This is a genomic window from Citrobacter amalonaticus, assembly GCF_002918555.1.
Taxonomy (GTDB): domain Bacteria; phylum Pseudomonadota; class Gammaproteobacteria; order Enterobacterales; family Enterobacteriaceae; genus Citrobacter_C; species Citrobacter_C amalonaticus_A.
Genome location: NZ_PQMB01000001.1, coordinates 749,196 through 806,866 on the forward strand (window position 1 = coordinate 749,196; position 57,671 = coordinate 806,866).

The 57,671-nt window shown below is 52.6% G+C and carries 56 protein-coding genes, 1 tRNA gene and 3 pseudogenes (2 of these 60 cut by a window edge); 13 read left to right on the forward strand and 47 right to left on the reverse strand.

All coding sequences use genetic code 11. The features are described 5' to 3' along the window. Positions 1–56: the end of a TIGR01777 family oxidoreductase gene (locus tag C3432_RS03720; protein WP_103775324.1), read on the forward strand. It extends 838 nt beyond the left edge of the window; 56 of the gene's 894 nt are visible here — the last part of the coding sequence; its start codon lies off the left edge, out of view; its stop codon occupies positions 54–56. A 57-nt stretch (positions 57–113) separates the two neighbouring features. Further along, on the forward strand, positions 114–623 hold the full coding sequence (locus tag C3432_RS03725; RefSeq protein ID WP_103775325.1) for a GNAT family N-acetyltransferase: 510 nt from the start codon (positions 114–116) through the stop codon (positions 621–623). A 34-nt stretch (positions 624–657) separates the two neighbouring features. Here the strand turns inward: C3432_RS03725 and hisP are convergent, their stop codons facing one another. The 15 genes from hisP to pdxB all read right to left on the reverse strand — a co-directional run bounded on the left by hisP (position 658) and on the right by pdxB (position 14,966). Then, the gene (gene hisP / locus C3432_RS03730) at positions 658–1,431 is read right to left on the reverse strand and encodes a histidine ABC transporter ATP-binding protein HisP (RefSeq protein ID WP_103775326.1); all 774 of its coding nucleotides are present in this window, start codon (positions 1,429–1,431) and stop codon (positions 658–660) included. A gap of 7 nt (positions 1,432–1,438) precedes the next feature. Further along, complete coding sequence (hisM, locus tag C3432_RS03735) at positions 1,439–2,155, reverse strand: histidine ABC transporter permease HisM (RefSeq protein ID WP_103775327.1); 717 nt, start codon at positions 2,153–2,155, stop codon at positions 1,439–1,441. After that, positions 2,152–2,838, reverse strand: a complete 687-nt coding sequence (locus tag C3432_RS03740; protein WP_103775328.1) for a histidine ABC transporter permease HisQ — start codon at positions 2,836–2,838, stop codon at positions 2,152–2,154. Before C3432_RS03740 ends, hisM begins: the two co-directional genes overlap by 4 nt. A gap of 168 nt (positions 2,839–3,006) precedes the next feature. Continuing rightward, the gene (hisJ, locus tag C3432_RS03745) at positions 3,007–3,789 is read right to left on the reverse strand and encodes a histidine ABC transporter substrate-binding protein HisJ (RefSeq protein ID WP_103775329.1); all 783 of its coding nucleotides are present in this window, start codon (positions 3,787–3,789) and stop codon (positions 3,007–3,009) included. Between the two features lie 232 nt (positions 3,790–4,021). Then, positions 4,022–4,804 (reverse strand): lysine/arginine/ornithine ABC transporter substrate-binding protein ArgT, encoded by a 783-nt coding sequence (argT, locus tag C3432_RS03750; RefSeq protein WP_103775330.1) that lies wholly within the window; start codon positions 4,802–4,804, stop codon positions 4,022–4,024. 286 nt (positions 4,805–5,090) lie between these two features. After that, positions 5,091–5,660 carry a flavin prenyltransferase UbiX gene (gene ubiX / locus C3432_RS03755; RefSeq protein ID WP_103775629.1) on the reverse strand — a complete coding sequence of 190 codons (570 nt, stop codon included), beginning with the start codon at positions 5,658–5,660 and terminating at the stop codon, positions 5,091–5,093. A gap of 99 nt (positions 5,661–5,759) precedes the next feature. Continuing rightward, positions 5,760–7,277 carry an amidophosphoribosyltransferase gene (purF, locus tag C3432_RS03760; RefSeq protein ID WP_103775331.1) on the reverse strand — a complete coding sequence of 506 codons (1,518 nt, stop codon included), beginning with the start codon at positions 7,275–7,277 and terminating at the stop codon, positions 5,760–5,762. A 71-nt stretch (positions 7,278–7,348) separates the two neighbouring features. Beyond that, complete coding sequence (cvpA, locus tag C3432_RS03765) at positions 7,349–7,837, reverse strand: colicin V production protein (protein ID WP_103775332.1); 489 nt, start codon at positions 7,835–7,837, stop codon at positions 7,349–7,351. A 236-nt stretch (positions 7,838–8,073) separates the two neighbouring features. Then, positions 8,074–8,727 (reverse strand): cell division protein DedD, encoded by a 654-nt coding sequence (gene dedD / locus C3432_RS03770; RefSeq protein ID WP_103775333.1) that lies wholly within the window; start codon positions 8,725–8,727, stop codon positions 8,074–8,076. Further along, positions 8,717–9,985, reverse strand: coding sequence for a bifunctional tetrahydrofolate synthase/dihydrofolate synthase (folC, locus tag C3432_RS03775; RefSeq protein ID WP_103775630.1), 1,269 nt, complete (start codon positions 9,983–9,985; stop codon positions 8,717–8,719). The genes dedD and folC overlap by 11 nt, the downstream gene beginning before the upstream one ends. 69 nt (positions 9,986–10,054) lie before the next feature. Beyond that, positions 10,055–10,969 (reverse strand): acetyl-CoA carboxylase, carboxyltransferase subunit beta, encoded by a 915-nt coding sequence (gene accD / locus C3432_RS03780; RefSeq protein WP_103775334.1) that lies wholly within the window; start codon positions 10,967–10,969, stop codon positions 10,055–10,057. Positions 10,970–11,250: 281 nt separating this feature from the next. Then, positions 11,251–11,910 carry a DedA family protein gene (locus tag C3432_RS03785; protein WP_103775335.1) on the reverse strand — a complete coding sequence of 220 codons (660 nt, stop codon included), beginning with the start codon at positions 11,908–11,910 and terminating at the stop codon, positions 11,251–11,253. A gap of 27 nt (positions 11,911–11,937) precedes the next feature. Then, positions 11,938–12,750: a tRNA pseudouridine(38-40) synthase TruA gene (truA, locus tag C3432_RS03790; RefSeq protein WP_103775336.1), complete on the reverse strand. Its 813-nt coding sequence runs from the start codon at positions 12,748–12,750 to the stop codon at positions 11,938–11,940. Then, the gene (locus tag C3432_RS03795) at positions 12,750–13,763 is read right to left on the reverse strand and encodes an aspartate-semialdehyde dehydrogenase (protein ID WP_103775337.1); all 1,014 of its coding nucleotides are present in this window, start codon (positions 13,761–13,763) and stop codon (positions 12,750–12,752) included. The genes truA and C3432_RS03795 overlap by 1 nt, the downstream gene beginning before the upstream one ends. A gap of 66 nt (positions 13,764–13,829) precedes the next feature. Next, entirely contained in the window at positions 13,830–14,966 is a 1,137-nt protein-coding gene (gene pdxB / locus C3432_RS03800) for a 4-phosphoerythronate dehydrogenase PdxB (RefSeq protein ID WP_103775338.1), read from the reverse strand. 104 nt (positions 14,967–15,070) lie between these two features. On the opposite strand from pdxB, the gene flk reads away from it, so the two are divergent. Further along, positions 15,071–16,072: a flagella biosynthesis regulator Flk gene (flk, locus tag C3432_RS03805; protein ID WP_103775631.1), complete on the forward strand. Its 1,002-nt coding sequence runs from the start codon at positions 15,071–15,073 to the stop codon at positions 16,070–16,072. Positions 16,073–16,104: 32 nt separating this feature from the next. On the opposite strand, the gene C3432_RS03810 is transcribed toward flk, so the two are convergent. Next, positions 16,105–17,427 (reverse strand): PTS sugar transporter subunit IIC, encoded by a 1,323-nt coding sequence (locus C3432_RS03810; RefSeq protein WP_103775339.1) that lies wholly within the window; start codon positions 17,425–17,427, stop codon positions 16,105–16,107. A 228-nt stretch (positions 17,428–17,655) separates the two neighbouring features. Between C3432_RS03810 and C3432_RS03815 the strand changes: the two genes are divergently transcribed. Then, a complete protein-coding gene (locus C3432_RS03815) occupies positions 17,656–18,393 on the forward strand; it encodes a GntR family transcriptional regulator (RefSeq protein WP_103775340.1) in 738 nt (245 codons plus the stop codon). Positions 18,394–18,397: 4 nt separating this feature from the next. Here the strand turns inward: C3432_RS03815 and C3432_RS03820 are convergent, their stop codons facing one another. Together C3432_RS03820 and C3432_RS03825 are read right to left on the reverse strand one after the other, a co-directional pair. Next, positions 18,398–19,573, reverse strand: coding sequence for an MFS transporter (locus tag C3432_RS03820; protein WP_103775341.1), 1,176 nt, complete (start codon positions 19,571–19,573; stop codon positions 18,398–18,400). 179 nt (positions 19,574–19,752) lie between these two features. Beyond that, complete coding sequence (locus C3432_RS03825) at positions 19,753–20,127, reverse strand: hypothetical protein (RefSeq protein ID WP_103775342.1); 375 nt, start codon at positions 20,125–20,127, stop codon at positions 19,753–19,755. Between the two features lie 173 nt (positions 20,128–20,300). On the opposite strand from C3432_RS03825, the gene C3432_RS03830 reads away from it, so the two are divergent. From C3432_RS03830 to C3432_RS03840, 3 genes are all read left to right on the forward strand, one after another. Next, the gene (locus C3432_RS03830) at positions 20,301–20,552 is read left to right on the forward strand and encodes a helix-turn-helix domain-containing protein (RefSeq protein ID WP_103775343.1); all 252 of its coding nucleotides are present in this window, start codon (positions 20,301–20,303) and stop codon (positions 20,550–20,552) included. A 155-nt stretch (positions 20,553–20,707) separates the two neighbouring features. Then, the gene (locus tag C3432_RS03835) at positions 20,708–21,076 is read left to right on the forward strand and encodes an NlpC/P60 family protein (protein ID WP_103775344.1); all 369 of its coding nucleotides are present in this window, start codon (positions 20,708–20,710) and stop codon (positions 21,074–21,076) included. Then, positions 21,076–21,600 (forward strand): YbjP/YqhG family protein, encoded by a 525-nt coding sequence (locus C3432_RS03840; protein WP_103775345.1) that lies wholly within the window; start codon positions 21,076–21,078, stop codon positions 21,598–21,600. The genes C3432_RS03835 and C3432_RS03840 overlap by 1 nt, the downstream gene beginning before the upstream one ends. A 52-nt stretch (positions 21,601–21,652) precedes the next feature. On the opposite strand, the gene fabB is transcribed toward C3432_RS03840, so the two are convergent. Beyond that, positions 21,653–22,873 (reverse strand): beta-ketoacyl-ACP synthase I, encoded by a 1,221-nt coding sequence (gene fabB, locus C3432_RS03845; RefSeq protein ID WP_103775346.1) that lies wholly within the window; start codon positions 22,871–22,873, stop codon positions 21,653–21,655. 158 nt (positions 22,874–23,031) lie between these two features. Here fabB and mnmC point away from each other — a divergent pair, with 158 nt between their 5' ends. Then, a complete protein-coding gene (gene mnmC / locus C3432_RS03850) occupies positions 23,032–25,050 on the forward strand; it encodes a bifunctional tRNA (5-methylaminomethyl-2-thiouridine)(34)-methyltransferase MnmD/FAD-dependent 5-carboxymethylaminomethyl-2-thiouridine(34) oxidoreductase MnmC (protein WP_181012865.1) in 2,019 nt (672 codons plus the stop codon). A gap of 22 nt (positions 25,051–25,072) precedes the next feature. Here mnmC and C3432_RS03855 read toward each other — a convergent pair whose 3' ends face one another. From C3432_RS03855 to prmB, 6 genes are read right to left on the reverse strand one after another with little or no spacing between them, the layout of a single operon-like run. Continuing rightward, positions 25,073–25,351, reverse strand: a complete 279-nt coding sequence (locus tag C3432_RS03855; RefSeq protein ID WP_103775348.1) for a YfcL family protein — start codon at positions 25,349–25,351, stop codon at positions 25,073–25,075. A gap of 31 nt (positions 25,352–25,382) precedes the next feature. Continuing rightward, positions 25,383–25,931: an elongation factor P hydroxylase gene (locus tag C3432_RS03860; RefSeq protein ID WP_103775349.1), complete on the reverse strand. Its 549-nt coding sequence runs from the start codon at positions 25,929–25,931 to the stop codon at positions 25,383–25,385. Then, entirely contained in the window at positions 25,931–26,740 is an 810-nt protein-coding gene (locus C3432_RS03865; RefSeq protein ID WP_103775350.1) for a sulfite exporter TauE/SafE family protein, read from the reverse strand. Before C3432_RS03865 ends, C3432_RS03860 begins: the two co-directional genes overlap by 1 nt. Beyond that, on the reverse strand, positions 26,740–27,564 hold the full coding sequence (gene mepA, locus C3432_RS03870; protein WP_103775351.1) for a penicillin-insensitive murein endopeptidase: 825 nt from the start codon (positions 27,562–27,564) through the stop codon (positions 26,740–26,742). The genes C3432_RS03865 and mepA overlap by 1 nt, the downstream gene beginning before the upstream one ends. A gap of 3 nt (positions 27,565–27,567) precedes the next feature. After that, the gene (gene aroC, locus C3432_RS03875; protein WP_103775352.1) at positions 27,568–28,653 is read right to left on the reverse strand and encodes a chorismate synthase; all 1,086 of its coding nucleotides are present in this window, start codon (positions 28,651–28,653) and stop codon (positions 27,568–27,570) included. 39 nt (positions 28,654–28,692) lie between these two features. Further along, complete coding sequence (gene prmB / locus C3432_RS03880; RefSeq protein WP_103775353.1) at positions 28,693–29,625, reverse strand: 50S ribosomal protein L3 N(5)-glutamine methyltransferase; 933 nt, start codon at positions 29,623–29,625, stop codon at positions 28,693–28,695. A 165-nt stretch (positions 29,626–29,790) separates the two neighbouring features. Here prmB and smrB point away from each other — a divergent pair, with 165 nt between their 5' ends. Further along, positions 29,791–30,342: an endonuclease SmrB gene (smrB, locus tag C3432_RS03885; RefSeq protein WP_103775354.1), complete on the forward strand. Its 552-nt coding sequence runs from the start codon at positions 29,791–29,793 to the stop codon at positions 30,340–30,342. A 51-nt stretch (positions 30,343–30,393) separates the two neighbouring features. Here smrB and sixA read toward each other — a convergent pair whose 3' ends face one another. From sixA to C3432_RS03905, 4 genes are all read right to left on the reverse strand, one after another. Beyond that, positions 30,394–30,879, reverse strand: a complete 486-nt coding sequence (sixA, locus tag C3432_RS03890) for a phosphohistidine phosphatase SixA (protein WP_103775355.1) — start codon at positions 30,877–30,879, stop codon at positions 30,394–30,396. A 342-nt stretch (positions 30,880–31,221) separates the two neighbouring features. Further along, positions 31,222–33,357 (reverse strand): fatty acid oxidation complex subunit alpha FadJ, encoded by a 2,136-nt coding sequence (gene fadJ, locus C3432_RS03895; RefSeq protein WP_103775356.1) that lies wholly within the window; start codon positions 33,355–33,357, stop codon positions 31,222–31,224. Next, positions 33,357–34,667 (reverse strand): acetyl-CoA C-acyltransferase FadI, encoded by a 1,311-nt coding sequence (gene fadI / locus C3432_RS03900; RefSeq protein WP_103775357.1) that lies wholly within the window; start codon positions 34,665–34,667, stop codon positions 33,357–33,359. The genes fadJ and fadI overlap by 1 nt, the downstream gene beginning before the upstream one ends. 177 nt (positions 34,668–34,844) lie before the next feature. Further along, positions 34,845–35,129, reverse strand: a complete 285-nt coding sequence (locus C3432_RS03905) for a YfcZ/YiiS family protein (protein WP_103775358.1) — start codon at positions 35,127–35,129, stop codon at positions 34,845–34,847. Between the two features lie 373 nt (positions 35,130–35,502). Here C3432_RS03905 and fadL point away from each other — a divergent pair, with 373 nt between their 5' ends. Next, the gene (gene fadL / locus C3432_RS03915) at positions 35,503–36,843 is read left to right on the forward strand and encodes a long-chain fatty acid transporter FadL (RefSeq protein ID WP_103775360.1); all 1,341 of its coding nucleotides are present in this window, start codon (positions 35,503–35,505) and stop codon (positions 36,841–36,843) included. Between the two features lie 62 nt (positions 36,844–36,905). Here fadL and mlaA read toward each other — a convergent pair whose 3' ends face one another. Beyond that, a complete protein-coding gene (gene mlaA, locus C3432_RS03920) occupies positions 36,906–37,661 on the reverse strand; it encodes a phospholipid-binding lipoprotein MlaA (RefSeq protein ID WP_103775361.1) in 756 nt (251 codons plus the stop codon). Between the two features lie 298 nt (positions 37,662–37,959). Here mlaA and C3432_RS03925 point away from each other — a divergent pair, with 298 nt between their 5' ends. From C3432_RS03925 to C3432_RS27390, 3 genes are all read left to right on the forward strand, one after another. Beyond that, the gene (locus tag C3432_RS03925) at positions 37,960–38,892 is read left to right on the forward strand and encodes a formate/nitrite transporter family protein (RefSeq protein ID WP_181012877.1); all 933 of its coding nucleotides are present in this window, start codon (positions 37,960–37,962) and stop codon (positions 38,890–38,892) included. A 75-nt stretch (positions 38,893–38,967) separates the two neighbouring features. Further along, positions 38,968–39,042 (forward strand) — tRNA-Arg (locus C3432_RS03930). Between the two features lie 160 nt (positions 39,043–39,202). Further along, complete coding sequence (locus C3432_RS27390) at positions 39,203–39,313, forward strand: DUF4102 domain-containing protein (RefSeq protein ID WP_146050907.1); 111 nt, start codon at positions 39,203–39,205, stop codon at positions 39,311–39,313. 135 nt (positions 39,314–39,448) lie between these two features. On the opposite strand, the gene C3432_RS03935 is transcribed toward C3432_RS27390, so the two are convergent. The 17 genes and pseudogenes from C3432_RS03935 to C3432_RS04025 all read right to left on the reverse strand — a co-directional run. Beyond that, complete coding sequence (locus tag C3432_RS03935) at positions 39,449–40,006, reverse strand: tail fiber domain-containing protein (RefSeq protein WP_146050908.1); 558 nt, start codon at positions 40,004–40,006, stop codon at positions 39,449–39,451. A gap of 338 nt (positions 40,007–40,344) precedes the next feature. Then, positions 40,345–41,449, reverse strand: a pseudogene (locus tag C3432_RS27915) (VasL domain-containing protein); the annotation flags it as partial. 58 nt (positions 41,450–41,507) lie between these two features. Then, on the reverse strand, positions 41,508–41,906 hold the full coding sequence (locus C3432_RS28295) for a hypothetical protein (RefSeq protein ID WP_103775365.1): 399 nt from the start codon (positions 41,904–41,906) through the stop codon (positions 41,508–41,510). A 249-nt stretch (positions 41,907–42,155) separates the two neighbouring features. Then, a pseudogene (tssE, locus tag C3432_RS03955) lies at positions 42,156–42,607 on the reverse strand (type VI secretion system baseplate subunit TssE). Beyond that, positions 42,600–43,136, reverse strand: a complete 537-nt coding sequence (gene tssJ, locus C3432_RS03960; RefSeq protein WP_181012866.1) for a type VI secretion system lipoprotein TssJ — start codon at positions 43,134–43,136, stop codon at positions 42,600–42,602. The pseudogene tssE and the gene tssJ overlap by 8 nt, the downstream one beginning before the upstream one ends. Continuing rightward, entirely contained in the window at positions 43,117–44,220 is a 1,104-nt protein-coding gene (gene tssG, locus C3432_RS03965; protein ID WP_103775367.1) for a type VI secretion system baseplate subunit TssG, read from the reverse strand. Before tssG ends, tssJ begins: the two co-directional genes overlap by 20 nt. Continuing rightward, positions 44,175–45,938, reverse strand: coding sequence for a type VI secretion system baseplate subunit TssF (tssF, locus tag C3432_RS03970; protein WP_103775632.1), 1,764 nt, complete (start codon positions 45,936–45,938; stop codon positions 44,175–44,177). The genes tssG and tssF overlap by 46 nt, the downstream gene beginning before the upstream one ends. Positions 45,939–45,959: 21 nt before the next feature. Continuing rightward, positions 45,960–46,166: pseudogene (locus C3432_RS28510) on the reverse strand (type VI secretion system domain-containing protein); the annotation flags it as partial. Positions 46,167–46,381: 215 nt separating this feature from the next. Continuing rightward, complete coding sequence (locus C3432_RS03985) at positions 46,382–49,792, reverse strand: ImcF-related family protein (RefSeq protein WP_103775368.1); 3,411 nt, start codon at positions 49,790–49,792, stop codon at positions 46,382–46,384. Further along, positions 49,779–50,939, reverse strand: a complete 1,161-nt coding sequence (locus tag C3432_RS03990) for a hypothetical protein (protein ID WP_103775369.1) — start codon at positions 50,937–50,939, stop codon at positions 49,779–49,781. The genes C3432_RS03985 and C3432_RS03990 overlap by 14 nt, the downstream gene beginning before the upstream one ends. A gap of 3 nt (positions 50,940–50,942) precedes the next feature. Further along, positions 50,943–51,209 (reverse strand): PAAR domain-containing protein, encoded by a 267-nt coding sequence (locus C3432_RS03995; protein WP_103775370.1) that lies wholly within the window; start codon positions 51,207–51,209, stop codon positions 50,943–50,945. 29 nt (positions 51,210–51,238) lie between these two features. Continuing rightward, positions 51,239–51,922, reverse strand: coding sequence for a hypothetical protein (locus C3432_RS04000; protein WP_103775371.1), 684 nt, complete (start codon positions 51,920–51,922; stop codon positions 51,239–51,241). Then, a complete protein-coding gene (locus tag C3432_RS04005; protein WP_103775372.1) occupies positions 51,919–53,823 on the reverse strand; it encodes a LysM peptidoglycan-binding domain-containing protein in 1,905 nt (634 codons plus the stop codon). The genes C3432_RS04000 and C3432_RS04005 overlap by 4 nt, the downstream gene beginning before the upstream one ends. 8 nt (positions 53,824–53,831) lie before the next feature. Next, complete coding sequence (locus tag C3432_RS04010; protein WP_103775373.1) at positions 53,832–54,371, reverse strand: hypothetical protein; 540 nt, start codon at positions 54,369–54,371, stop codon at positions 53,832–53,834. Then, positions 54,364–56,997 (reverse strand): type VI secretion system Vgr family protein, encoded by a 2,634-nt coding sequence (locus C3432_RS04015; protein ID WP_103775374.1) that lies wholly within the window; start codon positions 56,995–56,997, stop codon positions 54,364–54,366. The genes C3432_RS04010 and C3432_RS04015 overlap by 8 nt, the downstream gene beginning before the upstream one ends. A gap of 77 nt (positions 56,998–57,074) precedes the next feature. Further along, on the reverse strand, positions 57,075–57,284 hold the full coding sequence (locus C3432_RS04020) for a hypothetical protein (protein ID WP_103775375.1): 210 nt from the start codon (positions 57,282–57,284) through the stop codon (positions 57,075–57,077). A 17-nt stretch (positions 57,285–57,301) separates the two neighbouring features. After that, positions 57,302–57,671: the 3' portion of a putative T6SS immunity periplasmic lipoprotein gene (locus tag C3432_RS04025; protein WP_103775376.1), read on the reverse strand. 98 nt of this gene lie beyond the right edge of the window; the window shows 370 of its 468 coding nt (coding positions 99–468); its start codon lies off the right edge, out of view; it ends in the stop codon at positions 57,302–57,304.

A 57,671-nucleotide genomic window follows, 5' to 3' on the forward strand; every position in this document is an offset into this window, starting at 1 on the left:
GGTTCGCTTTTCGCTGGTACGATTTAGAAGAAGCGCTGGCGGATGTACTGCAGTAACTTTTTTCCCTCGCCATTCCTGTGATAACGTAAGTTGTTTTCCGGAATGGCGATGTTATGGCAACAATAACGACTTCAAGACTGATCCTCACCCCTTTTCAACCTACAGACTGGCCTTTCTTTCTCGCCCTGCGTGAAAGTCCGCAGATCATGCGTTTTATGGGTAACATTGCTCCGGAACGGGACACTCGCCTGCTGTTTGCCCGACGTCTGGCCGCGCAGCACACCTTCGTGATCCGCCAGCGGAATGATGACACCCCGCTGGGCGATATCGGCCTGCAGATAAGCCATCGCCACCCACAAGAAGCAGACCTCGGCTACACCGTGATTGTGCAGGCGCAGGGCAAAGGGATCGCCAGCGAAGCCGTGCGCGCCGTCTGCGAGTATGCCTTCAGCCAGGCAGGGGTGACGGCGATCAATGCCTGGGTCTTAGCCGACAATACGGGTTCCGTACGGGTGCTGGAAAAGGCGGGTTTTGTCCGTACCCAGGTTCTGGAAAAGGCGTATGAGGTGAATGGCGTGCGCTATGACGACTGGGCGTATCGCCTGGAGCGCGCGCCAGTTTAAAGCCCCCGGCAGCATTACGCCGCCGGGAGCACAATTATTTCAGCGAACCTTTCAGGAACTGCTGTAAACGTGGGCTTTGCGGGTTGCCGAACACCTGCTCCGGCTCGCCCTCTTCTTCGATTTTCCCCTGATGCAGGAAGATAACGTGCGTGGAGACATGGCGGGCAAAGCCCATTTCATGGGTCACTACCACCATCGTTTTTCCCTCTTCCGCCAGCTGCTGCATAATGCGCAGCACTTCCCCCACCAGCTCGGGATCGAGCGCCGACGTAGGTTCATCAAACAGCAGAACCTCAGGTTCCATCGCCAGCGCACGGGCAATGGAAACGCGCTGCTGCTGACCGCCGGAGAGATGCACGGGATATTTTCCCTGGGCACGCTCATCAATTCCCACCTTCGCCAGGTATTTTATCGCCCGCTCGCGCGCCTCCGGTTTGCTTAATCCCAGAACCTGAATCGGCGCTTCCATCACGTTCTCCAGCACCGTCATATGGCTCCAGAGGTTAAAGTGCTGAAACACCATCGTCAGACGCGTGCGCAGTAAACGCAGCTGATTTTTGTCCGCCACTTTGAGCTGACCATCTTTATCGCGCACCAGAGTGATATTCTGGCCGTTAACCACGATCGACCCTTCGCTCGGTTTTTCCAGAAAGTTAATGCAGCGCAGGAAGGTACTTTTCCCGGAACCGGATGAGCCGATAATGCTAATCACGTCTCCGGCATTGGCCTGCAGTGATACCCCTTTCAGCACTTCATGTTCGCCGTAGCGCTTGTGCAAATCGATAACGTTTAATTTATTCTCAGACATCGTATTCTCAGTGCGTTGAAGAAGGTTTCACATGCTGCAACCAGCGTTTTTCCGCCTTACGGAACAGGCTTATCAGAACATAAGAGATCGTTAAATACAGCACCGCCGCGATACCAAAAGCGGTAAACGGCTGGTAGGTGGCTGAGTTGATATCACGGGCGATTTTTAGCAGGTCCGGCACCGTCGCCGTAAAGGCCAGCGCGGTGGAGTGCAGCATCAGAATAACTTCGTTGCTATAGGCGGGCAGCGCGATGCGCAGCGCCGACGGCAAAATGATGCACCGGTACATTTTGAACGAGGAGAAGCCGTATGCCCGCGCGGCTTCAATTTCTCCGTGCGGCACTGAACGAATCGCACCGGCGAAAATCTCGGTGGTATAGGCACAGGTATTCAGCGTCAGCGCCAGCACGGTACAATTCAGGCCGCTTCGGAAGAACGCATTAAGAAACTCGGTGCCCTTCACAATTTCCAGGGTATACATCCCGGAATAGAATACCAGCAGCTGCACGTACAGCGGCGTGCCGCGAAACACGTAAGTAAACAACCAGATGGGAAACTGAATAAACTTATTGCTGGAGACGCGGCCAATCGCCAGGAACAGCGCCAGAATGCCGCCCATCACCACCGAGGAGATCAGCAGCCATAGCGTGATAGCTACGCCGGTAAAACGGTAGCCATCGGTCCACAACAGGGCTTTCCAGTACTCCTGAATAATCTCAATCACAGGTCAGCCCTCTTCACACCTACAGAATAGCGACGTTCGAGGAACAGCAGCACGCCATTGGATACCGTGGTAAAGGCCAGGTAGATGAGTCCGCAGACAATGGCGAAATAGAACGGCTCCCAGGTGCTTTTCCCGGCAAGCTGGGTGGCTTTCACCACATCTTCCAGGCCGAGCAGAGAGACCAGCGCCGTCGCTTTGAGAATAACCTGCCAGTTGTTGCCTATTCCCGGTAAGGCGTAGCGCATCATCGCCGGGAACATAATCCGACGGAAAATCTGCGAAGACGTAAAACCGAATGCCGTGGCGGCTTCAAGATGCCCCTTAGGGACCGCCATAAACGCACCACGAAAGGTTTCAGTGAAGTAAGCGCCGTAGATAAATCCCAGAGTGATGATACCCGCCACCATAGGATCGATATCAATCTGGCTGATGCCCATCGCATCGGTGACCGTATTGAGCGCAATCTGCAAACCGTAGAAGATCAGCAGCATTAACACCAGATCCGGTACCCCGCGAATCAGAGTGGTATAACCTTCGAAAATAAGCCCCGTCACCCGGTTTTGCGAGAGTTTAGCTCCCGCCCCGATGAGGCCGATCAGGACGGCCAGTACGACAGAGCTTAAGGCCAGCTCCAGCGTGACAATAGCGCCCTGTAAAATAACACCTGAAAACCCGTACAACATGCTGCCTGTCCTGTCGTGTGTGGTGAAGTAAGAAGCCTCTTTTGACATCATGACCGGCCACGCTGATGCCTGATGGCGCTACGCTTATCCGGCCTGCGCGGATATCGTCGCAGGCCGGATAAGGCTGGTCGGTCACAAATCTACGGGCTTTATCAACACCTGCGGCAATTAACCGCCGTAAACATCAAAATCAAAGTACTTTTTCGCCAGCTTCTCGTAAGTACCGTCAGCACGCATGTCAGCGAACGCTTTATTCAGGGCTTCACGCAGTTCGTTATCCTCTTTACGCAGCCCCATACCGGTACCAACGCCGAACAGTTTCTCATCTTTCACCGACGGACCGCCGAATTTGTAATCTTTGCCCACCGGCTGCTTCAGGAAGCCTTCGCTGGCCGCGACTTCATCCTGGAACGCCGCATCAATACGTCCGGCCGTCAGGTCAGAATAGATATTGTCCTGGCCCTGATAGGAGACAATCTCAATGCCTTTCGGCGCCCAGTGTTCATTGCCGAAGGTTTCCTGAGTCGTGCCTTGCAGCACGCCGACACGCTTGCCCTTCAGGGACTCAACGGTTGGCTGAATAGTGGAATCTTTGGCGACAACCAGACGAGAGTCGGCTGCATAAAGCTTGTCGGTAAAGGCGATTTCCTGCTGACGCTTTTCAGTGATGGAGAGCGAAGACATGATGGCGTCGATTTTCTTCGCTTTCAGCGAAGGGATCAGCGCGTCCAGCGGGTTTTCGACAAAGGTACATTGCGTGTTGATACGTTTACACAGCTCTTTTGCCAGTTCGATATCAAAACCGACTAATTCCCCCTGAGAATTTTTGGATTCAAACGGGGCATAAGTCGGATCGGTACCAATACGAATTTTCTGCGGAATTGCCGCAAAGGCTGCGGTAGCACTGGAGAAAGCCAGAACCAGAGAAAGAGACAACACCAGTTTTTTCATAACTATCCTCAACAGACTGTCTTTTATAGGGGATCTTTACAGGATCAGGTGCAGTTATCGTGCCATTAATCGGGCCGACAAGGCAAAGTATTCTGCCCTGCCAGCCGATTTATTTTGCATGAAAAGCGCTTAAGTATGCAGTCATACGCACTTCGGCAACGATAATTGCACCATTACAGTGCATCAGCAGCATGATGCACCGTAATGAGACAGTAAATTCCCGTTTTGCGTATCAGTCGCCGTAGACATTAAAGTCAAAATATTTTTTCGCCATCTTGTCGTAGGTGCCATCTTTACGCAGATCGGTCAACGCTTTATCAAAGGCAGCTTTCAGCGCGGTATCCTCTTTACGCAGACCGACGCCGGTACCATCACCAAAGTACTTTTTGTCTTTCACCGAAGGACCGGCAAAGGCATAGTCTTTACCGGCAGGCTGTTTGAGGAAGCCTTCACTGGCGGCAACTTCATCCTGCAATGCGGCATCCAGACGCCCTGCCGTCAGGTCGGAATAGATGAGATCCTGGTTGGCATACGCGACAACATCCACACCTTTACTGCGCCAGGTATCATTGGCGTAAGCTTCCTGAGTTGACCCCTGCAGAACACCCACATGCTTGCCTTTCAGCGCATCCAGCGTTGGCTGAATGGGTGACCCCTTCGCCGCAATCAGGCGTGAATCGGCCGCGTAGAGCTTGTCGGAGAAGGCGATTTCCTGCTGGCGCTTATCCGTTATGGAGAGCGAAGAGATAATGGCATCTATCTTTTTCGCCTTTAACGACGGGATCAGCGCGTCAAAGTCGCTGGCGACCCAGGTACATTTCACCTGCATACGCTTGCACATCTCATTGCCCAGATCGATATCAAAGCCGACAAAATCGCCTTTGGCATCTTTAGAGGAGAAAGGTGCGTAGGTCGTATCTGTTCCAATACGTACCGTCTGTGGAAGTGCTGCATAGCTGGTTGCCGTTGCAGACAGTCCCATCAGCAAAGACAGAGCGAGAATCGACTTCTTCATACATAACCCTCAGGTAGCGTGATCTTATTATGTTTTACGTTGTGTTGTGTGTTTGCAGGCTTCTTCATGCAGGTCTTATGCCATTTTCGCGCCGATGAGGATATTCGACGTTAAATATGTTAATAAAACGTTGCAATATTATCCTGATGTTGAAGATAGCAGGTCTGACGGTTGAGCCGCAGCGTTTCGATACGTTTTGGCCAATTAAATGTTGAGGATATGATCGCGGTTACAAAATTGCCCTCAAACAGGGCAATGGCAATAAAACGGTATGCTGAAGAGGCAACTACGCCCCCTGCCAGCGGGTGAAAAGATCCTGTGGAAGGGAGATAGCAAACTGGTCAAGTACGCGATTAACGGTTTGATTAATCACATCATCAAGTGACTGCGGCCGATGATAAAACGCCGGAACTGGCGGCATGATTATCGCCCCAATTTCCGCCGCCTGGGTCATGAGGCGCAGATGACCTAAATGCAGCGGCGTTTCACGCACGCACAGCACAAGAGGACGGCGTTCTTTCAGCACCACATCCGCCGCCCGCGTAAGAAGACCGTCGGTATAACTGTGTACAATGCCGGACAGGGTTTTAATTGAACAGGGCAGAATAACCATTCCTGCGGTCTGAAACGATCCTGATGAGATGCTGGCAGCAATATCCCGCGCATCATGAGTGACATCCGCCAGCGCCTGCACTTCACGCAGGGAATAGTCGGTTTCCAGGCTGAGCGTCTGTCGGGCCGCCTGACTCATTACCAGATGCGTTTCCACATCCGCCACGTCACGCAGCACCTGCAGCAAACGCACGCCATAAATTGCGCCACTGGCGCCGCTAATCCCTACAATGAGTCGTTTCATTTTTATCGCCCACGCTTTAATCCAGGTCAACTGTGCAGGATTTTGCGCACAGTTGCAAACCAGGGTGCCCGCCACACTGGCACCCTTACGGGGCAACACTTAACCTTCGTTATGCATTTCCAGGTTTTCCACCTCGTTCTGACGCTGTACCGCTTTGGCATCGTCATTACGCAGTGAATCAAGGAAATCGAGATAGGACTGGTCGACATCTTTAGTGACGTACACGCCGTTAAACACCGAGCACTCAAACTGCTGAATATCCGGGTTTTCCGTACGAACAGCGTCGATCAGATCGTCCAGATCCTGGAAGATAAGACCGTCGGCACCGATGATCTGGCGAATTTCATCCACTTCACGTCCGTGGGCAATCAGCTCGTTGGCGGTCGGCATGTCGATACCGTAAACGTTCGGAAAACGAATTTCCGGTGCCGCTGAAGCCAGATAGACCTTTTTCGCCCCGGCTTCACGCGCCATTTCGATAATTTGTTCTGACGTGGTGCCACGGACAATGGAGTCGTCCACCAGCAGCACGTTTTTATCACGGAACTCCGCCCGGTTGGCGTTCAGCTTACGCCGTACTGATTTACGACGCAGATGCTGCCCCGGCATGATAAAGGTACGGCCCACATAACGGTTTTTCACAAACCCCTGACGGTACGGTTTTCCAAGAATACGGGCAATTTCCAGCGCGATATCGCAGGAGGTTTCCGGGATCGGGATCACCACATCGATATCCAGATCTTCCCATTCACGGGCAATTTTCTCACCCAGCTTAGTCCCCATATTGACACGGGCGCTGTAGACAGAAATTTTGTCAATGAAGGAGTCCGGACGCGCGAAGTAGACATACTCAAACAGACACGGGTTGCTGACCGGGTTATCTGCGCACTGACGGGTGAAAAGCTGGCCTTTCTCCGTGATGTAGACCGCTTCGCCAGGTGCAACATCGCGCAGGAATTCAAAGCCCAGAGTATCCAGTGCCACGCTCTCGGAGGCCACCATATATTCAGTACGGCCATCGCCAACATCGCGTTTACCCAGCACCAGCGGACGAATGCCGTTCGGATCGCGAAAAGCGACCATCCCGTGACCGATAATCATCGCCACACAGGCATAGGCTCCGCGGATCTGACGGTTGGTGGCGGCAATCGCGGCAAAAATGTTATCAGCCTCCAGCGGATAGTGACGGAAGTTATCCAGTTCGCTGGCGAAGATATTAAGCAGGATTTCAGAATCAGAGGTGGTATTGATGTGGCGGCGTTTTTCCTCAAACAACTTTTTACGCAACTCGTGAGCGTTAGTCAGATTGCCGTTGTGAGCAAGCGTGATGCCGTACGGTGAGTTAACGTAAAAGGGTTGAGCTTCGGAGGCACTTGAGCTGCCAGCCGTTGGGTAACGCACATGGCCGATGCCCATGTTGCCCTGCATACGCTGCATATGGCGAGCTTCAAACACATCGCTCACCAGCCCATTGGCCTTACGCAGACGGAAGCAATTATTCGCATCAATGGTGATGATGCCCGCAGCATCCTGACCACGATGCTGAAGCACCGTTAACGCGTCATAAATCGACTGGTTTACCGGCATAACACCGGCGATACCGACAATACCGCACATACGTCTTTTCCTCGTTAAGAGCCTGGTTCATTAGGCTAATAAACCAGGCTCTAAGCCACATCTCAGAGCGCTTATGCTCTGGGCAAGAAACTTGACGAGCTTTGCAGATAGTCAAAGAACCATCTGATGATGAAACTGAACTCCGGGATAAGTTGCGACTTGCTCCAGTCCTCACTTTTCGACAGACCGGTGAAGGTATCGAGAAAGAACAGAATGGCAGCAACAATCAACACACCACGCAGCGCCCCGAAACAGACCCCCAGTACCCTGTCGGTACCCGACAGGCCGGTTTTCTCGACCAGCTGACCTACCACATAGTTAACGATAGCGCCGACAATAAGCGTCGCGATAAACAACACCGCGATGGCAATTCCGTTTCGAATCAGTTCGTCTTCAAAGCCCGAAAACCAGACAGACAGGTAAGTGTAGTAATGGCTGGCGACAAAGAAAGCACAACCCCATGTCACCAACGATAACGCTTCACGAACAAAGCCACGGATCAGGCTAACCAGACAGGAGAAAGCAATCACCGCGATAATGGCGTAATCAATCCAGACCATATGTGTCCCACGATTTTACGCCCTGTCGTCCTGTTCGGGGCGCATTCTAACAGAAAAAGAAAACGTTTGCGTAGGGATTTCCTTCCCCCGCGTAAATAAAAATGGCGCTGAAAAAATATTCAACGCCATCAAACTTTTTGCCTCTTCAGGCATTGCCGGATGGCGGTGTAAGCACCTTATCCGGGCGACAGAAATATCGCGCGACGAAGCAACATACCACCAGGCAACGATGCCGGTTAGTTAGGGCTGTAGCCCATCACCACCCCGCTCAAACCGGAGATCTGCTGCAGTTCGCCCAGCGAATTTTTCAGCTTGTCTCTGGAGGCATCTGGCCCTACGAGAATACGGGTGATTTTACCCTGCACTGGCGTTGACGGGGAAGTATATACCCGGAAGCCTGCGCTACGAAGTTTACCCACTATCTCATTGACCTTGTCGGCATTTTTGAGCGCGCCAAGCTGCACCACATACGCTTTCCCCGTCGGGGCGGGCTTCTCTTCGGCTACCGGTTTCGGCGCCGGAGTTGTGTCAGCCTGCGGTTTTGGCTGTGGTTTAGGCTGCGGCTTTGGTTTCGGTTGCTCAACCGGAATCGGGTCAGGCTCAACGTGGTTCGTTGAGACATAGTGTGAAGGATCCAGTGACGGTGCCGCCGCATCGCCTGCACGAACCTCTTCCGCAGCCCCTTCCGGTGGCTGAGTGGGCAACGCCTGAGTGGCGGCAGGCATCATATCGGGTTCATCACGATCGCCCGGTTTCGGCACCAAAGGGATCGCCGCAAACTCATCCTGATAATGTTTTTTCTGCCCGTCGAGCAACCCGGGAAGCACAATCACCCCGAGCGCGACCAGCACAATCGTGCCGACTAAACGATTCTGAAATTTACTCGCCACCGATTCTCCCCGTGTCCATCACTTCCATGACATGTGCGACGGTGTGAAACGATCCACACACCAGCACGGTATCTTCTGGTTTTGCGTCCGCCAGCGCGGCATGCCAGGCAAGCGCAACGCTGTCATAGACATTACCTTTACCCAGATGTTCCAGCAACTGTTCTGCCGTTGCGCCTCGCGGCCCTTCCAGCGGTGCACAATACCAGTCATTGACCACGCTTTTCAGCCAGGCCAACGTTCCCGCAATATCCTTATCATGTAGCATACCGATAACAGCAAGTACTCGCCCATTTTTCGGTAACATTTTCAGACGGCCAGTCAGATATTCCGCTGCGTGAGGATTATGCGCGACATCGAGAATAACCCGCGGCGATTCGCTCACAACCTGAAAGCGTCCCGGTAAAATCGCCTGAGCGATACCGTCGCGAATGGCCTGCTCGCTCACAGTCAGCCCACTGGCGCGCAGCGCGGCCAGGGCCGTCGCGGCGTTAGGCTGCGGCACCTGTGGCAGCGGCAGGTTCGTCAACGTACCGTGACTGTCGGTAAAGTTCCAGCCGTCGCCTGAGACCTCATAATGCCAGTCCACGCCGCAACGCTGTATAATCGCCCCGGTCTCTTGCGCCACATCTGCGATGGTGTAAGGCATTTCCGGTTCGCCGACAATCGCAGGCTTTTCGTCACGGAAAATTCCGGCCTTCTCACGGCCAATGCTTTCGCGATCCGGTCCCAGCCAGTCGGTATGATCGAGTGCGATGCTGGTCACCACGGCGACATCCGCATCCACGATATTTGTCGCATCAAGCCGTCCGCCAAGCCCCACTTCCAGGATGACCACATCCAGTTTAGCCACTTTAAACAGCCACAGCGCCGACAGCGTACCGTATTCAAAATAGGTCAGGGAAATGTCGCCGCGAGCGGCTTCAATCTCAGCAAACGACGTCGTATGCGCCAATTCCGGCAGCTCTTTTCCCTCTACGCGCACACGTTCGGTATAACGCACCAGATGCGGCGAACTGTAAACCCCAACTTTATATCCTGCCGCAGTGAGCATGGACTCAAGCGTACGACAGGTGGTTCCTTTACCGTTAGTTCCGGCAACGGTAAACACAAACGGAGCCGGCTTCAGCACGCCCAGATTCGCCGCCACTGTACTTACGCGCGCAAGGCCCAGATCGATGGGTTTACCGTGCAGATTTTCCAGATAAGAAAGCCACGAGGCCAGGGGCGACGCGGCTTGAGGTATGCGTTTATTGTCCATGATGCCTGTAATTTCGTTACGTTGAGAAAAGCAAAAGGGCAGCGCCTGTGGCCCTGCCCTTTTCAGCAATCAGGCCTCGGGTTCCTGATCGGGTACCGGTGGCACCTCGACGCCTTCGCGCGGGGCATCCGGATTTGGCGCGGGCAGATTCATCAGCTTCGCCAGGACGCTTGCCAGTTTAAGGCGCATCTCAGGACGGCGGACAATCATATCAATAGCGCCTTTTTCAATCAGGAACTCACTGCGCTGGAATCCCGGCGGCAGTTTCTCACGTACGGTTTGCTCAATAACACGCGGGCCTGCAAAACCAATCAACGCTTTCGGTTCCGCGATGTTCAGATCGCCCAGCATCGCGAAGCTGGCGGAAACGCCACCCATCGTTGGGTCGGTCAGCACGGAGATATACGGCAGACCACGCTCCTGCATTTTAGCCAGTGCCGCAGACGTTTTCGCCATCTGCATCAGCGACATCAGCGCTTCCTGCATACGCGCACCGCCGGAAGCAGAGAAGCAGATCAGCGGGCAGTTATCTTCCAGCGCCTGCTCAACGGCACGCACAAAGCGTGCGCCAACCACAGAGCCCATAGAGCCGCCCATGAAGGCAAACTCAAACGCCGCGGCGACGATCGGCATACCGTGAAGCGTGCCTTTCATTACCACCAGCGCGTCTTTCTCACCGGTTTCTTTTTGTGCGGAAGCCAGTCTGTCTTTGTACTTCTTGGAATCGCGGAACTTCAGAACATCTTTCGGCTCAAGCTCGCTACCCAGTTCCACAAGAGAACCTTCATCTAACAGGCTATGCAGGCGATTGCGCGCCGACATGCGCATATGATGGTCACACTTCGGACAGACCTCAAGATTACGTTCCAGCTCAGCACGGTATAAAACCTGACCGCAGCTATCACATTTGGTCCACACCCCTTCAGGAATGCTTGCCTTGCGGGTGGGAGTAATGTTGCTTTTAATTCGTTCAATCCAGCTCATTTATGACCTTTCTGCCTGAACCTGGTCCGATACACTTCATCCTTCAGGTTGCCTCTTTGTTGGCTGCCTTTGCTTACTTCAGTCACTTACTTATGTAAGCTCCCGAGGATCCACTCCGTTGCCGCCTCGACGCAGACTGAATGATGTTGTGCACACGTCAGCGTTGCTGTTAAGGGGCGCATAATGCCATTTTTGCCCCCAACAGACCATGAATGTTGCACATTAAAACATAACAGCCCGAAACTTTGGATAAAAAAGTGGTCGAACCGGATAGTTTGTTTCTATTTTTGTGCTCTTGTTGCTGCACGTTTGTGACGAACGATCTCAATGACGCCCGGCAATATGGAAACCACAATAATCGCAACAATCAATAACTTGAGATTATTCTGAATCATAGGGATCGTGCCAAAGAAATAGCCGGCGTAGGTGAAGATCAGCACCCAGAGCAGCGCGCCGATAACGTTATAGGCCGCGAAATGACGATATGACATATGCCCCATTCCCGCCACAAACGGCGCAAACGTTCTGACAATTGGCACAAAACGGGCGAGGATAATGGTTTTACCGCCATGTTTTTCATAAAACTGGTGGGTTTTATCCAGATAGCTACGACGGAAAATTTTGGAATCCGGATTGCTGAATAATTTCTCGCCAAACAGCCGACCAATTGTATAGTTCACCGCATCACCGACAATCGCGGCAATCAGCATCAGGACAACCATCGTATGCACGTTAAGATCGTTGGTCTCCAGCGACGCCAGCGCACCTGCGACGAACAGCAGCGAATCCCCCGGCAGGAACGGCGTGACCACCAGACCGGTTTCGCAAAAGAGGATCAGGAACAAAATGGCATACACCCAGACGCCATACTCCGCGACCAGCTCCGCCAGATGCACATCAATGTGCAGAATAAAATCAATGAGGAAGTAAATCAGGTCCATAGTTGCCTATACCTTGTACGACTCAAATTAGTCCGCCAAAAATAGCGGGCCCATAGGGGGTTTGGGAAGGTCAAACCGGTCAGGGTAATCTACCGCAACCAGATACAGCCCTTCCGCCTTCGCCGTTGCCGCTGCAAGCGTTCTGTCCTTCGCCGCCAACAGCTCTGCTATCCAGCTCTCCGGCTGGTTGTGGGCGCCTACTTCCATCAGGCTACCGACAATATTCCTGACCATATGATGTACAAAGGCATTCGCTTTGATATCGACCACCACATAAGGGCCGTGACGCGTCACGATTATGTGCATCACGTTACGCCACGGCGTGCGCGACTGGCACTGCACGGCGCGAAACGACGTGAAATCATTTTCGCCAATCAGACACTGAGCCGCCCGATGCATACGTGCCGCATCCAGCGGTTCATAATAATGCGTGACACCTTTACCTAACACCGCCGGGCGCAGTCGATGATTGTAGATGATGTAGCGATAACGGCGAGCCGTGGCGCTAAAACGGGCATGAAAATCTTCTGGCACCGCTTTAACCCAGCGCACGGCGATGTCACCCGGCAAATTCGCATTTACGCCCAGCGTCCACGCGGCGTCTTTGCGCAGCGCGGTGGTTTCAAAATGCACCACCTGCCCCGTACCATGAACGCCCGCATCGGTCCGCCCGGCGCAAAATACGTTGATCGGCTCGTTGGCAACCTGAGAAAGCGCCTTCTCAAGCTTTTCCTGCACGCTGCGAACTTCATTCTGCCGCTGCCAGCCATAATACTTGCTGCCGTCGTACTCAATACCCAGCGCAATTTTACAGACTGGCCGTTGTTGCTGGTCAGACATTAGTACAGGTACTCCTGCACCAGCTTTTCAGCAATTTTTACCGCCATGAGCGCGCCGCCGAAACGTACGTTATCGGCAACCGACCAGAACTGGATCTGCTCCGGCATACCGTAATCATTTTGTACGCAGCCGACGGAAAGCTGTGGATTCCCGGAGGCATCGCCCACCTGAGTCGGGAAATCGCTCTCTTCAGACAATACGATATCTTCACCGCGGGCAAAGGCATCGCGCGCCTCTTCAGCCGACAAAGGCCGCAGCGCTTCAAAATTCACCATTTGCGCGTGACCATAAAACACCGGCGACTGCACGCAGCTCGCGGAGACCATCAGCCCCTCATCCTGCAAAATTTTACGCACTTCATCAACGATTTGGCGCTCCTCGCGCACGCTGCCTTCACGATCCGGCAGCAGAGGCAGCATATTGAACGCCAGTTGGCGACCAAAGAAATCATCTTCGTCGACAGGAATGCCGTTGAGCAGCTTCGCGCTCTGCCCGGCCAGCGCATCCACCGCTTTTTTACCCCGCGCAGAGGCAGAAAGCAGACAGGTCACGGCGATACGCGAAAGCCCGCCCTGATCGATCAGCGGCTTCAGCGATGCCAGCAGCTGGCTGGTGAGGCTGTTCGGCACCGCAATCACATTACGGTTACGGTAATCCGCCAGGACAAACGGGTTCACTTCCGGCACAACCAGTGGGACATCCGGCTCGAGGGCAAACAGACCGCTGGAGTCGATCACCAGGCAACCGGCATTGGTCGCCTCTTCGACCCAGGCTGCCGTCGCTTCCACACCGGCAACAAAAAACGCCAGCTGCGCCTGGGTCCAGTCAAATTCAGCGGCATCCTGAACGATGACGGACTTACCACCAAAACGCAGATGTTCACCTGCGCTTTCATTACGTGCCAGCGCATAAATTTCCCCAACCGGGAACTGGCGTTCAGCCAGCGTTTCGAGCAGGGCTTCGCCTACGGCGCCCGTCGCGCCCAGGACGGCAATGTTCCAGCCTTCAGACATGGTGGTTTACTCCAGAAAAACAAAAGCATCCCTGCCGATTATTCAGCAGGGAGCATTAAAAAGACATTAACGTGTCGGGTGATGAACAGCGTTAAAACCCAGTTTACACAACAATGTAGCCGCGTCGGCATCGTCACACATCACATACAGCGACGACCACTCACGACGCTCAAGGTAATTTTTACGCAACTTATCAAATTCACCCGGAATTCCGGCGACTTTACGCAGCGGCGCATCATCGCGGCGCACATCATACACCAAATGCACCAGCCTTTTCAGCGTCGGCTGATCCAGCGGACCGTGCAGGGTAATGCGCCCAAACTCCGGTGCTGGCAGCAGCGTGTCCAGCGCGACATGCTGCTCGCGGCCAATAAAAGCACTGTACGCTTCAAAAACTTGCGTGGTGCCACGCGCCTTGCCTTCCAGCGTATAGCCCGCGATGTGCGAGGTGCCGATATCGATTTTATCCAGCAGCGCGACGTTAAGATCCGGCTCCCCCTCCCAGACGTCCAGCACCACGCTCAGCTGCTGTCCGGCATTGAGGCGCGCCAGCAGTGCGGCGTTATCAACAACCGGACCACGGCAGGCGTTAATCAGAATACTTCCCGGCTTCAGGCGACGAATAAGCGCCTCGTCGGCCAGATGCAAGGTTTTATACGGTCCCTCTTTAAACAGCGGCGTATGAAAAGTCAGGATATCCGCTTCCTGCACCAGTTCCTCCAGCGAGCGAAAATCGCCTTCATCACCGCCATCGGCACGCGGCGGATCGCACAACAACGTGCGGATCCCCAGCGCCGCCAGCCGGGCCTGCAGGCGGCCGCCGACGTTACCCACGCCGACGATACCCACGGTGCGGTCGCTTAACGCAAAGCCGTCACGTTCGGCCAGCATTAACAGTGACGAGAAAACGTACTCAACCACCGCAATGGCGTTACAGCCTGGTGCAGCAGAAAAACCAATTCCGGCCTGCTTAAGCCAGCCGTCGTCCACATGATCGGTCCCCGCCGTCGCGGTACCGACGAACTTCACGGGTTTTCCACCCAGTAGCGCTTCGTTCACTTTCGTGACCGAACGTACCATTAAGGCGTCGGCATCATCGAGTTCTGCTACGGGAATCGGGCGGCCAGAAACCGCTTTTACCTCGCCCAGGCGGCTGAATAATTCGCGGGCATAAGGCATATTTTCATCAACGAGGATTTTCACGTCTGTCGTACCTGCTTGAGAACGAGAGTTAACCGGGCAAGTGTGCCATAATCTCGTCGCCAGGCATACTTTGCATAGATTTATGGTTTTAAGGATTAGTGATGATGCAACCCATTTCCGGTACTCCCGCGCACCCTCCAGGTGAAGGCCAAAACCTGCCGTCTGTCGCAGGTGAACAGCCGCTTTCCACGCAACAACGCACGGTGCTGGAAAGGCTGATAACGCGCCTGATCGCCATGACTCAGCAACAGAGCGCAGAGGTCTGGGCCGGAATGAAACACGATCTGGGGGTAAAAAGCGATACGCCGCTTTTATCACGCCACTTTCCTGCCGCCGAACAGAACCTGAGTCAGCGCCTGGAGGTTGCCCAACAAAACCACGCCACCCGGCAGGTACTTTTCCGGCTTACAGAGCTACTGAATCAGGGAAATAACCGCCAGGCGGTCAGCGATTATATCCGTCAGCAATATGGGCAAACCGCGCTCAGCCAGCTCACGCCTGAACAGCTTAAAAACGTGCTGACCCTGTTACAGCAAGGTACGCTGTCGATCCCCCAGCCACAGCAGCGTCCGGCAACCGACAGGCCGCTCCTGCCTGCCGAGCACAATACGCTTAACCAACTGGTGACCAAACTGGCAGCCGCTACGGGCGAATCGGGTAAACAGATCTGGCAGTCAATGCTGGAACTCTCCGGTGTCAAAAGTGGCGAACTGATCCCGGCAAAACAGTTCACCCATCTGGTGACCTGGCTACAGGCGCGCCAGACCCTGAGCCTGCAGCATGCCCCCACGCTGCAGACGCTTCAGGCGGCACTGAAGCAGCCGCTGGAGGCGGATGACCTGTCGGCGTTAAAAGATTACGCCCAGCAGACGTACCAAATCCAGCCGCAAACCATCCTGACAACGGCGCAGGTGCTGGACCTGCTTAATCAGATCTTTTTGCGCCGCGTACAGCGCGAAAGAGAGTCGACCGAACCGCATCATATTCAGCCGATCTTCAGCCCGTTTGCGCCAGTGATTGAAACGCTAAAATCAGTCTCATTACGCCCCGGACTGCTGTTTACCGTGCTGCTGGTGACCCTGTTTATTTTTTGGCTGGTGAGCTAACCGCCCCGCCACGATTGCCATCGGTGATGAAATTATTCGGCTGCCGATGCGCTATTCACTTTGTTCGCGGCAATCACAAAGGGTAAATAGATGAGTGTTGAAACAATCAGGCAAAGAATACCGACAAGAAGTGCGAGCCAGTTCCCCCCGGTGCCGAAGAAAGCGATAAGCGGGCCTGGCGTCGTCCACGGAACGGCGTAAGCAATCGGTGGAATAATTTCCAGAGTGATAAAGAAATAACCGATCAGAGAATTCACAAACGGTACCAGAATAAAAGGAATAATCAGGACTGGATTCAGTACCACGGGTAAACCGAACATCACCGGTTCATTGATATTAAATAACCCCGGAATAAAGGCCATCTTTGCCAGATCGCGGTAATCTTTACGCCGTGAAGCAATGAAGATCGCCAGTAATAATCCCAGCGTCATTCCCGAACCGCCGCAGTTGGCGAAAGCGTCGTATATCCCACTCCAGGTGATGGGATAAGGCGCTCCCCAGGTGGCGCCATGAGATGCGGCGTATGAGAGGTTTTCCAGATTCGCCTCCGAAAAAATCGTCTCACGAATCGCGGCTACCGTATTTGGCCCATGGATCCCCAGCATCCACAGAAAGTTAGACACCACCCCGAGCACCAGCACGGTAACAATATTGGTACCCATATTTTTCAGCGGTGCCTGAATCAGCGTGTAGATCAAATCATTAAGGCCGTCCGGAGAAATTTTCGTCAACAGGTAATTGGCGACAGAAAATAGCATCATCACCAGGCAGATCGGCAACAGCACCTTAAATGAACGGGCGACGGCAGGCGGTACGGCGTCGGGCATGGCAATGGTAACTTTTGGATTTCTCGCCAGACGACAAAAAATTTCGCTGGATATCATGGCGACAATAACAGCGACAAATAATCCCTGCGGCCCAAGATATTTGGTGGTCATATAAGCCTGACCGTCAATGACGGTATAAGGGGTGTACACCACAAAAAAAGCGCCAATCGCCGTTAATCCACACAATAAATCATCCTGCTGAAAACTGATCGCAATATTGCGGGCAACCAGAAACGTAATCAATATCGCCATGATATTGACCGAACCGTTCATCACCGGCGTAAAAATTTGTTGCGCATCGGAGAGATGCGGAAAAATTGCGCCCAGATGCAGAAGGCTGGCGATAAAACCATCAGGAGATAAAATAGCAAAATTAATCAGTATAATTAGCGAACTGGCCATTACTATCGGGAACGATAAGATAAAAGCATCGCGAATTGCCGAAACATGAATCTGCGAATTCAATTTCATGGCCACAGGGACAAGGATTTTCTCCATGCCACGTTCAAAAGCATCCATAAAACTCATGGTATTCCCTAATTAATAGTTAATAATATATATGCCATTTTCATGGATATGAAATAACGCAACGTCGTCGCCACCTTAATAAAGGTAATTTTTCTTGTCTTCAAGGTTGATCACAGTTAGCCGTGGTAAAGTTGTTCAAAAATGACGATAAAAATGAACGTGTTGATTTGAATACAGCCACATAAAATGACAATGCCATGTTTATACAGGGATTTAAGAGGTGCAAAAGTGATTTATAAAAATATCGTTAATCTGCTCAAAAAGAGAATTAATAGTCCATCATACAATATTGGCGATCTTCTCCCCTCAGAGAAAGAACTGGCGGCGCTCTATAACGTTTCGCGTAATACCCTGCGTAAGGCGTTAAAAGAACTCGAAGAGGCAGAATTAGTTGAGCGTCGGCATGGTTCCGGCACATGGATACGCAGCAAGCATTTCCAGGCGTCGGTCGCCCATTTGGACAGCTTCAGCGAAATTGCCCGTAATGAAGGAAAAAATCCATCGAGCCAGATCCTCAAATTCGAACTGCAAACGGCCTCAGAGGAGATCGCCAAAGGGTTGCAGTTACAGCATGGCGATCTGGTTTATTACGCCAAAAGACTGCGCTTTATCAATAATATCGCCATGCAGTTAGAGGAGACCTGGCTTTCAGCGACGCGCTTTCCCGACCTGACCATCGCCCATATGCAGAAATCAAAATTTTCATATATAGAAAATGAATGTGGAGTCCAAATTGATGGGTGTTATGAGTCTGTTTTACCGATGTTGCCCTCTGCGGAACTGGCGAAATTATTGCATATCAGCACGCTGGACCCGATTATCAAAATATACACCCAGGCTGTCGACGAGCAGCAAAAACCCATCGATTATTCCATTCTCTATACCAACGTGTTCGAGTTTCAGGTGAAATACTACATTCCACGCAAAGCGGTCGCCCGTCTCCAGTTCCCGAAGACGGGCGAATAAACATTTATCGACGAAACGACAGTAACGTCACCAGCACTCCGGCAGCTGCGGAAATCGCTCCCGCGAGGAACACGGAAGGATAGCCAAAAGATGTGGCCAGAAGCCCGGCCAGCGGGCCTGTGACGGCGTAGGAGATATCCTGAAAGGCCGCGTAACCGCCCAGCGCCGTCCCGCGTACCTGCGAAGGAACGCGCTTTACCACCTCAACGCCCAGCGCCGGGAAGATAAGCGAACACCCGGCCCCGGTTAATGCCGCCCCCAGCAGCGCAATCCACGCCGTCGGTGCCTGCCATAGCAGGATCAGTCCCACCGTTTCCACCAGTAAAGAGGCAATAGCCACCTTAACGCCACCGAAGCGATCCGGCATCCAGCCAAACAATACGCGCATGACGACAAACGCGCCGCCAAATGCGGTCAGCGTAAAGCCCGCCATCGCCCAGCCGTGGCTGGCAAAATAGAGCGAGATAAAGGTGCCAATAACGGCGAACCCTACCCCCTGCAACGCCAGCCCCAGACCGGGCTTCCAGATAAGCCCGACCACGCTCCACAGCGATGGCCGCTCGCCCGTCTGAGTCGGTACCTTGCGAACCGTCCCGTTAAACGCCCATGCCAGCAGTGGAAGCCCCATTGTTGTCACTGCCAACGCAGCAAAACCATAATGGCTATGGATCAGCAAGCCCAGCGGTGCCCCGACTGCCAACGCGCCATAAATCGCCATTCCATTCCATGACATCACCTTGCCGGAACGCGTTGGCCCAACCAGCCCCAGCCCCCAGGTCAATGTCCCCGTCAGCAGCTGGCTTTCACCAAAGCCAAGGAGCAGACGCCCGACAATCAGCAGCGCAAATTTTACGGGCACGCTAACCGGCAGCAACGCTGCCAGCAGCCATGCACCACCCGCAAGAGCGCAGGCGAACATCCCCTGTAATGCAGAACGTTTGGCGCCGTACTGATCGGCCAGACGCCCGGCATAACCACGGGTTAATACCGTTGCCAGAAACTGAATACCGACGGCGATACCTACCATGGTGTTGCCATAGCCCAGTTCCTGGTGCACAAAAAGCGGGATCACCGGCAACGGCAGGCCGACCGTCATATAGGTCAGGAACACCGCAAAAGCGATACGAAAGAGCGAAAAATTCGCAGAAGGTTTTTTTTCTTGTTGGGTTAGTGCTGTCATGCGTTACTCCAGAATGCAGAGTAAGGCGAGGAGATACCACGCCCCCTCCACCTGACCATCAGGATTAAGGTGCGTTGGATGACGTTAAACGCTTACGCATTATCAGATAGACAATGTTGAATGCGAAGTCTGCCTGTGAGCCACTAAATTTGTCAACCCTGAAATCTCACCAGGCTGGATCACAAAGTCGACTTTTCGTCGAATAAAAAAGGAAATACCGCATCAATTCCTTTTGTGCCAAACAGTCCGGTCACCTGCTTGCGCTGCCCTGGCGTCAGCAGTCTGAACATCATATCCCAGATCTCTTTCGGTTCCGCTTCCTGTACGGAACGGCTCTCTAAGGCCAGCACCTTTTCAGTTTCTTTCAGGTAAGGACGGACATACAAAGGGAAAATGGAGATATGGAACTCCTCAGCCTTTGATTTGACACGTTTGCGCTTCACGCCCTCTTTGCCTTCACTGTACATGTTTAAACGGGAACGAACCGCAGGCGCGCTTCCTGGAAACCCCGGCAATTCAAGACATTCCTTTACCGTGAACCACTCTTTTGCCATTAGTTTCTTTCCTTTCTGCCTGTGGAATAAAAAATATTTTTTCTTTTGCGCGAAATTTCAGTTTTATTCTGGCAATATTCCAGTGACAAAAAAGAAAGTTACGTTCTTTTGTTACTCTGGTTTATACCCTGAAAAATATCGGCGCCGATAACACATTTCCTTAGGATTACAGAATGGAACACAAAAGCCAAGACTGGCATCGTGCAGATATTAAAAGTGCACTGGAAAAAAGAGGAATCACGCTCAGAGATCTTTCTCGTGCGGCTGGATTATCACCCGATTCACTGCGCAATGTATTTACCCGAAGCTGGCCCAGAGCGGAAAAGATCATTGCGCAGGCGCTCGAAACCTCGCCAGACGTGATTTGGCCGTCACGCTATCCACGCCAACAGCCGGAAGATAAAACAAGTAATACTGAATATTAAATAGATCGCTCGTGATTTATCGACCATATAAATTAATAAATATTTCAACTTAACGCATTGAGAATATTAATAGCACTATTTGCTATTTCCAATAGCGTAAATACTGTTAAAGCATCACGTAATTGCTATTACGTATGCTATTAACAGGAGTCGTTATGAGTTGGGATAAAAAGGTGGCGGTTAATTACGCCAAATCGCACGCGGGTTCACATTCACAAGGGCGCTGTGCGGAATATACCCGCAAAGCTGTTCAGGCAGGCGGTGTTACTCTTGGGCGTACTTACCATGCCAAAGATTATGGTCCGATGCTGAAAAACGCCGGTTTCAGCGCCATTGGCGCGCTTGAAGAGCCGCGCGAAGGGGATGTCATCATCATTCAACCTTATGCCAATGGAAACCCGAGCGGTCACATGGCGATATATGACGGTCATGACTGGTATTCCGACTTCAGACAGCGAGACATGTGGGCTGGTCCGGGTTACCGGACCGCAAAGCCGTCATACACCATTTACAGGAAGAAGTAATGAAAGCCTTTTCACTGATTGCTCTCATCCTGCTGATTTGTGGCTGTACACCTGCTCGCCGCGACAGCACGCAGGATGTAAAACAGTTCTATCTCTCGTGGATGAAGATCTACACTCAGGATCCGGATGCGCCCCGCGAAACGTCAGCATTACTACAACGCTATGTCGCAAAAGAGGTTATCGGGCGTCTGGCGCTGATTGATACGCTTTATGAGCAGGAGATCGTGCAAGCGGACTACTTTATGTATGTGCAGGATTACGCACCGGCATGGATCTCGCTGTTGCGGGTTGGACAGGCGCAGCCATTCCTCGGCGGTGAAAAACTGAGCCTTCAGTTAGGCACTGAGTCAGCCCCTATTCAACTGGAGGTTTATACCCGGTGGGAGGAAGGACGGTGGAAAATTTACCGTGTTCGGGACGCGGGTCGTCATTACGAGCAGCCCATTTACAATGCCGGAGAGATTACGCGAGCCAGAGCATGGTCCGCTGAAATCGCGCCGGAATACGAAAAAATGCCGAAGTAAACACGGTAAGAAGGGAGCCTGTTGGCTCCCTTCTTTGCATTCAATCTGAGACTTACGCCTTCAGCTTACGCATCACCAGCGTAGCGTTGGTGCCGCCGAAGCCAAAGCTGTTTGACATCACCGTCGTCAGTTCACGCTCGGTAGCTTCGGTCACGATGTTCAGACCTGCCGCCTTTTCATCCATCTCTTCAATGTTGATGCTCGGCGCAATAAAGCCGTGTTCCAGCATCAGCAGAGAGTAGATCGCTTCCTGCACGCCCGCTGCGCCCAGAGAGTGACCGGTCATGGCTTTGGTCGCGGAGATTGCCGGGCTGTTATCGCCAAACACTTCACGAATTGCCCCCAGCTCTTTCACGTCGCCGACTGGCGTAGAGGTACCGTGAGAGTTCAGGTAGTCAATCGGCGTGTCAACGCCGTGCATCGCCATCTGCATACAACGCACTGCGCCTTCGCCTGACGGTGCAACCATGTCAGCGCCATCGGACGTTGCGCCGTAGCCAACGATTTCTGCATAGATGTGCGCGCCGCGCGCCAGTGCGTGCTCCAGCTCTTCGACCACAACCATACCGCCGCCGCCAGCGATAACGAAACCGTCACGGCTCGCGTCATAGGTACGGGAGGCTTTGGACGGATCGTCGTTATATTTGGTGGACAGTGCGCCCATCGCGTCGAATTCGCATGCCATTTCCCAGCACAGTTCTTCGCCGCCGCCAGCAAACACGATGTCCTGTTTGCCCAGCTGAATTTGTTCAACAGCGTTGCCAATACAGTGTGCGGAAGTCGCGCAGGCAGAGCTGATAGAGTAGTTGACGCCGTGAATTTTGAACGGCGTAGCGAGGCAGGCAGAAACGCCGGATGCCATCGCTTTAGTGACCACATACGGGCCAACCGCTTTCAGGCCACGCGGGCTGCGCATTGCGTCAGCGCCAAAAACCTGAAAACGCGGGGAGCCGCCGCCGGAACCTGCGATCAGGCCAACGCGCGGATTGTTCTGGTAAACGTCTGCAGCAAGGCCAGCATCGGCCACGGCCTGCTCCATAGAAAGATAAGCATAGATGGATGCGTCGCTCATAAAGCGCACTACTTTGCGGTCAATGAGGCCATTGGTATCCAGTTTTACGTTGCCCCAAACGTGGCTACGCATGCCGGAGTCCTTCAGCTCCTGAGAGAAAGTGATCCCTGAACGTCCTTCACGCAGAGATGCCAGGACTTCCTGCTGGTTATTACCGATGCTGGAAACGATGCCCAAGCCAGTAATCACTGCACGTTTCATTCAATACCTCTGTAAGTCGCACTATAGTAAGTTTCGAGAGGCACAATAGCGTACACTTGTACGCCGAACAAGTCCGATCAGCCAATTTGTGCGGAAATTTGCGCCGCCAGGCACACATCGCTAAGATCGTGGCACAGCCTGTCAGACGAGTAACTTACGTGAAACAATACGCTATACAATCTGCCAACCTCGAATTCAATGCTGAGGGTACACCTGTTTCCCGAGATTTCGACGATGTCTACTTTTCTAATGATAATGGACTGGAAGAAACACGTTATGTTTTTCTCGACGGCAACCATCTCGCGGAACGTTTTCCCGACTATCCGCGTCCATTATTCGTGGTCGCCGAGAGCGGTTTCGGCACCGGGCTCAACTTCCTGACTCTCTGGCAGGCATTTGCCACATTTCGGGCTGCACATCCTGAGGCTACGCTACAAAGATTACATTTCATCAGTTTTGAAAAATTTCCGCTCGACCAGCGTGATTTAATCGCCACCCATCAACGCTGGCCGGAGCTTACCCCCTGGGCAGAGCAGCTTCAGGCCCAGTGGCCGCTGCCGCTGGCCGGTTGTCATCGCCTGTTGTTGGATCAGGGACGCGTCACGCTGGATCTGTGGTTTGGTGATATTAATGAGCTGACCGATCAACTGGATGAAACCCTGAATCAAAAAGTGGATGCCTGGTTCCTTGATGGCTTTGCTCCGGCCAAAAATCCCGATATGTGGACGCAGAACCTGTTCAACGCGATGGCGCGACTGGCCCGGCCCGGTGGCACGCTGGCAACCTTCACCTCCGCGGGATTTGTGCGCCGGGGCTTGCAGGAGGCCGGATTTACAATGCAAAAATGCAAAGGTTTTGGTCGCAAACGTGAAATGCTCTGCGGAACGATGGAGCAAGCGCTTACGCCCACCTCTCCCATGCCCTGGTTCGCACGCCGCGGAACCGAAAAACGTGAAGCGGCAATCGTTGGCGGCGGTATTGCCAGCGCCCTGCTCTCGCTGGCGCTACTGCGCCGCGGCTGGCAGGTCACACTGTACTGTGAGGATGAAAAACCTGCGCAGGGCGCTTCCGGAAACCGTCAGGGAGCGCTGTATCCATTACTCAGCAAGCATGATGCAGCAATCAATCTCTTTTTCCAGTCTGCCTTTACCTTCGCCCGCCGTCTGTATGATGCCCTGCCCGTTGAGTTTGCACACGACTGGTGCGGGGTGACGCAGCTTGGCTGGGACGAAAAAAGCCAGCAAAAAATCGCCCAGATTCTGTCGCTGGATTTACCCGAAGCGTTGGCCGTTGCTGTGGACGCAGATGAGGTCTGCCAACGCACAGGCGTTAAAACAGAGTGCGGTGGCATCACCTGGCCGCAGGGCGGCTGGCTATGTCCGGAAGCGCTGACCACCGCCGTGCTTCAGCTTGCCAAAAAGCAGGGACTACATACCCACTTTCAACATTCGCTGACCGCCCTTTCAGCACACGAAGCAGGCTGGCAGTTAACGTTCGCTAAGGGTAAACGGGCAGAACATCAGGTGGTGGTATTGGCGAACGGTTATCAAATCACGCGTTTTTCCCAGACGCAGGATCTGCCAGTCTACTCCGTCGGCGGGCAGGTCAGCCATATCCCCACCACGCCGGCGCTCTCGGCGCTGCGCCAGGTGTTGTGCTATGACGGCTATCTCACGCCGCAGAACCCGGCCCGTCAGCAACACTGTATCGGTGCGAGCTATCATCGGGGGAACGAAGAGACGGTCTACCGCGAGGACGATCAGCAGCAAAACAGACAACGGCTGATTAATTGTTTTCCCCATGCCGAATGGGCGGAGGAGGTGGATATCAGCGGCAAAGAGGCACGCTGCGGCGTCCGCTGCGCGACTCGCGATCATCTTCCGATGGTTGGCAATGTGCCGGACTATGCGCAAACGCTCACCCGGTATGCAAACCTCGCGGAACATAAAGAGAACGCTGAGCCAGCCCCCGTCTGTTCCGATCTATTTATGTTAGCGGCGCTGGGTTCCCGCGGGCTGTGCTCCGCCCCACTGTGCGCAGAGATTCTGGCGGCGCAAATGAGCGATGAACCCATCCCACTGGATGCCGGCACGCTGGCGGCGTTAAATCCGAATCGACTGTGGGTAAGGAAGTTATTGAAGGGTAAAGCGGTGAAAACGCAGGCCGGATCAGCGTGAGCGTCATCCGGCCTGCGGGCAATTATGGCTGCGTTGCCTTCTGGAACAAGGCGTCCCACATCTCCTTCACTAACGCCTGATCGCGCGGCGACAGTTCACCTGCCCCGATTGCTTTTTCCAGGCTGTTTGTGACGCTGGCATACACCGCTTGCGCGGAGTGGTCGTCGCCGCCTTCCAGTTCAGCGACGGCTAACGTCAGGTGGCCACGCAAATACCCGCTGGCAAACAGCTCATCATCGCTCGCATGCTCTACCATGTCATCGATTAATGCCAGAATGCGTGATTCAAACTCCGCGATCATCTTCTTTCCTCATTGTAACGTGGCGCTGGCTTCAGTTGAGCGCTTCCGGCCACGGGAACTGTTCCGCCTTAAGTTCAGGCGTGTGATAATAATTCTGTAGCGCTTTAATAAAACGGGCCGGACGTTCCGGAATACCGTGCTCCAGATACGCCATTACCTGCGCATGAACCCGACGCTGGAAGACCACGCGGTCCGGTTCGAAATTCCCTTCCAGGTTGTCGCAGCTGACGTTAAACGGATAACCCGCCGCCACGCAAAACAGCCAGTCAAAGGCCTGGGGTTTGACTTCCACATCTTCAAATTTGCCCTGAGTCTCGGCATCGCGTCCGTCCGGGCAATACCAGTAGCCGAAATCAACCTGCTCACGACGCGCTTTCCCCGCAATGCACCAGTGCGAAATCTCATGCAGGGCGCTGGCGTAAAAGCCGTGGGCAAAAATAATACGGTGATACGGGATCTCCGCATCAGCAGGAAGATAGATCGGTTCGTCGTCACCTTTAATCAGACGGGTATTAAAATCATCGGCAAAGCAGCCGTTAAAAATTTCAATTAACTGTTCGTAGTGGTGCGTACTGTTCATTAGTTCATCCCCAACCAGTGGAGGATCTCCTGTCCATGGCTATCATAAAGTAATTTGGCGCTCATCACTGCTGAGACGATGACGATCATTGGTCGAATCAGCTTTTGCCCCTTACTCAGCACCAGACGCGAGCCCATCCGCGCGCCAAGAAACTGACCAATTAGCATCACAAACCCAGTGGCCCAAATCACTTTACCGCCAATAATGAACAACAGCAGACCACCGACATTCGAAGTGGCGTTCAGCAGCTTAGCGTGAGCCGTTGATTTTGCGAGGTTATATCCACACAGTGTGACAAAAGCCAGCGCATAAAACGATCCCGCAGCCGGGCCGAAAAAACCATCGTAAAAACCGACGCATCCCCCGGCGATCAGGGCAAAAGGCAATCCGTAAAGCCGGCGCTGCCTGTCTTCTTCACCCAATTTAGGCATCAGTAAAAAATAGAGACCGATGCAGATAACCAGCACCGGCAGGATCTGGCGCAACACATTGGCCTGCACGTGCTGAACCAGCAGCGCACCGGCCATCGAGCCAAGAAAGGTCATCGCAATATTGAGCTTTTGATCCGCCAGGTTGATGACTTTACGCCGGATAAAATAGAGTGATGATGAGATGGATCCGCCACATGCCTGCAATTTGTTGGTTGCCAGCGCATTCGCCGGTGACATCCCCGCCGCCATCAGGGCAGGAATGGTCAGTAATCCCCCACCTCCGGCAATAGAATCAATAAAACCCGCCAATACCGCGACAAAGAACAGAATAAGCAACAGCAACGGGGAGACCATGAACAGGTCGATAAAATTATCCATCAGAGTACATGCTCATCCAGTAGCGCCTGGCAGGAAGGCGGCAGCGGCGGCGGTGTCTTCTTCTCAGGCTTAGTTGTTCCGGGTTTCGCTGGTTCGAACCAGCTTTGCAGCTCTGCGCCGCATCCATCACCCGGCGGAGGTAAAGGCTGATCTTCACACTCAAGGCTGTCAGCAGGGCAGCGTAATCGTACATGCATATGCGCACGATGCTGGAACCAGGGCCGCACTTTTCGCAACCAGTCGCGATCGGCTCCGGCATCCAGACAAAGTTGTTGCTTAATGGCGGGATTCACAAAAATACGCGTGACGTCGTTGTCTTCCGCCGCCAGCTTGATCAGACTGGAAATTTCCGGTTTCCACAATGACGGAACCACGTGTTTGCCATCCCGGGCAACCAGATCCAGCGCCTGAGGCCGCAGCAGTTGCGACTGCGTCCAGCGCGTTTTCGGCAACTGAAGAAAAATATCGACATCCAGCCCGGTCTGATGGCTGGCATGTCCACCGTTGAAGCGCCCACCAGCGGGCATTCCCATATCACCAATCAGCACGGTTCCCAGCCCCAGGTTGTTCACCTGAGTGCTGAGTCGCTGAATAAACATCACCAGATCCGGATGACCGAAATAGCGACGCTGGTCAGTACGCATCACCTGGTAAATTTCGGACTGCACGGGGAGCGTCGCCGCCCCGACAATGCATCCGTTTGAAAAACCGCCGATGGACTGGGCGCTGCCCGCCACCGGCTGGGTTATCTTCTGCCACGGCGTTGCCGCCAGACTGCTCGCGCTGGCAAGCAGGGCCAGCAATGCTATCGCGGTTTTTTTCATCTCTTACCAGCGTGGAATATCAGTCTTCACATCCGCATTTTGCGCTCGTTGACGTAGCAGGTGATCCATCAGGACGATCGCCAGCATCGCTTCGGCGATCGGCACCGCACGGATCCCCACACACGGATCGTGGCGCCCCCGGGTGATCATCTCCACTTCTTCGCCGAAGCGATTAATGGTGCGACCGGGTACCGTAATACTGGAGGTTGGCTTAAGTGCCATATGCGCAACGATCGGCTGACCGCTGCTGATACCGCCCAGAATGCCGCCCGCGTGATTGCTCTGGAAACCGTCTTTGGTGATTTCGTCGCGATTCTGGCTACCGCGCAGCGCCACCACATCAAAACCATCGCCGATCTCCACGCCTTTCACCGCATTAATGCTCATCAGCGCGTGGGCGATATCCGCATCCAGACGGTCGAAAACCGGCTCGCCAAGGCCCGCCGGCACATGGCTGGCCACCACCGTCACCTTCGCGCCAATAGAGTCGCCCTCTTTTTTCAGCGCCCGCATCAGTTCGTCCAGCGCGTCGATTTTATCCGGATCCGGGCAGAAGAACGGGTTCAGCTCAACCTGCTGCCAGTCTTTGATCTCAAGCGGAATATCCCCCATCTGAGTCAGACAGCCGCGGATTTCAATACCGAACTTTTCCGCAAGGTATTTCTTGGCGATCGCCCCTGCCGCTACACGCATAGCCGTTTCACGGGCAGAAGAGCGTCCGCCGCCGCGATAATCGCGCAGACCGTATTTCTGCTCATAGGTGTAATCAGCGTGGCCCGGGCGGAAGACATCCTTGATGGCGCTGTAATCCTGCGAACGCTGATCGGTGTTTTCGATCAGCAGGCCAATGCTGGTACCGGTGGTTACGCCCTCAAACACGCCGGAGAGAATTTTTACCTGATCCGGCTCACGACGCTGGGTCGTATAACGCGAGGTTCCAGGGCGGCGTCTGTCGAGGTCGTGCTGTAGGTCAGCCTCCGTCAGAGGAATCCCTGGTGGAACGCCGTCAACGATACAGCCGAGCGCCAGCCCGTGCGACTCACCGAAGGTGGTTACACGAAAGAGTTGTCCAATTGTATTTCCTGCCATCACGGCTCCGTTATATCTGTTGTGTTTGTGCGCGTGTTATTAATCTTTATAGAGGCTGAAATGTTCGCGGGCTGCAATCAGCTGGGCTTTGGTCAGCATAAAAACGCCATCCCCACCGTTATCAAACTCCAGCCACGTGAACGGTACATCCGGGTATTGTTCCATCAGATGTACCATGCTGTTTCCGACTTCACAAATCAGAATGCCGTCATCGGAGAGGTAATCAGGCGCATTGCCCAGAATACGACGGGTCAGCTTGAGGCCATCCGTACCGGACGCCAGGCCCAGTTCAGGTTCGTGACGATATTCGTTCGGCAGATCGGACATGTCTTCCGCATCAACATACGGCGGGTTGGTGACAATCAGGTCATACTGGACTTTCGGCAGGTCGCGGAACAGATCGGAACGAATGGGGGTGACATGGTGAATCAAACCATGCTCTTCAATATTGTGTTCAGCAACCGCCAGCGCGTCAGTGGAAATATCCACGGCGTCGACTTCTGCTTCCGGGAAAGCGTAAGCGCAGGCAATGGCGATGCAGCCGCTGCCAGTACACATATCCAGAATATGCTGCGGCTGTTCGCCGATCAGGCCAGCAAAGCGGTTGTTGATCAGTTCGCCAATCGGCGAGCGTGGCACCAGTACGCGTTCATCAACGTAGAATTCGTGGCCGCAGAACCAGGCTTTATTGGTCAGATACGCGACCGGAATACGCTCGTTGACACGGCGGATTACGCGTTCAACGATACGATGGCGCTCGCTGGAGGTCAGACGTGCGGTGCGCATATCTTCAGGGATATCCAGCGGCAGATAGAGGGACGGCAGCACCAGCTGTACGGCCTCATCCCACGGGTTATCGGTACCATGTCCATACCAGATATTCGCCGCGCTAAAACGGCTTACCGCCCAGCGCAACATGTCCTGAATGGTGTGCAGATCGCTCACTGCTTCATCGACGAAAATTTTATCCACGTACTCCTCCAGGGCATGCTCGCATTAAATTCGGCGGCTAGTTTGCCACGAAGACAGCGATAAATCAGCATTCACGCAGTCGCAGAACCGGAAAATTGCGTTTTTGGGGATCGAATTTCTGTTCCGTCGGGTAAACTAACGAAAAATAAAAGATGAGACCGCCTAATGAAAAAGAAAACATCGCTCAGCGAGGAGGACCAGACGCTGTTCCGGCAGCTGATGACCGGCACCCGTCAGATGAAGCAAGACACTATCGTCCACCGACCGCAACGTAAAAAGACAACAGAAGTCCCGGTCAAGCGACTGATTCAGGAACAGGCCGATGCCAGCCACTATTTCTCTGACGAATTTCAGCCACTATTGAATACTGATGGCCCGGTAAAATATGTCCGTCCTGACGTCAGCCACTTTGAGCTGAAGAAAATGCGCCGTGGCGATTACTCACCAGAGCTGTTTTTAGATTTGCACGGTCTGACGCAGCAGCAGGCCAAACAGGAGCTGGGTGCGCTGATTGCGGCCTGTCGTCGCGAGCATGTCTTCTGCGCCTGCGTGATGCATGGTCACGGTAAACACATTCTTAAGCAACAAACCCCCCTCTGGCTGGCGCAGCATCCACACGTTATGGCCTTTCATCAGGCCCCCAAAGAGTATGGCGGCGATGCTGCGCTGCTGGTGCTGATAGAGGTGGAAGAGTGGCAACCGCCTGAGCTTCCCTGAACGCTGAAAACAAAAAGAGCCGCAGATGCGGCTCTTTTTGACAGAAAACGATTAAATCGCCTTCGCCATCTTCAGATTACACGGGCTCATCTGCCAGTTGAAAACGCCTTTCCCGCTTTCATCAAGCGTTACGTTGGCAATAGCAGATGTGGTAAACATCGGCGGCGTTTCACCCGGGCAAAGCTCAGACACCAGGTATCCCACCAGAGGCAGGTGAGAAATAACCAGCGCCGACGCAACACCCTCATTGGCCAGCGCCTGCAGATAAGCACTGACCAGGCCAACATCGCCGCAGGGCGTCAACTCCGGCAGGACATCCACCCCGGCAGGCAGGTTCATGCAATCCCCTACCACATCCAACGTTTGTTCGGCTCGCAGGAACGGGCTCACCAGAACACGTTCGATGTCCACTTTTTGACCTTTCAGCCAGTTCGCCATAAGGCGGGATTCGTCACAACCACAGGGAGTTAAGGGACGAACCGAATCACTGGCGGCATCGAGGGCCGCGTCGCCGTGACGCATGATAAAAACTTGCATATTGCACCGCTTTTGTTAACCAGAATCACCCACATTCAAACCTAAAACCCAGTTGGCTATGGTCAGAATGCGGTGGCCGGCATTGTGCCTTATCCATTCACCGAATGAAACGCTGTTTTTTACCTCAATGGCGTAAGTATAGTCAATATCTGTTTACATCTTGACCAACACTCAGCTTTCCAGTGCGGATTTACCTTACTTTGACCTTATGATTTCAGGTCAGTTGCATACCCGTCCTGCTTTAAGTTGCAGATGCGTTGGCTTTATTACCTGGCCCGGACACGGACTTCAGTAAGCTCCCGGGGATTCACTCCCTGACCGCCTTCCTGCAACTCGAATTATTCAGGATGTCGTTGTTTTCCAAAAACGTTCACCGCGCTCCGCCATTTGCAATAAGACGTCACACGGTGTAAAGCGCGAGCCATAACGCGCGGTCAGCCGTTGCAATGTCGCAACCACTTCACCCGCGCCAGAAGAATCCATGTAACGGAACGGGCCGCCGAGAAACGGAGGAAAACCAATCCCAAACACCGCACCAATGTCGCCATCCCGCGCGTTGCGGATCACCTGCTCACCAAAACAGCGTGCCGCCTCGTTAAGCATCATCATTACGCATCGCTCAGCTATCTGCTGCGCGGACAACCGACTCTGCCCTTGCGCGCCAATAAGCGTATAAATTGCAGGGTCGACCTGTTTTTTGCTTTTACGCCCTTTCGCACCATAAAGATAGAAACCGCGACCATTTTTTCTACCTTTGCGATCGTCATTCAAAATTGAAGCAACAACATTTGCAGGCGCGCTAAAACGTTCTCCATAAGCCGCTTCCAGTACAGGTATAATTTTAGTCCCGGTGTCAATTCCGACCTCATCCAAAAGTTGGATTGGCCCGACAGGAAAACCAAACTTTACCAGCGCAGCGTCGATATTCTCGACACGCTCACCTTCAACCAGCATGCGAATCGCTTCATTCATATAAGGCGCTAAAATACGGTTTACATAGAACCCGGCCTTATCCCGCACCACAATCGGTGTTTTTCCCTGTTTTTTCGCAAGTAATACGGTGGTGGCGATAGTTTGTTCAGAAGTGGCGGCATGAGGAATAACTTCCACCAACGGCATTTTTTCTACCGGACTGAAAAAGTGCAGGCCAATCACCTGTTCGGGTCTGGCAGCCTTCGCTGCTATATCGCTAATCGGTAAAGATGAGGTGTTAGAGGCAAAAATGGTGTGAGGCGCGCAATTTTGCTCAACTTCCGCCACCATCTGCTGTTTTAACGACAGGTCTTCAAACACCGCTTCAATCACCAGATCGCGATGGGCAAAACCACGATAGTCGGTAGTACCAGAGATCAACGCCAGCAGTTTATCTCTTTCACTGCCCTTGATATGACGCCGCCGGACTTTGGTTTCAAGCTGATCCCAACTGTACTTCAGCGCATGATTGATTCCCTGAGTGTTGATGTCCTTGATACGCACTGGCAACCTGCCTTTACAGGCTGTCACCCAGGCGATCCCCCCGCCCATTAATCCACCGCCAAGAACGCCTATGCTGTTCAGTTGCGCTGGCGGCACATCACTGCCGGGATCTTTTCTCACATCCGTGCTGGCAAAGAAAATATTACGCAACGCCTGCGACTGAGGCGTCATTGCCAGTTCGCCAAACGCCCTCGCTTCCGCGTCATAACCGCTGCTGCACCCCTGCCCCAGCCCGGTTTCAATAACGTCGAGGATCCTCTGCGTTGCCGGATAGTTTCCCTGGGTTTTCTGCTCCGTTTTTTTACTCACCATGCGGAACAGCAGCGCGCGACCGAGCGGCCCCGCCAAAATACGCTCACGAACCGGCAGGCTGCGATGGGATGAACGATCCTGTTTCGCACACTCAACGGCGACATCCAACAGGACAGAATGCGGTACAACGTCATCCACCAGTCCAGCCTTGAGCGCCTGTTTAGCACGAAGTTGTTTGCCGGTGAGGATCATATCCAGCGCCGTGCTAATCCCTACCAGACGCGGCAAACGTTGGGTCCCGCCAGATCCCGGTAACAGCCCTAGCTGCACCTCCGGCAAACCGAGCACAGTTTTCGCATCATCAGTACAGATGCGGCTGTGGCACGCCAACGCCAGCTCCAGCCCGCCACCCAGACACGCACCGTGGATCGCAGCCACAACCGGAACCGGCAGGGCATGAATTTCGGCCATCAGCTGTTGACCCTGACGCGCCAGCGTTTCAGCCTCCTGTGCGCTTTGGCAGCTGCCAATCATATTGATATCCGCACCCGCGATAAAATTGTCTGGCTTTGCCGAGATAAATACGACTCCACGTAACGCTTTGTTTTCACGGATTTGTTTCAGGATAGCGCGAACCTGCGAGGCGAATTCAGCCTTCAGGGTGTTCATCTTCTCTCCGGGAACATCCACAGAGATAACCGCGACGTTATCCAGACGCACAGTGAGCGTAAAAGCCGATGCCATTTCCATTATTCCACCTCCAGAACCATTGCCGCGCCTAATCCCCCCGCCGCACAGGCGGTAACCAGGCCAAAGCCGCCCCCCCGACGACGTAGCTCATGCAGGGTTTGGGTGATCATCCTGGCACCGGTGGCGGCAAAGGGATGCCCGTACGCAATGGATCCCCCCAGTACGTTAAACTTGCTGTCATCCACTTCACCGGTTGCGTGCGTTCTGCCCAGCACCTCACGGGCAAAGCGCTCGCTGCCAAGCAGCTGGAGGTTCGCCAGCGTCTGAGCGGCAAAGGCTTCATGCATATCAATCAGTGTCAGATCGCCCATCGTTAACCCGGCGCGCTCCAGCGCAAGCGGCGTCGACCAGGCCGGTCCCAGCAGCATATCCTGCCAGACATCAATTGCGGTAAAAGCGTAGCTGCGCAGATAGCCCAGAGGAATTAGCCCCAACTCTTTCGCACGGGATTCGGTCATCAGGATCACGGCGGCCGCCCCGTCAGTGAGTGGCGTACTGTTAGCCGCGGTAACCGTGCCGTGTTTACGGTCAAAAGCCGGACGCAATTTGGCGTAATCAGCCAGCGTGGAGTTTCCCCGAATATTATTGTCTTCCGAAAGTGGAGTTTTGTAAGGCGGAGTGTAAGCCGTCATCACTTCATCGCTCAGCTTTCCTTCTGCCCACGCCTGTGCGGCGCGCTGGTGGGAGCGGTGTGCCAGGGCATCCTGTTGCTCGCGTGTGATACCGTAGGTTTTGGCCATTTGTTCTGCGGTATCCCCCATCCGCAACCCGGTGGAATATTCAGCGACTGCGGGTGGTACGGGTAGCAAATCGCGTAAACGCAGGCGGGAAAAAAGTTTGAGTCGCTGAGTAGTGGTACGCGCTTTATTCACATCCACCAGCACACGCGCCAGTTTTTTACTGACGCCAATTGGCAGCACCGATGAGGAATCGGCTCCCCCGGCAATTCCCGCCCGAATAGTGCCTGCCATCAGGCTCTCGGCTACGTTGGCAACGGCCTGAAAACTGGTAGCGCAGGCGCGACTGACGCTGTAGGCATCGGTATGCACATTCATCCCCGTACCCAGGACAATTTCACGCGCAATATTCGGTGCTTCCGGCATCTGGACGACCTGACCGAAAACCAATTGTTCGATGACTTGAGCAGGGATTTCACTACGGGCGAGCAGTTCCCCCACCACCATTTTTCCCAAATCGACAGCGGGAATGCCATGAAACACCGTCGCCTGACGGGCAAAAGGCGTACGCAATCCGCTCACAATGGCGATACGATCGCCCTGACGGGTTACCAGCGGTAAAGCCTGACTCATAACACTCCCCTGTAAAAATAAATAAGTGGTCTGACCTGATCACAGTCTTAACCAATTTTTTACATTTAGCCAAGCGGGGAGAAAAGAAAGTGAGAGCTATGACACAGTGAATAATCACTGCCTGTTACGAAAATGCTTCTGTCTGAATTTGACAGAAGCATTCAAAGCAAGGAGGGATTAACGCAGACCGAGCTGGAAAATCAGCGTTTCTGCTTCACAAGCAAAAACAAAATCGATATCCAGACGTACACCTTCAGACTCTTCAGTAAAGGTCGACGTAATCTTGCACGGTTCAGACTCCACGCCACGCGCTTTTTCAGTCAGCGCCGCCAGCGTTTCTTCTGCTTCTGCACGGGTTGCGAACACGCGGCTGTATGACGCGGTGCAATCGGAGTTGTCCATAATGGTGCCAACATCCATACAGCAGCAAACCGGGGTTTCATCAGCACTGCATTTACTCATTGTAGATTTCCTCTGTATTTTGCACCCAGGGTGCCAGATAAACGTTGAAGATATTTTACGCCTCTGAAATCTGCCTCTCCAGTTGTTAATTGTGCGAAATAGGATAAGTGACCGAAATCACACTTAAAAATGATCTAAAACAAAAATCGCCTAAACGGGTGAATGTAATAACCCACAATTTTGCCAGCTGGATCGCGTTTTCGAGATCACAATTGAAAAAACTTATAAACATACTTGCAACATTTAAGCTGGTCAGACCTATACTCACGCCACTGGTCTGATTTCTATGTTGTACCGCAGACCCTACACTTCGCGCTCCTGTTACAGCATGTAACATAGTTTGTATAAAAATAAATCAATTGAGGTTATGGTCATGAGCCAGAAAACCCTGTTTACAAAGTCTGCTCTCGCAGTCGCAGTGGCAATTATCTCCACACAGGCCTGGTCTGCAGGCTTTCAGCTAAACGAATTTTCTTCCTCTGGTCTGGGCCGGGCCTATTCGGGTGAAGGCGCCATCGCGGACGATGCAGGTAACGTAAGCCGTAACCCGGCACTGATCTCCATGTTTGATCGTCCAATGTTTTCTGCGGGGGCGGTTTATATCGACCCGGATGTAAACATCAGCGGGCGCTCCCCTTCTGGCCGTAGCCTTGATGCGGATAACATCGCCCCTACGGCCTGGGTACCAAACGCGCACTTCGTTGCCCCTATTAATGACCAGTTTGGTTGGGGTGCGTCGGTAACCTCCAACTACGGTCTGGCAACCGAATTCAATGACACCTATGCGGGTGGTTCCGTGGGGGGAACGACCGACCTCGAAACCATGAACTTCAATTTAAGCGGTGCATATCGCTTGGATGACGCATGGAGCTTCGGCCTCGGGCTGAACGCCGTCTACGCACGTGCCAAGATTGAACGCTATGCCGGTGACCTCGGTCAACTGGTGGCAGGCCAGATCATGCAGTCCCCTGCCGGGCAAACGCCGCAGGGCCAACAACTGGCAGCTACCGCTAACGGTATTCCGGGCGATACTAAAATTGCCCACCTGAGCGGTAACCAGTGGGGCTTTGGCTGGAACGCCGGTATTCTGTATGAACTGGATAAGAACAACCGTTATGCCTTAACTTACCGTTCTGAAGTGAAAATCGACTTTAAAGGTGACTACAGCAGCGATCTGCCACGCGCGCTGAATAGCTATAATCTGCCGATCCCAGCCGCCACCGGTGGCGCAACGCAGTCGGGTTATCTGACGCTGAATTTGCCTGAAATGTGGGAAGTCTCCGGTTATAACCGCGTGGCACCGCAGTGGGCCATCCACTACAGCCTGGCCTACACCAGCTGGAGCCAGTTCCAGCAGTTGAAGGCGAAATCAACCGGTGGAGAGACGCTGTTCGAGAAGCATGAAGGCTTCAAGGACGCTTACCGTATCGCGCTGGGTACCACCTACTACTACGATGATAACTGGACGTTCCGTACCGGTATTGCCTTTGACGACAGCCCGGTTCCGGCTCAAAACCGTTCTATCTCCATCCCGGATCAGGACCGTTTATGGCTGAGCGCGGGTACCACCTACGCGTTTAATAAAGATGCATCTGTCGACGTGGGCGTCTCTTATATGCATGGTCAGAGCGTTAAGATCAACGAAGGTCCGTATCAGTTCGAATCTGAAGGTAAAGCCTGGCTGTTCGGTACCAACTTTAACTACGCGTTCTGATTTACTTCAGGCGTAAAAAAAGGTGCGCTTTTTAGCGCACCTTTTTTATTTCCCTCAGGAAGTTACTCGGAGTCGATCTCTTTTAAGTCGTCCTGAATAGCCTGCGCATTCGGGTTTTCCTGCGGCTTGAGCTTCCCGCCATTAGCGATAAAATCATGGCGCTGGAAATAGGCCTCACGCACCATGATGTACGGATCGGAGGACTGGCGCAGCAGACCATCGGAATCAAGCAGCTGCGCGCGGGTTTCAATCCCTTCAATCGTCCATTTCCCGATTGACATCGGCCAGGTGAGCCAGGAAAGCACCGGATAAAGGGTATCCACCATATCGCCGCCGTCATCACGCAGCGTGAAGCTGCCGTAGAACGGGAGCTGCATATACGGCCCGTAACCTACGTCATAATGACCCAGCGTACTACCAAAGCGGTGCGGTTCGGCGCGCTGCAGTTTTGGATTCGCCATACCCGCAACATCAATAAAGCCGCCCATCCCTAAAATCGTGTTCAGGAAGAAGCGAGTAAAATGCACCATTCCCTGATACGGATCGCCCTGCAGGAAATAGTTGACCATTACCGCAGGTTCTTCGAGGTTACCGGTGAAGTTACTCAGACCATTACGGGCAGGCTGCGGAACATAATCACGCCACGCGACAGCCACCGGTCGGACGACATACGGATCCAACACATTAAAGTTGAAGTTGTACATGGTGCGGTTAAACCCTTCAAACGGGTCTGAACGCCCCTGCTGTTCTGTACCGGAACTCGCACAGCCCACAAGCAGTGTGGTCCCCAGCGCAAGCGCCGACAGGCGAAGCTTCATAAATGTCTCCCTGTAGATTATGGCTATCGCTGATTGCCATCCATGACGGAACGCTACCGTATCCGCCTGTTTAGGTGTGAGCGATTGTAACAGCACGTCGAACGATGTCTATATAGCCACTCTCGCTGATTTGATCATAGCCTGGTCACGTGGATACGGCGGTGCTTCTATTCTAACGATTTAGATAAAAATGGAATGACCATTTTTGCGATTTCACCGTTTCTCCAGCGTTGCAGGGAATAAAAGCCGCTACGCTTAAGCTATACGTGCTTAATTCAGGAACACCGGTATGAACGAAATCGAAAAAGAAAAAATAGATCAACACAGCGATGAACTGGAAGTTGAAAGCGAAGAGAAACAGCACGGTAAGAAAATTGAAGTCGACGAAGATCGACTCCCCTCCCGCGCCATGGCCATTCATGAGCATATCCGCCAGGAAGGCGAGAAAGAGATGGAACGTGATGCGATGGCATTACTCTGGTCAGCCATCGCCGCAGGTTTATCGATGGGAGCATCGTTGCTGGCAAAAGGGATATTTCACGTTGAACTGGAAGGCGTACCCGGTGGTTTTTTGCTGGAAAATCTCGGCTATACCTTCGGTTTTATCATCGTGATTATGGCGCGCCAGCAGTTGTTTACTGAGAATACCGTTACCGCCGTGCTACCGGTAATGCAGAATCCGACACTCGTCAATGCTGGCCTGCTAATGCGGCTGTGGGGCGTGGTGTTGCTGGGCAATCTCATCGGCACTGGCATTGCCGCATGGGCATTCGAATATATGCCTATTTTTGATGAGCAGACGCGCGATGCCTTCATCAAAATTGGTATGGACGTGATGAAGAACAGTCCGACAGAGATGTTTGCGAATGCAATTATCTCTGGCTGGCTGATTGCAACGATGGTCTGGATGTTCCCTGCCGCAGGCGCGGCAAAAATTGTGGTGATTATCCTGATGACCTGGCTTATCGCACTGGGAGATACCACGCACATTGTGGTCGGGTCGGTAGAAATTCTCTACCTGGTTTTCAACGGTATGCTGCACTGGAGCGACTTTATCTGGCCCTTCGCCCTGCCAACCCTCGCCGGAAACATCTGCGGCGGTACCTTCATTTTTGCCCTCATGAGCCATGCGCAGATCCGCAATGACATGAGCAATAAGCGTAAGGAAGAGGCACGGCAACAAGCTGAGCGTGGGGCAAAAAAACAGAAAGGCAAAGAAAAACAGACATAAATGGTGACTCTTTGAGCAGTCAGGTGGCACTGTACTTACTCCGGCGTTGGAAAAACGCTATACTCGTGCCGCTTCGTCCCCTTAGTTAAATGGATATAACGAGCCCCTCCTAAGGGCTAGTTGCAGGTTCGATTCCTGCAGGGGACACCAATTCATAGTTCGCCGCTCTCCGCATTAGTTCGCAAAATCCTTTACACAGCAAGCTACCAATAAAATGTCAGTTCGACATAGTTCGCAATAGAACGTTGACAGCCGCATACCTCGGCGGGTAAAAAACGAGTAAATAATTTTACCCACCGGAATTTTACCCATGCTTACCATCAAGCAGATCGACGCGGCAAAGCCGAAAGATAAACCGTACCGGTTACTCGACAGCAACGGCCTATACCTTTATGTGCCGGTTATTGGCGTTTCTGCGTAGTCTGCTGCCGGAGAGGGAAAGCCCATGATGTCACCTTTGATAAATACTGTTTATATATACAGTATTAATTCATCAGTTACAGAGTTCAAGCCCTTTGAAGTGATGTAATGGTAAGTAACTGGCGTGAGGTGAAATTTAGTCAGGCTGAAGATTACGACGAACAGCGTCAAGTTCACTTCTGATTAATTCTATCGCCCTCTTTCTTTCATCATCCTTGTCTATAAGAATCTTCAGTACAACCAGCGCATCCATCAACAGAGGATTCGTATCCAGAGTCAGGGTCTCCTTCAGATTTCCGTCCTCATCCACACCCCCATTCAGCCTCTTGATGTACTGAGGGTCGATTTTTTCCAGATCCTGTGCAATAAATCCCCGCCGTACTGATTTACCCTCATCATCTTTATAGCAGAACGTGACAGGCTGCATTGCCTTAACATTATCCCACGATGCCTTACCATCGCCGTAGACAACATCCATTTTAAACGTGATATCAGAGACAGCTGCCATGGTTATTTCACGCCAGCCCATCGATGCCCCGGCCTCTGTAGACTGAATGAACGCCCGGTTTTGTCTGACGGAAAAACAGAAACCTACATTGTCATTAATTTTTACTTTGACTCCTGAGTATGATGTTGCAGTGGGGGTAGTCCGTTTTAAGAATATCGTGTTCCTCCTCCCGCCGGAAACGACCACTTTGCACTCCCAGCGTCTCGGCCATAGAAAAGATCGCACAGCGACTTCCTCATTGAAGTAGCTGTGTCAGGGACCTGGCCTACGTACCCAGGGCATAGTGGTCACGGATACTATCCATTTCAGCCTCACTCCACGGCGCACTTTTCTTTTTTCGGCATCCGAGCTTATCAGCCATTAGCCTCACTGCGCCGGGCTTCCGTCCCAGCCGGACAGCAATATCCGCGACAGGTGTGGAAGAATCGTTATTTTCCAGAAAGGTTAAATCCCCAACGGTCCACCAGGTACGATGATTACGGTAACAGTCTGAATTACCCATATTTTTTAGCACTATGTTACTCTCATGCCTTCTGTTTTATTTCAGCATAGCGGGCTGCCAGTTGTTTCAGATGCATCTCCAGTTGAGGCCTCGCAGCGGCAGGTAAAGGTACTCCAGCAGGATTTTCTGACAATGCACGCAGTTGCTCTTCAGCCGGTATGGACAGGTTAAAAGACTGTCGGATGGAAAATACAACGGATTTCAGTTCGCTGACCGTCTTATATTTGCCCTTCTGCTCATCAAGCCCGTTCAGACGGTCACTCAGTTTTTGTAACGTTGCCATCCCCTGATTCCAGCCATTGAGTTGTTCTGTCAGTAATGCGGAAGAATTAAGTTGTTGTTGCCACTGTTGTATCAGAGGCTTAGCCTGCTCCGGGCACAATGCCTGAACCTGTTCGATGAGTTTTCTGCTGTATGCAATTTTCCAGTCAGACGGTAACTTACCCAGTCGGACAAGCTGCTGATGTGTGCGGGCGATAAGGTCCTGCGGTAACGGGGTCTGCTGACGCAACATCCCCAGTTGTTCAGACGTGAGAGGTGCAGGTAATGGCACCAGTGAGGCTGCAAGCTGGGTCTGTAGCGGATCTGACCGGTGAAGAAACTGCCAGCCCCACACTGTGGCGCTGGTTATCACCAGCATAGTCGTCCGTGGCTTCTACCGCACCATTCATCACGGTGGCAGGCAACATGATACCTGGCTGAATGTTCGGCCCGGTACTGGTTATACCATCGCTGTTTTCCAGCCGGACAGCACTGTTGTGCATCATAGTACGCAAGGTGTCGAGCTGGCTCAGATGCTTAAGCTCCAGACGTTGTCTTTCCAGCGCTTCCCTGTGGGCGCCTTCGGCGGCAAGCAGGGCTTCTTCCAGTAAAAGCTGCTGTTCCGCAAGGCGTTGCTTCTCCTCTTCCGCTTCGCGCTGCTGCTGGTCCAGCTCATCCTGACGCTGTTTTTCTTCCCGCATCTGACGCTTAAGCTCAGCCTGATATTCTTTTTCTTCCTGCGCGTTTTCCAGCAGGGCGACCTTATCCAGAAACTGCTGTTTTACGCTTTCCCAGTCGGCATTATCTTCAGGTACCAGAAAGGTGATTTTCTCGCTGATGGCCGCGTAAGCCGCTCTTTCCTTTCTTCTTTTAATCCTGACTATTTAATCTGAATAACGGATAAGGAACCTTTGCCATACCCGATTAATACTGGTTCCCTGAGCAAATCGGTAAATGGGTGTATCCGGGCTTGTTGGCCATGTAGAGAGGAGCGCATGTGGGCTGTCGGGGTTGTGTACTGACCGGTTCGTCGTTTTCTGCAACGGGTTGCGGTTTCTGCTTTTTAGCCGTTGTCACCTTTTTCGTCTGCGTTTTGCGGGTGGAAGTGGACGGTTTTGCCTGATTGCTGGCATCTGAGGAACCATACCCGGAACAGAATCGCTTCGACTGACTCAGGCTCCCGTCATTACAGACAAAACGACCATCCGATGTGCAGTGAGCTATGCCACCTTTTGAGCCTGAACAGGGCAGCCTTCCACGCGCAGCATCGGCTTGTGTCGTAAACAGTATTCCTGAAACCAAAAGGAAGATTAATTTTCTCATTTCCATATCCGTGATTTATTCCGTTACTTTGGGGCTATTTTCCCCGTCAGCCATTAACTGTTTCGCCAGGTTAATACGCAATAACTAACAAGCAAAAAGTAACTATTACTTATTCCGATTCTGCTATGAAAGAAGCGCGATAATCAGCCCAAAAAAATGAGCTCTCATCAAAACCCTGCCCAGGGAAGGATTAGGCTCAAGGCGGAGTAAAGGCCCAGCCGCTCACAGTACCTGACCACATATCTGACCTTACAGACGGGTAGTCGTGTCGAGATACTGCTGTTGCTTCAGATGCCTCAGCAGGACCCGTCCTTCCGGCATAAACTCGGTGCCGTAACGCACAAGTCCAATACCCCTGAGTTCAGCATCAATTGCATAGCGCAGTTCGCCCGGGACATTCTGCTCCAGCAGAACAACAGTTATTTTTTCAGCCGTGGCTCATATTTGAGCAAAACAGCCGACAGGGTACCCATCAGTTCATGGGCAGTCCCCGGCATACCCTGCAGGATTTTGGTCATATCGGGTAGGCCATAATCCGGCAGATGCGCCAGCGTGCCGGCACGGCAGTTAAGGATACGCTGCATATTGTCGAGTACAGACAGAATAACCTGGTTCTGCTCGCTGACCTGATGCAGGTCCAGGCCGCCGGTAAAGTTGCCGTAAAGCGTTTCATACAGTGAAGGACGGGGTGACTCACTCATCTTTCAGCGCCTGCAGGGTCAGCCGGTTGTTTCCCGCTTCGATGACGCGGGCTTTATCCGGGTCAAGGTCATCGCGGCTCAGTACCACGCGCCAGGTGTTGTTCTCCTGGTCCGGTGACATAAACATTCCCGCCACTGCCACGTACTGCGCATCTTTCTCCATCGGCATATCGACCGTCACCGCCCCGCCCGGCTGCAGGCGGATATCTTTTTCCGCCACCAGGTCTGCTTTAATAGCCTGGCTGTCAACTTTAAACAGTGACGGGTAGTCCGTGCTGTCGAAGGTCTTGCGGTCCTTCAACTGGTAAATACGCACCACCGTCGAAAGCGCAACCCCACCCGCATTGCTGTTAACGGCTTCCCGGGCGCGAATATCCAGATGCAGCGTTTTTACCTGCTTATAAAAAATCGATTTGGTCACAGCAACGGTACCGTCTGCCACTTTTTGAGTCAGCCCACAGCCCACCAGTATCAGTGTGATACCGGCGACCAGCGCGGCCAGCGGAAATTTACCAGCAATAATCGCCATCTTCATCGGTCTCCCTGCGGTGAATATTTTCCTGTAACCGCTCATAGCGGCCAAGATTGATGGTTATCGTTTTAGGGTGCGTGGCGGTGTTCACCGCATTCAGCGGCCGCATCACGGCAGTGCGCCCCAGTTGCACTGCGCCAGCTTCATGTCTGGTACTCATCGTCGCATCCGGCAGCAGACTGCGGTCGACGCACAGCTGCAGGCGGACATCGAGCCGCGAGCCAAGATACACATGCAGCAGCGCCATCAGGTCGGTGTGAAGTTCCCCGCCCGGCAACCAGCCCTGCACTTCAGCCGGGTCAGTGGTGGTCAGGCGCATCAACACCTGGCTGTTCACATCAGTGGCATAGTTGCCCATCACCGGGCGATTTATCAGGGTGACGGGCTGGCGCACACTCATGGTCAGGGGCTTCTTCAGCGGCACACGGCGTTTGTCGTGGTGCCAGATTTTCGCCTGCGTGTTGAGTGCCAGCAGACGTACCAGTGAAGCCATACCTTCAGCGGTACGCCCTGGCAGCAGCATGACCGGCAGCAGCGCCAGAAAGCGAGAAGCCGGGGTCGCGATGCTGTCCGTACAGCCGTCAATCCCTAGCCCGGTCAGCCCCAGCAGGTACTGAGAAGTTTTATCCTTACCACCTTCTTCAAAGGTCGCCGGGTAGGAGTATTTACGCCAGATACGGTAGTACTGGGCAATCAGCCGGTGGTTGAAGATATCAAGAAAATCGGCGGTGGCTTCATACCCTTCCCGCCGCCGGGTAATGTCATCAATGTAGTGCGTCGGTAGCGGGGACTCCACGCCGTAGAGCCCCATAAAGGTGATACGCACCGTCGGTGGCAGGTGCGGATATTCAGGCGACTCCACTCCCTTGATTTCGGAGGCCGGGAACCCCATCCCCGGATGAGGGCGGAAGCGCACCGGCTCATGTCGCACCTGCCAGGTGCTGCCGGTGACCGGTTTATCCGACTGGCTCTGCTCCAGCAACTGGCAGAAGCGGTAAAAATTCATGTATGGCAGCCGGTCGCCCAGCTGCGCTATCAGCCGGGCAGGCGCGGACTGTGGTTCTCTTTCCACCGGATGCATTTTCCTTCTGGCTGAACGATGAGGGTGAGCTGGTTGAACTGGTTCATATCGGCATACAGCGCAAAGAAACGGTTGAGCATTTCGCCGAACAAATGGATGTCGCCCTCCCCCGTAAACCCATTGCTGTCGAGGGTCACTTCGATATCCAGCCCCCGCAGCAGGTAGCCCTGCTCAAAACGTTGAAGGCGGTGGTGATCCACATGCTGAATCGCTTCCAGACGCCGGGTGTTCAGTTCATCTTCCTGCCAGTTATAGAGCGCCAGCGTGCCGCGAAGCACTTCGGCCGTGCTCATCATGTTCAGGAACCCTGACCCCAGATGGCTCAACACCCTCCAGTGGAAGCGGTCTTCAGCAGGCGGGTAAACCGGCAGCGTGGGCTTGCAGAGGTTGCGTACGGAAAGCTGGGTATCCACCACCTGCTCGCAGCGGTCCAGCAGCGTGCTCTGCAGCGCCCGACGCGGAAGCTGGCCGTTGGTCCCGGTGATTTGCAGCGACACAGCTTCGCGCTCAAACAGGCGGTCATCTTCCCACTGGTGACCTCCCAGGATAAGCCAGGTGTCATACAGTCCGGAGACACCCCGCTTAACGCGGGTGTGGTAATACCGGGGTGGCGCATGACGGCGCATCATCCCACCCTTGTGACGAAAGCTGCTGAACGGAACGTACTCTGCGTTACTGGTCCGGTTTGAGCCGGTAACCGAATCCACCGAATAAATCTCGGTATGCCCGTCCTGTAGCCGCTTAGGGCGCAGCAGGTACTCACTTTCAAGGCCCGTAATAGTGAGTGGGTCCGCCTCCAGGGTGAACAGGTTAATCACCGGTACGCAGTGGAGGCGAACGGCATCACCGGTGACCGGCAGGTCTGATGGCCACGGCGTACTGAACACGACTTCGATGTCGAAGTACTCCGCTCCGGCAGGCGGCGTAATGCCGTCCAGGCCGTTGAGGTGGACAAACATAAACTTGTCGCGGAAGGTGAAGTACTCCAGCAGAAGCTGGTAACCGCTGAACGCAGTGTCTCCTTTCGGCCACAGCCCATCCTCTTCGGCAAACCCTCCCGGTGAGAAATACCCGTCGAGGCGAATACGGTCGGTCTGGCCGGACAGACGCATATACAGGGCGGCCTGCCGTTTGGTCAGCATCAGATGCAGCTGGCTGCTGACAGGGGCATCCGCCCCGAGATACAGGCTCAGGCGGCGGAGGTCAGCACCGGACCAGTCTGCCTGGCTGCTGCAGGCAAAGCGCATCGTGAGCCGCGAGCGACCATCAGGTTCAGTGGTCATGGTGATGCCCGAAACGCTCAGGGGGTTGAGCATCACATCCCGGGTGGTACGGTAACGACAGACGGTGTTCTTTGGCCCTACCGGGCGGGAATATATCTCAAGGCCCGCAGGCACCACTTCCGCCATTTTCATGGCATGCAGCGCCGGGGTAAGTGCCACCACCGAGAGCGACGGAATGGTGCGCAGGTAGTGTGGCCAGAGCATGCTGACCAGACCTTCAGTCAGCTCCGGCAGGTCGTCGTCTATCTTTTCACGCAGGCGCCCCATTGAGAAGGCAAAGCCTTCGAACAGGCGTTCAACATACGGATCCGGTGTACCGGCCTTGTCGAGGTCCAGCATGGCGGCCCGGTCGGGGTGAGTTTGTGCGAACTCTTTCGCGGCTTCACGCAGATAGCGCATTTCCGCATCGAAATAGCGCAGGGTTAAATCTTCCATTTTGTTCATTTTCCTGTGGGTCTAACCGCAAAGCACGGCGGCACGGGCAGGATCGATTGCGATCAGCCCGGCAAATAACGGGTCCATTAACGGTGTAAGGCGTACTTTGTCAGCCTCACTGCGACCTGCTTTCAGTCTTAGGAGCTTCAGGTGGCGTGCGCGGACTTCAAACAGGAGCTCAGGCTCCCAGTCAGTGAGTGTGACCTCACCGGCCCGCTCGCTCAGCTCAGGGCAGATAAGCTCCGTGTCCGCCCCGGAGAGTTTATTGACCTCTTAATGCATTTGCTGGAAGTCATCATCATAGCCCGGGTCTTCGCCAGCGGGCGATTGCCCGGACAGCGGCTGCAGCCAGTTATCCCACTACACCACGCGCTCACGGGTTGCTACAAGTAATGGTTCCTGTTCTGCCTGACAGGCACTCAGTAACGTGTTCAGCATGCTCATCAGTAGACCTCCTCTGCATCGCTGGCGACCTGGCCTGATGCCACAGCGCCGGTCGTGCTGAAGATAGTCTCAGGCAGGCGGAAATTACGCAGTTTCAGCAATACCAGAGGTCCCTCTCCCGCTTCGGTACGCAGGGTGTAATTGAGCATGCGACCATCCTGGGCTTTCCAGCTCAGGCTGTAACTGCTTCCCACACCCGGATATGCCTTCACGCTGGCTTTATCAAGCAGGCGTATGAGGCCCCAGCTACCCGGAATATCCGCGTACTGGCGGGTGCCCGCCTGCGTGCTAATCCAGCTCAGGTTTGCACCGGGAGCTTCCGTATCCTCAGGCCAGGTGAAGCGCTTCCACGCCGGTAACTGATTCATGTAGGTCAGCTTCTGGCTGTCGATAATCATATCCGTCTGCATTACGCCACTGGCGGTGCCCGGTCGCAGCTCGAAGTTCATCCCGGCATTGCCTTCGGTGAAGGCCACATCTGAGATATGACTCAGGGTGTTGATGGCATTAAGGAATGCCGGGTTAAACGCCAGCCCCTGCGAGTTGATGCTGTCCGGCACCCAGCGATTGCCTTCTTTATGCAGCACGCCCTTAAGACGGGTCTGCAGGAACTGTGCGATACGCCCGGAGTCGGCATTGAGGTATTTAGCCAGCAGCGGCAATGAAACATCACTGCTGGCGTTGTTAAACGGATAACGGCCACCAAAGGCGCTGTTCCACTCAGCAACCACCGCCTGCTGCCACTGGGCATTGAGGCTGTCGGCCGCCGGGGTGAGTACCTGCAGCCAGGCCTGTTCCATCGGGTTCACAAACACCGTGCGACCAAAGCCGCTCCACTCCTGCCCCAGACCGGCGGCAATCAGGCTGCCATAGTCACGGGTTTCGGTGAGGTCCACGGCTTTGCCCTGGAATACCGTCTGGGCAATGGTCTGGATCATGGCCTGCGGGTCGGCGGCGTTGGTCACCTGCTGCAGGCGCAGACGGACCTGGGTCACGCGGGTCAGGTATGACTGCAGGCTCAGTACCTGTGCGCCGGTGCGGCTCTTGTCCATCAGCGCCAGCACCGGGCCAAAGGTCGCATCCAGCGGGCCATGCACACCGGCACTCTGGTCAATCGCATCCTTGTTATCACCGCCAAGCAAGTTTTTGGCCGATTTCACCAGGGAATCCGAAATGGCTTCACCAGTCTGCCCGGTGCGCCCCTGCACGTTCAGGGTGTTCATCAGCGCCACCAGAGGTGACTGACGCACATCGGCCATCAGGGTGAGCTGGTCAATAGAATCCGACAGCGTCGCGGCCCGGTTCCAGCGCAGGCTGTTCAAAAACTCCAGCCAGGCTCCGCTAAAGTCGGCAAAGTAGCGCTCCGTTAGCCGCTTTTTCAGGGCCTCAGGGGAGGTTTCATCCTGTTTACTCACCTGGCGTTTACTGTCAGTGAGTACCCAGTCGAGCTCATCCCGGCGGGCTTTCACCACTTTCTCGATGGCAGGCTGCACGGCCTGCTCCCAGGCCTGGCGAGTAAACATGCCCGGCACGATTTCCGTGGTGCTGAACAGGCGGGAAGCGTCAGTATCACCGGTCATATCTTCGAGGAGCATATCGACGTACAGGTGCGACACCTGGGAGAGCATCTTCTGGTACAGCGTTAATTCACTGTTACGCACGCCCATCAGGCGAACCAGCAGGGAACGCGCCTGGCTGACCATGTTTTCATCGGCACGTAACTTCCACTCAGGGTGCGCAACCAGCTGCGCGCCATAGAACGACAGCAGTGACGGGGCCACGCCCTGCCAGACGCCGCCTTTCACGCCATCACGATTCGGCCAGTCGTTCAGCAAAGCAGAGCTAAACCAGGCGGCGTCCATATGCTCAGGACGGGCCAGCATCAGGTAGAGCTTAAGCTGGTCATAAGTGTTTTTTGCCATCTGCTCACGCAGAGGACTGTCTGCCGGCAGGGCGTTAAAGGCATTCAGCTGTCTCTGCAGGTGTCTGGCTGCCGCATCCCGCAACAACGGAAGGGCGCTGTCCTGATAACGTGGCCAGAGTGCTGCCAGCAGCGCATCATTCTGACTCAGCCCGGCACGTTCATACCACGGCACACCATGCTCAGCACGGTACTGCAGACGAGCCTGCGTTTTCTGCAGTTCAGACAGGGCATGCAGACGCTGCTCCAGCGGCATATTTTGCCTGGCAGCAAGCGTTGCCTGGGCATTCGCGCCGTCAATCTGGCTGCGGTTCGTCACGTACGAGATGCCCATCCACACAGCCCAGCCCACCATCGTAAGCGTAGCGGCAGACGCCATCACCTTGCGCCACGGGATCCCCGGTTTAACGGGGCGCAGTCCGACAGGAAGCGTCCGGACAGATTCAGGCAGAACATCCCAGCGCTTGTCCATGCCCCAGTGATGCGGCACGGCACGTTCAGCACCGGCAGAAGGCTGGCTGAACACCACGCCAGCCAGCGGCAGCGGACGATACGGATTGAGCATCACCGACAATGGCGCGGTCAGGCTCTCCGGTTCACGAATGAGCTGGTCGGTAAGCATCAGCAGGAAGTTGTGTTTTACATCATCGCAGGTTTGCAGCAAACCCTGAGAAGTCAGTTCCGGCGTCAGGGCTGAAAGCTGTTCAGCCAGACCTTCAGGACCGCAACCGGCAGGCAGCAGACAGCCAGTGGCCTGTACAATGCGACCATCCGGCTGACCGGCACGCGGGTGCAGGGACCAGACATAAAGCGGGAGTTTCCAGCCAAGCATTTCCATACGCGCGCTGATGGCATGAGACAGGGAGTCCATGGTGCTTTCAGACGGTACCGGTAATGACTGCTCCAGCCCCGGCGCTGACAGCTGGTCAAAGGCTGAAGTGACCCACACCAGACCATCCACCGGACGGCGGCGCAGTTTGCGCAGGGCGGTCAGCCAGGCACTGTCCGCAGGGGTGTTGAGGTCACCGCCCCACAACAGCAGCGTGCCACGGTCTTCCTGCCAGAGCTGGCCCGTCAGGCCTGGGGTCAGTTGCTCCACTTCAGCGACTGTACCAGTTATCAGCAGAATGCGCGTTTTACGGCCCCAGCGACGACCGTAGAGGTTACGCATGGCGAGGCGGATGGTATCTACGGTGACGTTGCGTGGCGGGGTCCGGGCAACGCGGCCTTCATCGGATGGCAGAACGTTTTTGCGTTTTGCCTGAAAGCGTGACCACTGCTGTTTAATTGCAAGGCCGATGGCTTTACCGTGACGGAAAAGCAGCAGCAAAATCATCGCCACCACAAACCCCAGCACCTTCAATCCGTTGCTGTTCAGCCCAATGGCATCACCCTTTTTCCAGATGGCCAAAGCTACCGCCGCAGCAATCAGCGCTGTAATACTGAGACGTCCCCAGTTTCCACGCCACACTGAACTATCCTTCGCCATTCATCAGGTTCCCTGTAGTTACGGTATTCATATAACGTCGCTCTTTGTCAATGGATACCATCAGGCAGTCCTCTTTCATCAGGGCAGCAATATCGCTGACGACAGCTGCCAGAATCCAGGGTGAGAAGGGACCACTAAGTCCGGCATACCTTTCCAGCCAGTGGCATTGCTGTGGTTTCCATCTGCCTTCATATTTTTTCGCACTGACCAGCAAAGCGGAAAAATTATCTCCCCATGTAATACTGTCTCCGACAATCGCGTGCGTTTTGATGGCATGTGACTGGGTGGAGAAGAACATATCGAGCGCTTCATCCAATGCTTCTGTCGGCTCAAGTGACATGGGGCGTAGCAAGCGGGCGTGATGGCTAAGCTGATATTTAGTCGCCACATCATCCGAGGTCAGCAATAAGGCCGCGAGCGCATCGCTGTACTCCCTCTCTCCCTGAGTCTGGTGAACCAACAGAAGCTCAACATCCAGAATCGGGGATTTAAGACGTTCGCCCACCCAATCAAAAGATCTGGCTTTAAGGATCGTCAGCGGCGGTACGGGATAAGCCTGTCCGAATAACTGGAGCCAGCAAGTTGAAAATTCTCTCTGCAATGTCTCAGCAGGATCGTGTGAATCAGTCAGTAAGGTTGCGTGGAAAGGGAGGTCAGATAAGCGCTGTAATTCTGATATATCCAGGCCCCCAATCAATGCTGAAAAAGCATCTCCACCAGAGGGTAGCGTTATTTTCCGACAAAGAGAGCTACCCTGTTCGAGATCTTTGGGAGACTGCAAAAAGATTGATGGCGTCAGTCCATCAGGCAGGATGACTCGGCTATACAAGACCGCCAGATAACGCCCGGCCCAGGAGGTCCATTGCTGCTGCGCATAGTCTGCCTCATCTGATTCAAACTGATGCCGGTCCATTACGTGGTTATAAACCCAACCGCGAAGGCAAATCGTAATGAACCAGATAAAAATTGGGCTTCCGGAAACAATCCAGAGATTGAATTTTTGTAATGCTCCCAAAAAATGATTGGCGTGGAGAATAAAAAGCAGAGCTCCAGCAATAACAGCAATAAGGCCCACAATCAGCCACAAAACCAGTGAAGGTTCTTCTGGTTCTGCGGTGATAGTAGCTTTCTGACGCTCCCAGCTCATAAATTATCCTACTGAACAATCCGGCGCACTGGAGATAACATGGCAGCCGCATTCACATTCGCAGCCATCCACAACAACTTGTTTGCCATCAGATATCCATTCTGGTGATCCTTCGATAATGGCATTGACACCATGCCCCTCGACAGGACAATTAATTTCATCGCCAACAAGAGCCACTTTATTTCCGTTCACAATCATGGTCGAAGATGCAGATATAACCTCACCGCCGTGAGTAGTTTTATCTCCAAGCAATACAAATCCTTTACTCATAACACACCTAATAAATTAATGTATATTTTTTAATTGAGTCGACGAAATTGAATCCACCCGTTCTTAATCTGAGGCACAATATCTTCATCGAGAAATGCAGAACAAATACCGAGTTCACCGACGGCAAAAACTGTTGCAGGATAGCCGATTAATATATCTTTCCTGCTTGATGGGTCTGACTCCTCAACATCAGGAAGTCCCGTTTCCGCATAATTATTAGATTTCATATAGTTATTACAATCAACGCTGAATCCTTCACCATTAACTGCGTTTATCGGCACTACTTCCTCATTTTTTAATTGAACAACTTTTCCATTAAATTTTTTTCCAACAGAAACTCGTTCTTTTGAATCTTCGTTTAAAAATCGAATAGTATTTGCTAATACAATCATATCGTTGCCTAGAAACTTAGCATCAGCCCACCCTACAACATTTAAATCAGCATCACTGCTTTCATGATAAAAATACAACTCAGGTACATTGTCCTTGATTTCAACATATATTTCATTAGCCACAGCTAGTTCAGGCACAGGATTTAAAATATATTCGCCAGAATCTTTTCTTGGATTGTTTGCCAAAACACCATATTCCTTTAAAACTCCTTTATCCTTATAAACCCAATAGCCATAATACAAGCCATCTTTTATCTGAATGGTTTTAGCACAGGTAATTACTGGGAAGAATAAAATCATATAAAGAAAGATTTTTTTCATTGTACGATCTCCACATGAAATGCAGGTTCGCCATGATTTTTGAGTGGGCTTATATACTTCATTTTACCTGGGTTGTCTTTAACATATTTTGTAAGCGCTTTATCAAAAGCACGTTGTAAACTGGCTGGTAGTGATTTTTTACTCATATCGAATACATTTCGAAGAGCGTAAGCCTCCAGAGATACGCAATGCTTTGAAACAAGACGGCCATCCTGTTGTAAAATTTCAATTTTTTCCATCATCGCCTTCTTAACCACGCTTTCTTTACTTCTATCTGTACCTCCGGCATCAATCCCTGCTTGTACAACCTCCTTTCCTGGAGCTGCATAATAATCGAGTTGAGACTGTGTGCCTTTAGTACACATATTATCGTACATAGCATCTACTTGCTTTTGCACTGTACGCAGTGTACTTGTAATCGTGACCTTATGAACACCTGAGGATTTCATTATTTCTTTCATTATATCAAGGGATTGAATAGAAACTATAGTTTTTAAGTTCTCCGGAATTTTAGGTGAGAAAATTATGGCGGGTACAAAATCCCTATCAACAGAAACCTCTTTAGCCTTCCCCTCAGAAGTAGTCTGATGCTTTTCAGGCTCACTCTTATTTCTACTCGTTACGGACTTATCTGTTGTCGTAGTTTTAACGTGGATTATATTACTATTTTTCTCCGAGTCTGCGGACTTGCTTCCTTTTGGTAACACGATATGACTTCTCGAGTATTCAATTGCCGCTTTAGCATTTGCATTTTTAAGCCCAACACTTTTCAGAATTTCTTTTTTTGTTTGTTCTGGCACATACCGGCTAGTGTACCCGTGATTTTTATTACCATCAGGTATTTTTAGTTTAGCTCCAACCCTTAGCATATTTACGTTCTGGATTTTATTAATCCTCGCCAACTTTTCAACTGATACACCGTGCTTTTTAGCGACTGCAGATAATGTGTCACCTTTTCTAACGACATATATTAAAGTTTCAGGTTTTTCATTACCCTCCTTTTCACTAGAGGTTTTAGCCAATTCTTTATAATTATCAGAAAGAATAGTAAATACAACTTCAGAACCTGCGATGGCATTAACTGCTTCGGTCATCCCGTTTGAGTCAGTCACCCCTTTTATAAAGAAAAGAGATTTTTCATAATCTGACACTAAATTCGGACATGTTGAAACAGGAAACGGAGAAATAGCAGCAATATAATTTTTATTTTTGAATGCTGTATTATCCCCGGTTGACAGCTTAAATTTAGTGCTTACCTCAGTGTTTTTGAGCAACCCTTCCGTAACAGATAAGCGATCGGTTATATATTGCGCCCATTTTATCCCATCTGCACTTTTCTCACGTGTACCATCGAGATATTTTCCTAAACTATAGGCGCCATCATGATGTAACAAATAAAGCCATTCCCAGTATTCACTTTGATCTGATGTGTAACTCTCCATCACCTTCGATTTGTTAAGTAAAAAGGAATAAATTACCGCATAGCATCCTTTTTCAGCATCAAAAACTTCTTCATTACGAAGATCTAGCTGAAAACCAAGAATGTCTTCAGATTGTGTCAATGCATCTTTGATAAAACCAACCGTTCCTTGTGCTAAACCAGCCGCACTAGTAGTCCCCGCAGCCGCATCCGGGTTAAATCCAGATTCAACTTTAGCCGTTAATAATATATATGAGATTTCTTTATAACTTAATCCATAGCGGACAGCTATAGTGATTATCATATCTATAATAGCATTCTGAACATCTTTATCAGCATCTCCTGTTGTACGGCTGTTACCTCTTAGCTTTCGGGATGTATCTATATCCGGATAAAGTGATATTAAAGAGAATGGCTTAATCTGGTCATCAAAATATGTCTTTCCTTTTTTGGCATTCAAGTACTCATATAAATCAGACATACCATACCTCAGCGATTTCTAATAAATTCTATATTTGTATTATCGTATGGGTTTTTTATTTCTCGAGCTCTAAGCTCAGAAAGCTTGTTGCCTGTAATAAAGTTTCCTGAAAGATCAATAAATGGGGCGTCAATATAGGATAACAAAGAGCCCTTTACACTCTCTTCTTCATCCAACCCAAGATGGTATCCGATGACGACACTTTCATTGTCATAGCATTTCATTGTGGAGGGAGCCCAATCACCTGGCTTAACTACATCATTAAAAGAATACCCTTGTTTTTCCAGGAGTATTTTCTGATCGTTTGGGATATATGGCACAGGAAATAATTTATCATGCGTACCATTTTTTATTTCCAGTTGGTAACTTTTGCATATATTTTCCGTTGAGCTTCTTTGATTCACCTGACATTCGGCGCTAATCGTTACCAAAGCTGGACCACATTGCATTTGTGCTGATTTAGCACTCCATGAGGTACTAGCAAAAGAATAATATGGAATCAACCAAACGAATAAAAAAAATTTAAACTTAAAAGCAATGTCATTCACTTTTATTTCCCTCACAATTACTGCATTGACAACTATCGTCCTGGTATGACATATCTGAAAATGATGAACAATGAACTCTATCTACAATATTCTCACTATCGTACCAATAGTCACTTTGAATCATTTCAAATTCAAAAGGCTCATTCGGGTTTGATGAGTAAACTGGGACTGTTTCACCATTCTCGTCTGTTCTACCGAATAATTTCTGCCCGTTGCTCGATGTCAGCATGTATGCCGCAGCGGCAACAGGAACATCAGAATCAGACAATGCCGTGAATTTCCCGCTATATCCTGATGGTAGCTGCGGCATCGAACTACTCATACTAACACTTCCCATTTTCTGGGCATTAGCACATTTCCACAAGATATTGCCTTCACAGCCCAGAATAATATTTTTACCCTGCAACTGGATGAACGAGCCATCCAGGTTTTTCAGCACAACATCTTTCGCTGCGGTGATTTCGACTCCCCCTTCCGTACTTGTTACCGTGATATCCTGCTTCGCCAGCATCTCCAGCCCATCATCCTGCGCCTGGATTTCTACCTTTCCCTTAGCGGCAAACAGTTTCATCCCGGCTTTTCGGGCCAGCATACTCACGGCTTCACCCGCCGCTACCGTAAAACGCTTCAGTGCACTGATATCAGTGTTTTGTTGGGACATAATCCCCACGCTGGCACTTCCTGACGCCACGCGAACCGCTTGGGGGCTGGTGATGCTCACACCTTCTGGTGCATTCAGCACCATTCCGGGTTTAGCCAGTTCTTTCAGAGCGTCAGTCAGCTTAACCTGGCTCTGAATATCAGCAGGCAAAGCCTCTGCCGTTTCGGCTGCATCAGAAAGATTGCGGGCAATACTCAGTGCATTTTCAAGTTGAGCGATGGCCTCCTGCATTGATAACATCTTATCGCCAGCAGGCTGCTTATCTGCTGTGATGAACACACCATCACCGCCACGAATGGCTACATGCCTGTCGGTACGCAGTTCCGCACCTTCCCCACGCAGTTCTCGGGAAGCATCCACGTTATGCCCTAAATTAAGCTGGGTCTTGCCCCCGTACTCGGTACTCAGCTTAACGTGCTCTTCACCCCGCTTGTCCTCCATCCGCAGCTTGTTCAGGCCAGCGGTACGGATGACATTGCGTGTACTGTTGGCTTCAGTGACGTGGTCAACGTGGCGGGAATCGTGCAGGGCATGGGCTATGTACGGCCGGTCCGGGTCACCTTCGTGGAACGCAATAGCAACTTCGGTGCCCTGTATCAGCGGGAAGTGGAAGCCGTATTTATCACCGCCGTAAGGCTTGGCAAAACGCACCGGCATACTTTCCATGCCCTGACGCTTGTCGTCGCGGTCGGCATCAAATTTCACCCGGTACATGCCCGACGCATCCTGCCAGGCGTAGATGTCGTTCTCTTTGGCGCTGGTCACGCGGGCCGTCAGCGTGCCACTCACCACCGGGCGTTTTTTCGCGGCAGGACGCCAGCAGCGGTTCTCGTAGTAGGGCATCCCCTCCCACATTACGATAAGGGCATCTTTACGACTGGCTATATAGCCCGTGCGGATAATGATAATGCCGTTGTCCGTTTCTGATGGCAGTGTCGGCGGTACCACATGCTCACTGATGGTCAGCACCTGGGCCGGAGAAAGCAGGGCATCATTACTGCAGCCGCTGATAGTCGTCTGTCCTGACAGAAAACGCTCATGTTCAAGGCGTGCCCAGAAGTTGGCGGTTTCCGCTGAAGGTGCGATTTTATCGCCACGTTCAAGATGACGCGGCAGGTAGTGATAAACCTCACCGTAGGTCATACCGTCACCGTCGCCACGAGTCATGTCCGCCGGTACAGAAGTCAGGACATTCTGGGCTTCACGGTGATTGTAATCACTGGCGGTAACAGAGCGCTCAACCACGTTCTGTCGGACGTTAACGCCCCACACCGAGTCAGTAGCATTATCATTCATCCCTGACGGGCTGTTGAGCGGCAGAGACTTACCGAACGTCCATGCGCTCTGCTTGTCTGCGAAATGCACCACTTCGGTCTGGGTATCGGGCTGAAGGGTGAAAAAGTAGAAAATCCCCACTTCGGCCAGCAGACGCTCAATGAACGCGAGGTCATTTTCCTTGTACTGGTTAATCTGTTCACGCTTCGGATAGTCGGCTTTGAGGGTGAACTCATACTCCCAGCCTTTCAGGCCATGTTCCTGCAAAACATCGGCGACAACTTCCGGTACCGACTTATTAACGAAAAAGCGATGGGTACGGAACTGCTTGCGCAGCAAAGACAGGAACGGCTCAATAATAATCTGATACGTCGTCTGGTCACGTGAACCACTGATACGCTTAAAATGCGTCACCACACCATGCACCACTTTCTGCCCGGTCAACCCCATCAGCGGCCCTGTCCCCATGGTCAGCGTGGCCGGCTTGGTCAACAGTTGCGCTGAACTGATATTCTGATCGCTGCTGGTAAAGACAATCTGGTAGTAATAAAGCTCACTCATGAACTCCTTACCGCTGAAATTCTCCACATCGATATCTGCCGTGCAGGACGGAATATCCAGGCGGTAGCGGTTTACCCCGCCTTCAGTTAGCGCAGACAGGGGGTTCTTAAGCGTATCTGTCAGACTCATGATATTGACTCCATGGGATAACCTGCTGTCCATGACTTTCTTGCCGAAGGGAAAGTAACAGGTTTAATCAGGGGTACTCAGTGAGTACGAAAAAGGGTGATTGCGACTCCAGCCCCGACAGCACACATGAGGGCTTTTACCAGCAATACGGTTAATTCAAAGCTGTCCATCGCATATTCCCCATCATCGCTGATGGGAATAAAATACTTAACAAACATGTAAATAAAAGCATCAGGAAGAAACAGCATTTCTATTGTAACCAAAGAAATAAAAACAATTATTTTCATCGCCTTAGCTTCGTGTACTACTCGGAAACTCGAATTACTCCATAAGGCCTTGCGAATTCGCGTTCTGTCAAAGGAAAATTATACACTTGATTATTATTAACACCGACACCAACGACAAAACTTCTCGCTTCTTTATTATCCAGGATCGAATGAAGAACAAACTCCACAATATATTTATTACCATTTTCAAAATGGTAATAAGATGGAGGAATGCACAACTCACCATCAATAACCTTAAGACCAGGGGAGAAATCAAAGTCCTTTTCCTTTGAAAGTGTTCCTCGTAGATTGATCCCCATATCTACTGGCTGATAATTTTGTGCATTACTAATATTCACGCAAACATTATTACCCTTTCGGCTCGCCTGTGCAGTTTCTTCAAATCGC

Excerpts from the sequence above, each read along its gene's own strand:
- C3432_RS03905 (WP_103775358.1), bottom strand. The coding sequence starts at position 35,129 with ATGAGTAAATGCAGTGCTGATGAAACCCCGGTTTGCTGCTGTATGGAT.
- hisJ (WP_103775329.1), bottom strand. The coding sequence starts at position 3,789 with ATGAAAAAACTGGTGTTGTCTCTTTCTCTGGTTCTGGCTTTCTCCAGT.
- tssG (WP_103775367.1), bottom strand. The coding sequence starts at position 44,220 with ATGCATCCGGTGGAAAGAGAACCACAGTCCGCGCCTGCCCGGCTGATA.
- C3432_RS03740 (WP_103775328.1), bottom strand. The coding sequence starts at position 2,838 with ATGTTGTACGGGTTTTCAGGTGTTATTTTACAGGGCGCTATTGTCACG.
- fadJ (WP_103775356.1), bottom strand. The coding sequence starts at position 33,357 with ATGGAAATGGCATCGGCTTTTACGCTCACTGTGCGTCTGGATAACGTC.
- folC (WP_103775630.1), bottom strand. The coding sequence starts at position 9,985 with ATGGACAATAAACGCATACCTCAAGCCGCGTCGCCCCTGGCCTCGTGG.
- mepA (WP_103775351.1), bottom strand. The coding sequence starts at position 27,564 with ATGAAAAAAACCGCGATAGCATTGCTGGCCCTGCTTGCCAGCGCGAGC.
- smrB (WP_103775354.1), top strand. The coding sequence starts at position 29,791 with ATGAAAAAGAAAACATCGCTCAGCGAGGAGGACCAGACGCTGTTCCGG.
- C3432_RS28295 (WP_103775365.1), bottom strand. The coding sequence starts at position 41,906 with ATGAGAAAATTAATCTTCCTTTTGGTTTCAGGAATACTGTTTACGACA.
- C3432_RS03830 (WP_103775343.1), top strand. The coding sequence starts at position 20,301 with ATGGAACACAAAAGCCAAGACTGGCATCGTGCAGATATTAAAAGTGCA.
- C3432_RS03995 (WP_103775370.1), bottom strand. The coding sequence starts at position 51,209 with ATGAGTAAAGGATTTGTATTGCTTGGAGATAAAACTACTCACGGCGGT.
- C3432_RS03785 (WP_103775335.1), bottom strand. The coding sequence starts at position 11,910 with ATGGACCTGATTTACTTCCTCATTGATTTTATTCTGCACATTGATGTG.
- fadI (WP_103775357.1), bottom strand. The coding sequence starts at position 34,667 with ATGAGTCAGGCTTTACCGCTGGTAACCCGTCAGGGCGATCGTATCGCC.
- C3432_RS03855 (WP_103775348.1), bottom strand. The coding sequence starts at position 25,351 with ATGATCGCGGAGTTTGAATCACGCATTCTGGCATTAATCGATGACATG.
- fadL (WP_103775360.1), top strand. The coding sequence starts at position 35,503 with ATGAGCCAGAAAACCCTGTTTACAAAGTCTGCTCTCGCAGTCGCAGTG.
- C3432_RS04020 (WP_103775375.1), bottom strand. The coding sequence starts at position 57,284 with ATGAAAATAATTGTTTTTATTTCTTTGGTTACAATAGAAATGCTGTTT.
- aroC (WP_103775352.1), bottom strand. The coding sequence starts at position 28,653 with ATGGCAGGAAATACAATTGGACAACTCTTTCGTGTAACCACCTTCGGT.
- tssF (WP_103775632.1), bottom strand. The coding sequence starts at position 45,938 with ATGGAAGATTTAACCCTGCGCTATTTCGATGCGGAAATGCGCTATCTG.
- C3432_RS04005 (WP_103775372.1), bottom strand. The coding sequence starts at position 53,823 with ATGTCTGATTTATATGAGTACTTGAATGCCAAAAAAGGAAAGACATAT.
- flk (WP_103775631.1), top strand. The coding sequence starts at position 15,071 with ATGCAACCCATTTCCGGTACTCCCGCGCACCCTCCAGGTGAAGGCCAA.
- purF (WP_103775331.1), bottom strand. The coding sequence starts at position 7,277 with ATGTGCGGTATTGTCGGTATCGCCGGTGTTATGCCGGTAAACCAGTCG.
- C3432_RS03860 (WP_103775349.1), bottom strand. The coding sequence starts at position 25,931 with ATGAACAGTACGCACCACTACGAACAGTTAATTGAAATTTTTAACGGC.
- cvpA (WP_103775332.1), bottom strand. The coding sequence starts at position 7,837 with ATGGTCTGGATTGATTACGCCATTATCGCGGTGATTGCTTTCTCCTGT.
- C3432_RS03795 (WP_103775337.1), bottom strand. The coding sequence starts at position 13,763 with ATGTCTGAAGGCTGGAACATTGCCGTCCTGGGCGCGACGGGCGCCGTA.
- C3432_RS04015 (WP_103775374.1), bottom strand. The coding sequence starts at position 56,997 with ATGAGTCTGACAGATACGCTTAAGAACCCCCTGTCTGCGCTAACTGAA.
- C3432_RS03810 (WP_103775339.1), bottom strand. The coding sequence starts at position 17,427 with ATGAGTTTTATGGATGCTTTTGAACGTGGCATGGAGAAAATCCTTGTC.
- accD (WP_103775334.1), bottom strand. The coding sequence starts at position 10,969 with ATGAGCTGGATTGAACGAATTAAAAGCAACATTACTCCCACCCGCAAG.
- mlaA (WP_103775361.1), bottom strand. The coding sequence starts at position 37,661 with ATGAAGCTTCGCCTGTCGGCGCTTGCGCTGGGGACCACACTGCTTGTG.
- ubiX (WP_103775629.1), bottom strand. The coding sequence starts at position 5,660 with ATGAAACGACTCATTGTAGGGATTAGCGGCGCCAGTGGCGCAATTTAT.
- C3432_RS03840 (WP_103775345.1), top strand. The coding sequence starts at position 21,076 with ATGAAAGCCTTTTCACTGATTGCTCTCATCCTGCTGATTTGTGGCTGT.
- C3432_RS03820 (WP_103775341.1), bottom strand. The coding sequence starts at position 19,573 with ATGACAGCACTAACCCAACAAGAAAAAAAACCTTCTGCGAATTTTTCG.
- C3432_RS03835 (WP_103775344.1), top strand. The coding sequence starts at position 20,708 with ATGAGTTGGGATAAAAAGGTGGCGGTTAATTACGCCAAATCGCACGCG.
- C3432_RS03985 (WP_103775368.1), bottom strand. The coding sequence starts at position 49,792 with ATGGCGAAGGATAGTTCAGTGTGGCGTGGAAACTGGGGACGTCTCAGT.
- sixA (WP_103775355.1), bottom strand. The coding sequence starts at position 30,879 with ATGCAAGTTTTTATCATGCGTCACGGCGACGCGGCCCTCGATGCCGCC.
- C3432_RS03990 (WP_103775369.1), bottom strand. The coding sequence starts at position 50,939 with ATGAGCTGGGAGCGTCAGAAAGCTACTATCACCGCAGAACCAGAAGAA.
- hisP (WP_103775326.1), bottom strand. The coding sequence starts at position 1,431 with ATGTCTGAGAATAAATTAAACGTTATCGATTTGCACAAGCGCTACGGC.
- C3432_RS27390 (WP_146050907.1), top strand. The coding sequence starts at position 39,203 with ATGCTTACCATCAAGCAGATCGACGCGGCAAAGCCGAAAGATAAACCG.
- C3432_RS03865 (WP_103775350.1), bottom strand. The coding sequence starts at position 26,740 with ATGGATAATTTTATCGACCTGTTCATGGTCTCCCCGTTGCTGTTGCTT.
- truA (WP_103775336.1), bottom strand. The coding sequence starts at position 12,750 with ATGTCTGACCAGCAACAACGGCCAGTCTGTAAAATTGCGCTGGGTATT.
- argT (WP_103775330.1), bottom strand. The coding sequence starts at position 4,804 with ATGAAGAAGTCGATTCTCGCTCTGTCTTTGCTGATGGGACTGTCTGCA.
- C3432_RS04000 (WP_103775371.1), bottom strand. The coding sequence starts at position 51,922 with ATGAAAAAAATCTTTCTTTATATGATTTTATTCTTCCCAGTAATTACC.
- tssJ (WP_181012866.1), bottom strand. The coding sequence starts at position 43,136 with ATGGCGATTATTGCTGGTAAATTTCCGCTGGCCGCGCTGGTCGCCGGT.
- fabB (WP_103775346.1), bottom strand. The coding sequence starts at position 22,873 with ATGAAACGTGCAGTGATTACTGGCTTGGGCATCGTTTCCAGCATCGGT.
- C3432_RS03825 (WP_103775342.1), bottom strand. The coding sequence starts at position 20,127 with ATGGCAAAAGAGTGGTTCACGGTAAAGGAATGTCTTGAATTGCCGGGG.
- C3432_RS03725 (WP_103775325.1), top strand. The coding sequence starts at position 114 with ATGGCAACAATAACGACTTCAAGACTGATCCTCACCCCTTTTCAACCT.